General features: G+C 70.6%; 55 protein-coding genes and 2 pseudogenes (2 of these 57 cut by a window edge). 22 read left to right on the top strand and 35 right to left on the bottom strand.

The genetic code is table 11. From position 1 onward, the window contains the following. Positions 1 to 317, top strand: the final stretch of a protein-coding gene (locus O3X23_RS20260; RefSeq protein ID WP_269272846.1) for a sensor histidine kinase. The gene continues 973 nt to the left of window position 1, outside the view; the window shows 317 of its 1290 coding nt (coding positions 974-1290); its start codon lies off the left edge, out of view; it ends in the stop codon at positions 315 to 317. Positions 318 to 336: 19 nt separating this feature from the next. On the opposite strand, the gene O3X23_RS20255 is transcribed toward O3X23_RS20260, so the two are convergent. Further along, positions 337 to 1578, bottom strand: coding sequence for an MFS transporter (locus O3X23_RS20255; protein ID WP_269272845.1), 1242 nt, complete (start codon positions 1576 to 1578; stop codon positions 337 to 339). Positions 1579 to 1645: 67 nt separating this feature from the next. Between O3X23_RS20255 and O3X23_RS20250 the strand changes: the two genes are divergently transcribed. Beyond that, positions 1646 to 2638, top strand: a complete 993-nt coding sequence (locus O3X23_RS20250) for a DUF5937 family protein (protein WP_269272844.1) — start codon at positions 1646 to 1648, stop codon at positions 2636 to 2638. A gap of 719 nt (positions 2639 to 3357) precedes the next feature. Here the strand turns inward: O3X23_RS20250 and O3X23_RS20245 are convergent. Further along, complete coding sequence (locus tag O3X23_RS20245; protein ID WP_269272843.1) at positions 3358 to 4746, bottom strand: sporulation protein; 1389 nt, start codon at positions 4744 to 4746, stop codon at positions 3358 to 3360. Between the two features lie 277 nt (positions 4747 to 5023). On the opposite strand from O3X23_RS20245, the pseudogene O3X23_RS44215 reads away from it, so the two are divergent. Continuing rightward, positions 5024 to 5500 (top strand): annotated as a pseudogene (locus tag O3X23_RS44215) (asparagine synthase (glutamine-hydrolyzing)); the annotation flags it as partial. Positions 5501 to 5551: 51 nt separating this feature from the next. Then, positions 5552 to 7564: a nucleotide sugar dehydrogenase gene (locus O3X23_RS20235; RefSeq protein WP_443047911.1), complete on the top strand. Its 2013-nt coding sequence runs from the start codon at positions 5552 to 5554 to the stop codon at positions 7562 to 7564. 388 nt (positions 7565 to 7952) lie between these two features. On the opposite strand, the gene glnA is transcribed toward O3X23_RS20235, so the two are convergent. After that, entirely contained in the window at positions 7953 to 9362 is a 1410-nt protein-coding gene (gene glnA, locus O3X23_RS20230) for a type I glutamate--ammonia ligase (RefSeq protein WP_269272842.1), read from the bottom strand. Between the two features lie 213 nt (positions 9363 to 9575). Here glnA and O3X23_RS20225 point away from each other — a divergent pair, with 213 nt between their 5' ends. Continuing rightward, positions 9576 to 10043: an RDD family protein gene (locus O3X23_RS20225; protein WP_269272841.1), complete on the top strand. Its 468-nt coding sequence runs from the start codon at positions 9576 to 9578 to the stop codon at positions 10041 to 10043. A 137-nt stretch (positions 10044 to 10180) separates the two neighbouring features. Here the strand turns inward: O3X23_RS20225 and O3X23_RS20220 are convergent, their stop codons facing one another. From O3X23_RS20220 to lipB, 4 genes are all read right to left on the bottom strand, one after another. Continuing rightward, the gene (locus tag O3X23_RS20220; protein WP_269272840.1) at positions 10181 to 10861 is read right to left on the bottom strand and encodes a DUF4191 domain-containing protein; all 681 of its coding nucleotides are present in this window, start codon (positions 10859 to 10861) and stop codon (positions 10181 to 10183) included. Between the two features lie 68 nt (positions 10862 to 10929). Further along, positions 10930 to 11172: an SCO2195 family GlnR-regulated protein gene (locus O3X23_RS20215; RefSeq protein WP_269272839.1), complete on the bottom strand. Its 243-nt coding sequence runs from the start codon at positions 11170 to 11172 to the stop codon at positions 10930 to 10932. Positions 11173 to 11389: 217 nt separating this feature from the next. Continuing rightward, positions 11390 to 12367, bottom strand: coding sequence for a lipoyl synthase (lipA, locus tag O3X23_RS20210; RefSeq protein WP_269272838.1), 978 nt, complete (start codon positions 12365 to 12367; stop codon positions 11390 to 11392). Positions 12368 to 12521: 154 nt separating this feature from the next. Further along, positions 12522 to 13301 carry a lipoyl(octanoyl) transferase LipB gene (gene lipB / locus O3X23_RS20205; RefSeq protein ID WP_269272837.1) on the bottom strand — a complete coding sequence of 260 codons (780 nt, stop codon included), beginning with the start codon at positions 13299 to 13301 and terminating at the stop codon, positions 12522 to 12524. 257 nt (positions 13302 to 13558) lie between these two features. Here lipB and O3X23_RS20200 point away from each other — a divergent pair, with 257 nt between their 5' ends. Next, positions 13559 to 15034: a regulator gene (locus tag O3X23_RS20200; protein WP_269272836.1), complete on the top strand. Its 1476-nt coding sequence runs from the start codon at positions 13559 to 13561 to the stop codon at positions 15032 to 15034. A gap of 22 nt (positions 15035 to 15056) precedes the next feature. On the opposite strand, the gene O3X23_RS20195 is transcribed toward O3X23_RS20200, so the two are convergent. Together O3X23_RS20195 and O3X23_RS20190 are read right to left on the bottom strand one after the other, a co-directional pair. Further along, positions 15057 to 16370, bottom strand: coding sequence for an NAD(P)/FAD-dependent oxidoreductase (locus tag O3X23_RS20195; RefSeq protein WP_269272835.1), 1314 nt, complete (start codon positions 16368 to 16370; stop codon positions 15057 to 15059). Positions 16371 to 16593: 223 nt separating this feature from the next. After that, positions 16594 to 17487: a TIGR01777 family oxidoreductase gene (locus O3X23_RS20190; protein ID WP_443047907.1), complete on the bottom strand. Its 894-nt coding sequence runs from the start codon at positions 17485 to 17487 to the stop codon at positions 16594 to 16596. Between the two features lie 77 nt (positions 17488 to 17564). On the opposite strand from O3X23_RS20190, the gene O3X23_RS20185 reads away from it, so the two are divergent. Then, the gene (locus O3X23_RS20185) at positions 17565 to 18086 is read left to right on the top strand and encodes a GNAT family N-acetyltransferase (RefSeq protein WP_269272834.1); all 522 of its coding nucleotides are present in this window, start codon (positions 17565 to 17567) and stop codon (positions 18084 to 18086) included. 50 nt (positions 18087 to 18136) lie between these two features. On the opposite strand, the gene O3X23_RS20180 is transcribed toward O3X23_RS20185, so the two are convergent. Together O3X23_RS20180 and O3X23_RS20175 are read right to left on the bottom strand one after the other, a co-directional pair. After that, complete coding sequence (locus tag O3X23_RS20180) at positions 18137 to 18649, bottom strand: DUF4240 domain-containing protein (protein ID WP_269272875.1); 513 nt, start codon at positions 18647 to 18649, stop codon at positions 18137 to 18139. A 143-nt stretch (positions 18650 to 18792) separates the two neighbouring features. Next, positions 18793 to 19788 carry a GNAT family N-acetyltransferase gene (locus O3X23_RS20175; protein WP_269272833.1) on the bottom strand — a complete coding sequence of 332 codons (996 nt, stop codon included), beginning with the start codon at positions 19786 to 19788 and terminating at the stop codon, positions 18793 to 18795. Positions 19789 to 19871: 83 nt separating this feature from the next. Between O3X23_RS20175 and O3X23_RS20170 the strand changes: the two genes are divergently transcribed. Then, positions 19872 to 20837 (top strand): SDR family oxidoreductase, encoded by a 966-nt coding sequence (locus O3X23_RS20170; protein ID WP_269272832.1) that lies wholly within the window; start codon positions 19872 to 19874, stop codon positions 20835 to 20837. Positions 20838 to 20861: 24 nt separating this feature from the next. On the opposite strand, the gene O3X23_RS20165 is transcribed toward O3X23_RS20170, so the two are convergent. The 6 genes from O3X23_RS20165 to O3X23_RS20140 form a co-directional block, all read right to left on the bottom strand. Next, a complete protein-coding gene (locus O3X23_RS20165) occupies positions 20862 to 21878 on the bottom strand; it encodes a helix-turn-helix transcriptional regulator (protein WP_269272831.1) in 1017 nt (338 codons plus the stop codon). Between the two features lie 118 nt (positions 21879 to 21996). After that, complete coding sequence (sucB, locus tag O3X23_RS20160) at positions 21997 to 23763, bottom strand: 2-oxoglutarate dehydrogenase, E2 component, dihydrolipoamide succinyltransferase (RefSeq protein WP_269272830.1); 1767 nt, start codon at positions 23761 to 23763, stop codon at positions 21997 to 21999. 50 nt (positions 23764 to 23813) lie between these two features. Next, positions 23814 to 25202: a dihydrolipoyl dehydrogenase gene (gene lpdA / locus O3X23_RS20155; RefSeq protein ID WP_269272829.1), complete on the bottom strand. Its 1389-nt coding sequence runs from the start codon at positions 25200 to 25202 to the stop codon at positions 23814 to 23816. Positions 25203 to 25571: 369 nt separating this feature from the next. Continuing rightward, positions 25572 to 27083: a leucyl aminopeptidase gene (locus O3X23_RS20150; protein WP_269272828.1), complete on the bottom strand. Its 1512-nt coding sequence runs from the start codon at positions 27081 to 27083 to the stop codon at positions 25572 to 25574. A gap of 128 nt (positions 27084 to 27211) precedes the next feature. Continuing rightward, positions 27212 to 27403: a DUF397 domain-containing protein gene (locus tag O3X23_RS20145; RefSeq protein ID WP_269272827.1), complete on the bottom strand. Its 192-nt coding sequence runs from the start codon at positions 27401 to 27403 to the stop codon at positions 27212 to 27214. 16 nt (positions 27404 to 27419) lie between these two features. Continuing rightward, positions 27420 to 28271 (bottom strand): helix-turn-helix domain-containing protein, encoded by an 852-nt coding sequence (locus O3X23_RS20140; RefSeq protein WP_269272826.1) that lies wholly within the window; start codon positions 28269 to 28271, stop codon positions 27420 to 27422. Between the two features lie 146 nt (positions 28272 to 28417). On the opposite strand from O3X23_RS20140, the gene O3X23_RS20135 reads away from it, so the two are divergent. Beyond that, positions 28418 to 28861, top strand: coding sequence for an ATP-binding protein (locus O3X23_RS20135; RefSeq protein WP_269272825.1), 444 nt, complete (start codon positions 28418 to 28420; stop codon positions 28859 to 28861). An 82-nt stretch (positions 28862 to 28943) separates the two neighbouring features. Continuing rightward, positions 28944 to 30065 carry an IS630 family transposase gene (locus tag O3X23_RS20130; RefSeq protein WP_269272824.1) on the top strand — a complete coding sequence of 374 codons (1122 nt, stop codon included), beginning with the start codon at positions 28944 to 28946 and terminating at the stop codon, positions 30063 to 30065. A 34-nt stretch (positions 30066 to 30099) separates the two neighbouring features. Here the strand turns inward: O3X23_RS20130 and O3X23_RS20125 are convergent, their stop codons facing one another. Further along, on the bottom strand, positions 30100 to 30636 hold the full coding sequence (locus tag O3X23_RS20125; protein WP_269272823.1) for an SMI1/KNR4 family protein: 537 nt from the start codon (positions 30634 to 30636) through the stop codon (positions 30100 to 30102). Positions 30637 to 30698: 62 nt separating this feature from the next. After that, positions 30699 to 30893: pseudogene (locus O3X23_RS20120) on the bottom strand (IS5/IS1182 family transposase); the annotation flags it as partial. Between O3X23_RS20120 and O3X23_RS20115 the strand changes: the two are divergent. The 3 genes from O3X23_RS20115 (at position 30871) to O3X23_RS20105 (ending at position 32402) form a co-directional block, all read left to right on the top strand. Continuing rightward, positions 30871 to 31179, top strand: a complete 309-nt coding sequence (locus O3X23_RS20115; protein ID WP_269272822.1) for a hypothetical protein — start codon at positions 30871 to 30873, stop codon at positions 31177 to 31179. The pseudogene O3X23_RS20120 and the gene O3X23_RS20115 overlap by 23 nt on opposite strands. 73 nt (positions 31180 to 31252) lie before the next feature. Beyond that, positions 31253 to 31690, top strand: a complete 438-nt coding sequence (locus tag O3X23_RS20110) for a hypothetical protein (protein WP_269272821.1) — start codon at positions 31253 to 31255, stop codon at positions 31688 to 31690. Between the two features lie 97 nt (positions 31691 to 31787). Beyond that, the gene (locus tag O3X23_RS20105) at positions 31788 to 32402 is read left to right on the top strand and encodes an SMI1/KNR4 family protein (RefSeq protein ID WP_269272820.1); all 615 of its coding nucleotides are present in this window, start codon (positions 31788 to 31790) and stop codon (positions 32400 to 32402) included. Between the two features lie 28 nt (positions 32403 to 32430). Here the strand turns inward: O3X23_RS20105 and O3X23_RS20100 are convergent, their stop codons facing one another. The 10 genes from O3X23_RS20100 to O3X23_RS20055 form a co-directional block, all read right to left on the bottom strand. After that, on the bottom strand, positions 32431 to 33309 hold the full coding sequence (locus O3X23_RS20100; RefSeq protein ID WP_269272819.1) for an AraC family transcriptional regulator: 879 nt from the start codon (positions 33307 to 33309) through the stop codon (positions 32431 to 32433). Between the two features lie 91 nt (positions 33310 to 33400). Then, positions 33401 to 34231 (bottom strand): hypothetical protein, encoded by an 831-nt coding sequence (locus O3X23_RS20095; protein ID WP_269272818.1) that lies wholly within the window; start codon positions 34229 to 34231, stop codon positions 33401 to 33403. 70 nt (positions 34232 to 34301) lie between these two features. Further along, positions 34302 to 34709 carry a hypothetical protein gene (locus tag O3X23_RS20090; protein WP_269272817.1) on the bottom strand — a complete coding sequence of 136 codons (408 nt, stop codon included), beginning with the start codon at positions 34707 to 34709 and terminating at the stop codon, positions 34302 to 34304. Between the two features lie 122 nt (positions 34710 to 34831). Continuing rightward, positions 34832 to 35254: a PIN domain nuclease gene (locus O3X23_RS20085; protein WP_269272816.1), complete on the bottom strand. Its 423-nt coding sequence runs from the start codon at positions 35252 to 35254 to the stop codon at positions 34832 to 34834. Beyond that, complete coding sequence (locus O3X23_RS20080) at positions 35251 to 35460, bottom strand: type II toxin-antitoxin system VapB family antitoxin (protein WP_269272815.1); 210 nt, start codon at positions 35458 to 35460, stop codon at positions 35251 to 35253. The genes O3X23_RS20085 and O3X23_RS20080 overlap by 4 nt, the downstream gene beginning before the upstream one ends. A gap of 70 nt (positions 35461 to 35530) precedes the next feature. Next, positions 35531 to 36364, bottom strand: coding sequence for an adenosylcobinamide-GDP ribazoletransferase (locus O3X23_RS20075; RefSeq protein WP_443047906.1), 834 nt, complete (start codon positions 36362 to 36364; stop codon positions 35531 to 35533). Positions 36365 to 36373: 9 nt separating this feature from the next. Continuing rightward, complete coding sequence (locus tag O3X23_RS20070; RefSeq protein ID WP_269272814.1) at positions 36374 to 37084, bottom strand: hypothetical protein; 711 nt, start codon at positions 37082 to 37084, stop codon at positions 36374 to 36376. Next, positions 37081 to 38862, bottom strand: coding sequence for a phosphatidylglycerol lysyltransferase domain-containing protein (locus O3X23_RS20065; protein ID WP_269272813.1), 1782 nt, complete (start codon positions 38860 to 38862; stop codon positions 37081 to 37083). The genes O3X23_RS20070 and O3X23_RS20065 overlap by 4 nt, the downstream gene beginning before the upstream one ends. A 105-nt stretch (positions 38863 to 38967) precedes the next feature. Beyond that, positions 38968 to 40104, bottom strand: coding sequence for a nicotinate-nucleotide--dimethylbenzimidazole phosphoribosyltransferase (gene cobT, locus O3X23_RS20060; protein WP_269272812.1), 1137 nt, complete (start codon positions 40102 to 40104; stop codon positions 38968 to 38970). Positions 40105 to 40481: 377 nt separating this feature from the next. Further along, a complete protein-coding gene (locus O3X23_RS20055; RefSeq protein ID WP_269272811.1) occupies positions 40482 to 41687 on the bottom strand; it encodes a bifunctional adenosylcobinamide kinase/adenosylcobinamide-phosphate guanylyltransferase in 1206 nt (401 codons plus the stop codon). Positions 41688 to 41805: 118 nt separating this feature from the next. Here O3X23_RS20055 and O3X23_RS20050 point away from each other — a divergent pair, with 118 nt between their 5' ends. Beyond that, positions 41806 to 42015 carry a hypothetical protein gene (locus O3X23_RS20050; protein ID WP_269272810.1) on the top strand — a complete coding sequence of 70 codons (210 nt, stop codon included), beginning with the start codon at positions 41806 to 41808 and terminating at the stop codon, positions 42013 to 42015. 121 nt (positions 42016 to 42136) lie between these two features. Here the strand turns inward: O3X23_RS20050 and O3X23_RS20045 are convergent, their stop codons facing one another. Both O3X23_RS20045 and O3X23_RS20040 read right to left on the bottom strand, forming a co-directional pair. Further along, the gene (locus tag O3X23_RS20045; protein WP_269272809.1) at positions 42137 to 42838 is read right to left on the bottom strand and encodes a class I SAM-dependent methyltransferase; all 702 of its coding nucleotides are present in this window, start codon (positions 42836 to 42838) and stop codon (positions 42137 to 42139) included. Positions 42839 to 42924: 86 nt separating this feature from the next. Next, positions 42925 to 43506: a DUF3043 domain-containing protein gene (locus tag O3X23_RS20040; protein WP_269272808.1), complete on the bottom strand. Its 582-nt coding sequence runs from the start codon at positions 43504 to 43506 to the stop codon at positions 42925 to 42927. Positions 43507 to 43700: 194 nt separating this feature from the next. Here O3X23_RS20040 and O3X23_RS20035 point away from each other — a divergent pair, with 194 nt between their 5' ends. Both O3X23_RS20035 and pspAA read left to right on the top strand, forming a co-directional pair. Next, positions 43701 to 44471 carry a PspA/IM30 family protein gene (locus O3X23_RS20035; protein WP_269272807.1) on the top strand — a complete coding sequence of 257 codons (771 nt, stop codon included), beginning with the start codon at positions 43701 to 43703 and terminating at the stop codon, positions 44469 to 44471. Between the two features lie 47 nt (positions 44472 to 44518). Next, positions 44519 to 44797, top strand: coding sequence for a PspA-associated protein PspAA (gene pspAA, locus O3X23_RS20030; RefSeq protein ID WP_269272806.1), 279 nt, complete (start codon positions 44519 to 44521; stop codon positions 44795 to 44797). A gap of 93 nt (positions 44798 to 44890) precedes the next feature. Here pspAA and nadA read toward each other — a convergent pair whose 3' ends face one another. Further along, on the bottom strand, positions 44891 to 46072 hold the full coding sequence (gene nadA / locus O3X23_RS20025) for a quinolinate synthase NadA (RefSeq protein ID WP_269272805.1): 1182 nt from the start codon (positions 46070 to 46072) through the stop codon (positions 44891 to 44893). A 235-nt stretch (positions 46073 to 46307) separates the two neighbouring features. On the opposite strand from nadA, the gene O3X23_RS20020 reads away from it, so the two are divergent. Then, complete coding sequence (locus O3X23_RS20020) at positions 46308 to 46673, top strand: HesB/IscA family protein (protein ID WP_269272804.1); 366 nt, start codon at positions 46308 to 46310, stop codon at positions 46671 to 46673. 77 nt (positions 46674 to 46750) lie between these two features. Here O3X23_RS20020 and O3X23_RS20015 read toward each other — a convergent pair whose 3' ends face one another. Together O3X23_RS20015 and O3X23_RS20010 are read right to left on the bottom strand one after the other, a co-directional pair. Continuing rightward, on the bottom strand, positions 46751 to 48388 hold the full coding sequence (locus tag O3X23_RS20015; RefSeq protein ID WP_269272803.1) for a hypothetical protein: 1638 nt from the start codon (positions 48386 to 48388) through the stop codon (positions 46751 to 46753). A 106-nt stretch (positions 48389 to 48494) separates the two neighbouring features. Continuing rightward, positions 48495 to 48701 (bottom strand): hypothetical protein, encoded by a 207-nt coding sequence (locus O3X23_RS20010; protein WP_269272802.1) that lies wholly within the window; start codon positions 48699 to 48701, stop codon positions 48495 to 48497. Between the two features lie 187 nt (positions 48702 to 48888). On the opposite strand from O3X23_RS20010, the gene O3X23_RS20005 reads away from it, so the two are divergent. After that, on the top strand, positions 48889 to 49863 hold the full coding sequence (locus O3X23_RS20005) for a carbohydrate kinase family protein (RefSeq protein ID WP_269272801.1): 975 nt from the start codon (positions 48889 to 48891) through the stop codon (positions 49861 to 49863). A gap of 61 nt (positions 49864 to 49924) precedes the next feature. Here O3X23_RS20005 and O3X23_RS20000 read toward each other — a convergent pair whose 3' ends face one another. Next, entirely contained in the window at positions 49925 to 51325 is a 1401-nt protein-coding gene (locus O3X23_RS20000) for a cysteine desulfurase/sulfurtransferase TusA family protein (protein WP_269272800.1), read from the bottom strand. 236 nt (positions 51326 to 51561) lie between these two features. Between O3X23_RS20000 and ctaC the strand changes: the two genes are divergently transcribed. From ctaC to O3X23_RS19980, 4 genes are all read left to right on the top strand, one after another. Beyond that, the gene (gene ctaC, locus O3X23_RS19995) at positions 51562 to 52512 is read left to right on the top strand and encodes an aa3-type cytochrome oxidase subunit II (protein ID WP_269272799.1); all 951 of its coding nucleotides are present in this window, start codon (positions 51562 to 51564) and stop codon (positions 52510 to 52512) included. After that, the gene (gene ctaD / locus O3X23_RS19990; RefSeq protein ID WP_269272798.1) at positions 52509 to 54266 is read left to right on the top strand and encodes an aa3-type cytochrome oxidase subunit I; all 1758 of its coding nucleotides are present in this window, start codon (positions 52509 to 52511) and stop codon (positions 54264 to 54266) included. Before ctaC ends, ctaD begins: the two co-directional genes overlap by 4 nt. After that, complete coding sequence (locus tag O3X23_RS19985; protein ID WP_269272797.1) at positions 54263 to 54661, top strand: cytochrome c oxidase subunit 4; 399 nt, start codon at positions 54263 to 54265, stop codon at positions 54659 to 54661. Before ctaD ends, O3X23_RS19985 begins: the two co-directional genes overlap by 4 nt. Positions 54662 to 54784: 123 nt before the next feature. Next, a protein-coding gene (locus O3X23_RS19980; protein ID WP_269272796.1) for a L,D-transpeptidase crosses the window boundary here: on the top strand, positions 54785 to 55455 show its 5' portion. The gene runs 586 nt beyond the window's last position; only the first 671 of its 1257 coding nucleotides appear in the window; it begins with the start codon at positions 54785 to 54787; the stop codon falls past the right edge of the window.

Below are 55455 nucleotides of genomic sequence, written 5' to 3'. Positions count from 1 at the left end.
ACCTGATCGGCAACGCGCACCGGCACGGCCGCCCCCCGGTGGTCCTCACCGTCGACGGCCCCGCCATCACCGTCCGGGACCACGGCGACGGCTACCCCGGCTATCTGCTCGACCACGGCCCGCAGCGCTTCCGTACCGAGCCCACCAGCAACGGCAACAAGGGCCACGGCCTGGGCCTGACGATCGCCGTCGGCCAGGCCCGCACGATCGGGGCCGAGCTGCGCTTCACCAACGCCCCCGACGGCGGCGCGGTCTCCACGCTCACGCTCCCGACGCCGGAGGAGCCCATGGAGCCGGGCGCGGGCCCGCTGTCCTGAGGGTCATCGCCTCCCTGTCTCATCCGGTCCCGGCTGTTTCCGCCGGGACCGGCCGGGCACCGCGGGACTCCCGCGCCAGATAGCCGGCCATGCACAGCGACGCGATCCCGGCGCACGAGATGGCGGCCCCCACGGACACGACCTCGGCGGCCGCCCCGAACACCGCGGGACCCACTCCCTGCACGGTCATCATGCCGGAGGTGAGCAGCCCGAACGCCTGCCCGCGGCTGCCCTCCGGAAGCGCGTCGAGGAACGAGCGCTGCAGCCCCAGGCTGTACGCGAACCCCGTACCGGTGACCAGCAGCAGGAGCGCGCAGAGCGGCCACGGCGGTCCGAAGGCGAAGCAGAGCAGCGGCAGGCCGAGGACCGCGACCAGCACGGCGACCAGCCGTTCGCGGGTCGCGGGCCGCACGAAGCGGCCGACGACCAGATTGCCGACGAGCATGCCGACCGGCAGGCACGCGAGCAGGAGTCCGGCGGTCCCGTCGGGGAACCCGCGCCGCCCCGCGAACGGCACGACGAGGCTCTCGGCGCTGGCCGCGAAGGCGGACGGCAGCCACTGCGCGAGCAGCAGCTTCCGCACCCGGCGGTCGGCGAACAGCGCCCGGTTGCCCGCCCAGCTGTGCCGCACCAGGGACCCGGACTCCTTCTTGTCGGGCGCGGGCAGGTCGGGCAGCCGCAGCCGTACGGCGAGCGACGCGACGAGGTACGCGCCCGCGCTCAGCAGCAGCGCGTGCCGCGAACCCAGGAACGTCACGGCGATCCCGCCGCCCGCGAGCCCGAGCAACTGGGCCGCGGACGACGACATGCTGGACAGCGACCGCCCCAGCACATAGGCGTCGCCGGTCAGCGTCTCGGCGACGAGGCGGTTGGACGCGCCCTGGAAAACGGGCGTCAGGAACGCCACCACGGCGACGAGCAGCAGGATGAACACCACGGGCAGATGGGCCAGCGCCATCGCGGTGGCCGCGGCGAACTCCAGCAGGTAGCCCGCGGCGATGAGCCGCCGCGGCCGGACCCGGTCGGCGAGCGAGCCGAGCAGCATCGAGCCGGCGAGCTGCGGGAGGAACCCGATGCCGAACGTCAGGGCGCCCATGAGCGGGGAGCCGGTGGTCGCGAAGATCAGCACCGAGAGGGTCAGGATCCGCAGGGCGTCGGCGGTGATCGTCACCGTCCGGGTGGCGAAGAGCAGCCGGAAGCGCTGGTCGGACAGCACTTCCCGATAGGTGGTCCGCCGGGGCGGGGCTGGGGTGAACGTCATGACCGGGAGCTTGTTCCCGGCGCCCCCACCGGGGCGACTCCTACGTCCCAGGACGTAAGCTCGGACCATGCGGCGATTCGAGTTCGGCACCGACGACCTGCTCCGCAGCCGGTTCGCGCTGTCGCCGGCCTTCGAGCTCTGCAACCTCCTGGGCTACCTGGAGGGCCGCACCAGGCAGCGGCTGCCGCCCGCCTGGTCGGCCCGGCTGATGCCGGTCTTCCAGCGGCTGCGCCGCGACACCGACCTGGACGCGGCCCTCGCCCTCCACACCCGCACCTTCGGCGCCAACTTCGTCGCGCTGCCGCCCCGCGGCCTCGACCAGACGTGGGACGACGACATCGCCGCGATCCGTGGCACGAGCCTGTCCCAGGCCCACGAGGAAGCCGAACTGTGCCTCGCCGCGCGCCCGTCCCGCGACCCGCGCGTGCTCGCGACCCTGCGCGGCGACGCGGTCGTCGAGCGGGTCGCCGACGCCCTCGACCAGGCCTGGCACGAACTGCTCGCCCAGGACTGGCCGCAGTTGCGCGCCATCTGCGAACGCGACGTCGTCCACCGCCTCGGCCGCCTCGGCCGCTCGGGCTGGGCAGCCACCCTCGACGACCTCCACCCCGACCTGCGCTGGCGCGACGGCGGCATCGACATCCGCCGTACGTCCTCGTCCACGGGCAGCGTCACCACCCTCGCGGGGGATGGGCTGCTGCTCATCCCGTCGGTCTTCGTCTGGCCCCACCTGGCCACCTACATCGACGACCCCTGGCCGAAGGCCGTCATCTACCCCGCCCGCGGCACGTCCGCGCTGTGGGAGACCCCCGACTCCGTCGAACCGGACGCCCTCGCCGGCCTCCTCGGCCGCTCCCGCTCCCGGCTGCTGACCGCCCTGGACCAGCCCGCGAGCACCACGCAGCTCGCCCAGAGCCTGCGCCTGGCCCCCGGCGCGGTCGGCGACCACCTCACGGTCCTCCGCAAAGCCGGCCTCCTGACCCGAGCCCGCTCCGGCCGCTCGGTCCTCTACTACCGAACCCCCCTGGGCGACGCCCTGACCGCACCCCCCAACGCCTGAGCCCGGACCACCCTCCTCAAGGAGAGTGACCCGGGCTCGGACGCGCGGCGCGTGCTTAGAGGTCGAAGTACAACTGGGAATCATCTCTGACCTGCGTGGACGCGGTGTGTGAGGGCTGCCGGTGCACTGTGGGTGCACGAGCGGGGTCCCGGAGGTCGAGGGACAGCGGGCGGCACCGGCGGTTGCTTCCGGATCCGCGCTGTAGCGGTTCCTGGCAACAGCTCGCCGCCTAACTGGCTGAATAGGCACCGTTGTCGGCAATTGGTACGTGTCGTCACACTCCGGCCATGGTCTACAGATGCCGTGCGCAAACGGACGACGGGACGCTCTGTAAGAACCCGGCGCTTTCGCGGCCGAGTTTCTCACCCCTCAGGACAGCATCATCCGCTGCTGCCCAAGCGAATGGGCCTTGCACGCTTGGCTGCACTCAGGCAGGTACGGGGCGTATCAATCCATTCCCTCATCTACCGATGCCGTGAACTTGGCCTGACATCGGACACCACCACAAGCCGGACGTACCAGCGTCGCCGAGCTCTTGACGGACAACCCGGATTTACGTCCGAATCCGTCTCCAACTTCTCTGGACCTATCGGTGGCACAGCTGGCACACGAGCTCGCATGGACTTATAACCGTATCCGCGAACTGCTGGGCGTTCAGGACATCGACCCGTATTGCGTCTGGTCCAGTAGCCGCGCGATATTGGCAACCCGTGGCCGTGTCAAGCGGCGATGCCGAGGTCCTTGCGGGTGCGGTGGAGAAATTCCCGTACGGCTGGTTCGCGTCGCCAGGGGGTGAGGGCGGTGTTGAACTCGCGTACGTAGTCCAGTGCTCGGGCGGACTGGACGCGGGCGAGGATGTCGACGGATCGGTTGCCGAGTTCCAGGCCGTGGTCGAGGTCGCGGGCCTGGAGGTGGGCGGTGCCGACGATGGCCAGGCGCATGCCGACCGAGCGGGTGAAGACTCCGGTCGGCATGGCGGTGGCTTGCCGGTTCCAGGCCAGTGCCGCCTTGGGGTTCTTCAGGTCGCGGAAGACCTCGGCGGCGTCCGCGGACAGCCGTGCGTGGTTGTAGAAGTCGATCCAGGCGGGTTCCGGACCGCCGGTGCGAGCCTGGCCGAGGAGGTTTTCGGAGGCGGCAAGGGCGGCGGAGGCAGCCCGTGCGTCGTTGGTGCGGGCGTGGGCGCGGGCCTCGATGAGCTTGGTGAAGGCCAGTACTCGTGGGGCGGCCGTGCCTTTTGCCCGTTCGAAGGCGCCCTGGGCCATGTCGACGGCTTCGCCGACGAAGCCGCGCAACAGGGATTGCATGGCCATAGTGGTCAGGACGTAGCAGCCGAGCTGTACGTCGCCGCCAGCCCGGGCGAGGCGGAGAGCTTGGATGAAGTGGCGTTGGGCGGCTTCGTGCTGGCCGACGTCGAAGGCTGTCCAGCCGGCCAGGCGGGAGAGTTCGGCGGTCACAGAGAACAGGTCGCGGCCCACGCCGTCGGTGAAGGAGCCCTGCAGCAGTGGGGTGGCGCGCTGTTCGAGGCAGGCGGTGACGGAGTTGGCCTTCCAGTTCCCGCCGCCGTATTTGGAGTCCCAACGGCGGGCGTCGTCGGCTGCCTCGCGCAGCTCGTCGAGGTCGCTCTGGCCGACGCGGACGCCACCGCGATGAGCGGCGGCTCCGTCGGCGGGGTTGACCAGCCAGCGCGTGACGGGGGTGGTGAAGGCGGAGACGGCGAAGCTGCTGCCGGTGAGGAAGTCGCGGCGGTTCACGGAACTCCAGAACGAAGTGGCGACGCGGACGGCGTCGGCGGGATCCCTGGGGAAATCCAACCCCACATCCGGGTCCGCTGTCTCCGCCTCGCCCATAGCGATCTCGGCCAGCCGTACGGGTCGTCCGAGGCGTTCGCCGATGGCCTGGGCGAGGAGTTGGGGTACCGGCCACTTCGGGGTCATGCCACGCCGGCACCAGTTCGCCACCGAGGTATGGGAGTAGTCGGTGGTCAGCCCGGCCTGGTGGGCGAGCTGGTTGATGCGGTGGGCGAGGGCTTTGCGGCTGACGCCGCTCGCTTCGATGAGCCGGGCCAGGTCCGCGTTGGGCGGCAGGCTCCGGCGGGCGGTCGACGTCATGGCGTCCCCCTCTTCCACTCCGGAGAGTTCTGCACGCGACCCCGTACTCCTTTGCAGCAAGAAGTCGTACGCCAACCACGTGTGGTGGGTCACCGAGGGTATTGCCTGGCCACCGGTACGTGAACCCCGCCCGCGAGTTGCAAGCCCCCTTGCGAGCCCTCCCGGCCGCTGGTCGGACCCGGTTGTCTGAGGGCAGGTCGCCGTCGGGAAGGGCAGCACTCTCCCGGCGGCGGCCGTCACCGATGGGTTCCACCAATCACGCTCGGGGGTGAACCAGATGTGCGGAATCGCAGGACTGGCAGGACCGGACGCCATCCGGCACGAAGCAACCGTCGGTGCCATGGGCCGCTCCCAGCGCCACCGGGGTCCGGACGGCACCCTGCACGCCGCTTCGACCGATGGGAAGGCCGTGCTGGCCATGAACACCCTGCTGGTTGTCGACCCGGACGCCCAGCCCGGCCCCTATCTCGACCGGCACAGCGGCGTCCTGCTGACGTTCAACGGCGAGATCTACAACTACCGCGACATGGCTGCCGCCTGGGGCATCGAGCTGTCTGCCGGGCAGAGCGACGCGCACCTGCTGCTGCGGGCCTGGGCCAAGATCGGGCCGTCCTGCCTGGAGGGGTTGGACGGCATGTTCGCCCTGGCTGCGTACGACCCCCGTCTCGGGCGGCTGTTCCTGGCTCGGGACCGATTAGGGGAGAAGCCGCTGTACTGGCGGCTGGACGGGGGCCGGCTCGCCTTCGCCTCCGAGGTCACCACGCTGACTGGCTACGGCACCGCGCCGCTCGTCGTCCGCCCCGAGATGCTCGCCATCGAGACGCCGATCGGCGCCGATACCCCCTTCCAGGGCATCCAGCTCCTGGCCCCGGCTGGACTACTGACGTTCGACGTCACCACAGGCTCGCTGGAGCAACGCACCTGGTGGACCCTCGAAGACCGAGAACCATTCGAAGGCACCTACAAAAGCGCGCTGGCCACGTTCTCCGTCACCCTGGCCGAACAGGTCCCGCTACGCGCCCCCACCGGGGACTTCGCGCTCCTTCTTTCCGGCGGCCTGGACTCCTCGGTACTGGCCTACCTCATGCGCCCACCGGTCTGCGTCACGGTCCGTTACCCGGGCCAGGACCGCCTGGACGAATCCGTCATCGCCACGAACATCGCCCGGGACATCGGCGCCGAACTGATTGTCGTCGAGCCGGGCACCGCCGACTTCGTCCAATGCCTGCCGGACATCGTCGCCGCCCTGGACTATCCGATGGGCAACGCGTCGACGTTCTCCGAGCACATGGCTTACAAGGCCGTCGCCGACCTCGGGATCAGGGTCGTGGTCGGCGGGCTGGGCCCGGACGAATTCCTCATGGGCTACGTCCGCCACGCGCTTGCCCTCTTCGGTCCGAACGCCGTCATCGACGCCGGGCTGGAGTCCTACCGGCCACTCGCCGCGAAACTCCTGCACGCGGCGGGTGAACCGCTGGAGCCGGCGGAGACGCTCACCCGGCTGATCCTGCGCGGCCCGGACCCCGGCGGCCGCATCGGGGACGTGGTCGCCGACGCACTGGCCGAACTCGGTCACGACGTCCTCGGCATGGACTGCAACATGGCCAAGATCGCCGACCTCAACGCAGGCAAAGCCCCGTTCTACGAACGCGACCTCGACGCTCTCCTGGCCGAACACACCGCCTCGGGCCGCCTGCGCTTCACCGCCTCCTACGCGGAAGCCGCCGCCCACGCAGACCTGCACTTCATCGGGGTCGGCACCCCGCAGTCCAAGACCGGCAACGCCTACGACCTCAGCCAGGTCTTCACCGCCGTCCGCCAGCTCGCACCCCGACTGCACAGGCCCGCCGTCATCGTCGGGAAATCCACCGTCCCGGTCGGCACCGTCCCGCGCATCGTCGACATCCTCCGCGAGTTCTCCCCGGCAGCCGACCGCATCGAGGTCGCCTGGAACCCCGAGTTCCTCCGCGAATCCTTCGCCATCGAAGACACCCTGCGCCCCGACCGCATCGTCATGGGCTTCGCCGGCCACCACTCCCGGGCCGAGACCCTGCTCCGCCAGTGCTACAGCAAAATCATCGACGCCGGGACACCCACCATCGTCACCGACCTGGCCACCGCCGAGCTCGTGAAGTCCGCAGCGAACGCCTTCCTGGCAACCAAGATCTCCTTCATCAACGCCATGGCCGAAGTCTGCGAAGCCACCGGCGCCGACGTGATGGAACTGGCCGAAGCGCTCGGCCACGACACCCGCATCGGCCGCCGCGGCCTGCGGCCCGGCCTCGGCGGCGGGTGCCTACCCAAGGACATCCGCGGCTTCATGGCCCGCGCCGACGAACTCGGCGCCCACCAGGCACTCGCCTTCCTGCGCGAAGTCGACGCGATCAACAACCGCCGCCGCGAACGCATGGTCGACCTCGCCCGAGAACAGTGCGACGGCACCCTCACCGGCAAGCGGATCACCATCTGGGGCGCCGCTTTCAAGCCCGACACCGACGACATCCGCGACTCCCCAGCCCTGCACGTCGCCCAGCAACTCCACCAGCACGGCGCCGAGGTCACCGTCTCCGACCCCAAAGCCCTCGACAGCGCCCGCAAGACCTTCCCCGAACTCGACTTCATCGACGACCCCATCACCGCCGCCGAAGGCACCGACCTCCTGCTGCACCTGACCGAGTGGACCCAATACACCCACATCGACCCCAAACCCCTCGTCACCCGCGTCACCCAAGCCAAGATCATCGACGGCCGCGGAACCCTCGACCCCACCCGCTGGCGCAACGCCGGCTGGACCTACCGCGCCCTCGGCCGCCCCTGAGCCGAGAAGACAACTCCGCCCCGGCGAGGGCCTCAACCAGATGCTGGCGGTGTGCCGGACAAGACCGGTTCGGTGTGGACCATCGTCTACCGGCGGGCGAATACCGCAGCGGCCAGGAACGTCCCGATCGTCGCCGTCTACCAGTGAAGGCTGAGCTGGGCGGCAGCTGACCCCTTCCAGCACAGCACTGAGCCCCAGCACCCTCCTCGCGGAGAGCACCAGGGCTCAGTCAATGCTGCTGACTCTTCGTCAGGCGTTCCGCCCTTCGGTGCACCGCTGGTGCACCTGAGGGTGGAAAGAGGTCGTGATCAGTGGAAACTGATGGGGACTGTTTCCGCAGGTCAGGTGGCCTCTTGGGTGATCGCGCCAGGTCGGCGGACCGGACCGTTTAGAGGTCGAAGTACATCTCGAACTCGTGGGGGTGCGGGCGGAGGGCGATGGGGGCGATTTCCTGGGTGCGCTTGTAGTCGATCCAGGTCTCGATCAGGTCGCTGGTGAAGACACCGCCGGCCTGCAGGTACTCGTGGTCGTTCTCGAGGGCTTCGAGGACGGCGGGGAGCGAGGTCGGGACCTGGGGGACGCCCGCGTGCTCTTCGGGGGCGAGCTCGTAGAGGTCCTTGTCGACCGGCTCGGCCGGCTCGATCTTGTTCTTGATGCCGTCCAGGCCGGCCATCAGGAGCGCCGAGAACGCCAGGTACGGGTTGGACGACGGGTCAGGCGCGCGGAACTCGATGCGCTTGGCCTTCGGGTTGGCGCCCGTGATCGGGATGCGGATCGCGGCGGACCGGTTGCGCTGGGAGTAGACCAGGTTGACCGGGGCCTCGAAGCCGGGCACCAGACGGTGGTACGAGTTCACCGTCGGGTTGGTGAAGGCGAGGAGCGAGGGGGCGTGCTTGAGGATGCCGCCGATGTAGTACCGGGCGGTGTCCGAGAGGCCCGCGTAGCCCTGCTCGTCGTAGAACAGCGGCACGCCCGCGGTCCACAGGGACTGGTGGACGTGCATGCCCGAGCCGTTGTCGCCGAAGATCGGCTTCGGCATGAAGGTCGCGGTCTTGCCGTTGCGCCAGGCGACGTTCTTCACGATGTACTTGAAGAGCATGAGGTCGTCGGCCGCTGCGAGCAGCGTGTTGAACTTGTAGTTGATCTCGGCCTGGCCGGCCGTGCCCACCTCGTGGTGCTGGCGCTCGACCTGCAGGCCGGACGCTTCCAGCTCCAGGGAGATCTCGGCACGGAGGTCGGCGAAGTGGTCGACCGGCGGGATCGGGAAGTACCCGCCCTTGTAGCGGACCTTGTAGCCGCGGTTGTTGTCCTCGGAGCCGGTGTTCCAGGCGCCGGCCTCGGAGTCGATGTGGTAGTACGACTCGTTGGCGTTGGTCGCGAAGCGCACGCTGTCGAACACGTAGAACTCGGCCTCGGGGCCGAAGTACGCGGTGTCGGCGATACCGGACGACGCGAGGTAGGCCTCGGCCTTCTTCGCCACGTTCCGCGGGTCACGGCTGTACTGCTCGCCCGTGATCGGGTCGTGGATGAAGAAGTTGATGTTGAGCGTCTTGTCCTTGCGGAACGCGTCCAGGCGCGACGTGGTGAGGTCGGGGACGAGCGCCATGTCGGACTCGTGGATGGCCTGGAAGCCGCGGATCGACGACCCGTCGAACATCAGCGTCTCGGTCGGGTCGAAGGTGCTGACCGGGACCGTGAAGTGCTGCATGACTCCGGGCAGATCACAGAAGCGGACGTCAACGAACTTGACGTCCTCGTCCGCGATGAACTTCTTGACGTCGTCGGCGTTCTGGAACATCCAACTCCTCCTAGACCCGGCTCGGAGAGTCCGGGATGGCAACACGAGGCGCGGCCAGTGCGATGGCGCACGCTGGCCCCGACCATAGGGATCGGGGATTTCCCAAGCATGACCCATTTGTTTCGTCGAGGTTAACCGCTACGCCGTGGTGGCCGCGCGCGGGAGGTGAAGGCGCCGTACGGGGGGCGCGGGAGGGCACAGTACGGTGGACGGGTGGACAACAGGGATGCACTCGGGTCGTGGCTTTCGGGACCGCGCGCGGCGGCCGAGCAAATGGGCACGGATTTCGGCTACCGGGGTGAACGGCTGGGGCTGCCGAAGGACGGGCCGGGTTCGCTGGCCGGCGTCGGCCGGCGGTTCGTCGCCGTGTTCGTCGACTGGACGCTGTGCCTGGTGATCGCATACGGCCTGATCGCGCACCGTGACGTCCACGCGTCCAATCCGTGGACGCTGGCGCTGTTCGGCGCCCTGAGCGTCGTCACCCTCGGTACCGTCGGAAGCACGCCGGGCAAGCGGCTGCTCGGCCTGCGCGTCGTCACGCTCGGCGGTGGACGGCTCCGCGTCGGCCCGGTGGTGCTGCGTACCGTCCTGCTGCTGCTGGTGATCCCGGCCCTGGTGTGGGACCGCGACGGCCGTGGGCTGCACGACAAGGCCGCCCGATCCGTCGAAGTCCGGATCTAGGCCCGGATCCAGGTCTGGATCCAGGTCTGGAGCTCGGATCCCGGTCCGGATCCCGGCCCTCCGGAACGAAGAACGCCCTCGCGGCCCGGTTTCCCGGTCCACGAGGGCGTTGTGGTCGTTTGCGGTGCGTGCGGGGGTCAGCGGCCCTTCGGCATCCGCATGCCCTTCGGCATCGGACCCTTCGGGATCGGCATGTTGCTCATGAGGGTGCCGAGCGACCGCAGGCGGTCGTTGACCTCGGTGACCTTCGGTCCGGCCAGCACGCGCGGCAGCTTGAGCAGCGTCGTGCGCACCTTCTTGAGCGGGACCTGGCCCTCTTCGTTCCCGACGATGATGTCGGTGATCGGCACGTCCAGCACGACGCGCGCCACCTTCTTCTTCTCGCCGGCCAGCAGGGCCTTCACCCGGTTCGGATTGCCCTCGCCGACCAGCACCACGCCGGCCTTGCCGACCGCACGGTGCACCACGTCCTGGCTCTTGTTCATCGCGACCGCCGGGGTCACGGTCCAGCCGCGGCCCACGTTGTCCAGCACCGCCGCGGCGGCACCCACCTGGCCCTCCAGCTGCCCGAAGGCGGCCTTCTCGGCCCGGCGGCCGAAGACGATGGCCATCGCGAGAAACGCGAACAGCAAGCCCAGGATGCCCGCGTAGATCGGGTGGTCGATCAAGAAGCCGAGGGCGAGGACGACACCGAAGGTGACGATTCCCACAGCCGCAACGACGAGCCCGACCTTGGAGTCGGCCCGCCTGGTCATCTTGTAGGTCTGAGCGATCTGCTGAAGACGCCCAGGGTTCTCGGATGTTTCCTTCCTCGCCATGCGGCACAGGATACGTGGCCCGCGCGCCGGTGGGCGCATCGGTGGCCCTCAAGGAGCCGGCCCGCCCGTCAGAAGGAATCCGGCCCCGTGTACAGGCCGGCGGCCGGGGCGTTCAGCGCCTCGATCACGTGCTGCACCTCGCGCCGGTCCTTGGCCCGGCGGCGGTCCTCGACCACGGACGACCAGGCGTTGCGACGGGCGGTCTGCTGACCCCCGCCGAGCAGCAGCGCCTCCACGGCACGCAGTGCCCCGGTGACGGTGACAGTGGGGTGGAGGGTGCTCTGCCGGAGCTGTGCGGACTCAACCTGCATGGGTCCCCCTCAGGACGCCTCGGAATCGCATGAGTGTGCGTGAACCAGGCTCGCCACACTGTGTTACCAGCCCGTGACCGCACGGTCAATCTCGCATGAAACCTTGCCGAGGCCCCTGATTCCGCTTCGCCGCGCCGCACGCCTGATGGGAGCCGGTGACGCGGAGCGCAGCCGCTCCGCGTCACCGTGAGGGGATTCACATGGCCGAAGCCGGATCTCAGACGGCCTGCGCCGCCACCGAGTGCTCGCCCGTCTCCCGGCGGCGGTCCATCGCCTGCTGGAACAGCCGGCCCGCGCGGTACGACGAACGGACCAGCGGCCCGGACATGACACCGGCGTAGCCGATCTGGTCGGCCTCGTCCTTGAGCTCAACGAACTCGTGCGGCTTCACCCAGCGCTCGACGGGGTGGTGCCGCGGTGAGGGCCGCAGGTACTGCGTGATGGTGATCAGCTCGCAGCCCGCGTCGTGCAGGTCCCGCAGCGCCTGGCTGACCTCTTCGCGCTCCTCGCCCATGCCCAGGATCAGGTTGGACTTGGTGACCAGCCCGGCCTCGCGGGCCCTGGTGATCACTTCGAGGGAGCGCTCGTAGCGGAAGCCGGGGCGGATCCGCTTGAAGATGCGCGGCACCGTCTCGACGTTGTGCGCGAGCACCTCGGGCCGGGACGAGAAGACCTCGGCGAGCTGCTCGGGTACCGCGTTGAAGTCCGGGATCAGCAGCTCGACCTTGGTGAAGCCCTCGGCCCGCTCGGCGGTCTGCGCGTGGATCTGGCGCACCGTCTCGGCGTAGAGCCAGGCGCCGCCATCCTCCAGGTCGTCGCGGGCGACGCCGGTGATGGTGGCGTAGTTCAGGTTCATGGTCACGACGGACTCGCCGACACGGCGCGGCTCGTCGAGGTCCAGCGCCGCCGGCTTGCCGGTGTCGATCTGGCAGAAGTCACAGCGCCGGGTGCACTGGTCGCCGCCGATGAGGAAGGTGGCCTCGCGGTCCTCCCAGCATTCGTAGATGTTGGGACAGCCGGCCTCCTGGCACACGGTGTGCAGGCCTTCGCTCTTCACGAGCGCCTGCATCTTCGTGTACTCGGGGCCCATCTTCGCCCGGGTCTTGATCCACTCGGGTTTCCGCTCGATGGGGGTCTGAGCGTTCCGGACTTCCAGGCGCAGCATCTTGCGTCCGTCGGGTGCGACAGCGGACATCGTCCGGTACTCCCCTTCCACCAGCGTGTCTTCGAATCTTCGGCGAACCCCAGGGTACGCCCGTTGTTTGTACCTGTACGAACAGAGGCAACCAGCAGGCTCGTGGGGGCATTCCCCCAAGGGGGTGACGGCCTCCCACGCCTCCCGCGGAGCCCTACACGGCCCGGGGGAGGGGCGCCGCGGTCTCCAGCACCGCCCGCAGGTGCTTCTCGATCACCGGCACGACGTCGGTGACGGAGATGTCCCGGCCCAGCTCGTTGGAGAGCGACGTCACCCCGGCGTCCCGGATGCCGCACGGCACGATCCGGTCGAACCAGGTGTTGTCCGGGTCACAGTTGATCGCGAAGCCGTGCATCGTCACGCCCTTGGCGACGCGGATGCCGATGGCCGCGAGCTTGCGGTCCTCCCGGCGCTGGCCGGCGTTGGACGGGGCGTACTCCGGGCCGTTCAGCCGCGGGTCGAACTCCTCGTCCGCGAGCCGCGGGTCGAAGTCCAGCGTCAGGCCGCCCGCCGCCCGCTGCTCGACGGGGTCGCCCAGCACCCAGACGCCGCTGCGGCCCTCGATGCGGGTGGTCTCCAGGCCGAACTCGGCGCAGGTCGCGATCAGCGCGTCCTCGAGGCGGCGGACGTGCGCGACGACGTCGACCGGGCGCGGCAGCTTGAGGATCGGGTAGCCGACGAGCTGGCCGGGGCCGTGCCAGGTGATCTTGCCGCCGCGGTCCACGTCGACGACCGGCGTCCCGTCCAGCGGGCGCTCGTTGTCGGCGGTGCGGCGGCCCGCGGTGTAGACCGGCGGGTGCTCCAGCAGGAGGCAGGTGTCGGGGATCTCGTCCTCGAAGCGCGCGGCGTGCACCCGGCGCTGCTCCTGCCACGCCTCCTGGTACTCGACGGCGTCCGGCCCGAAGCCCAGGTGGACGAAGTGCAGGTCAGTCACGTCAGCTCCTCGTAATCGCCTCGTTGGCGCCCCTGCAACTGTACGACCGGCGCGGGGGAGGGGAGGAGGCGGTCCTCGAAGGGGTTCGCGTCCCGCGTCGGTAGCACGGTCGGTGATCGGAAGGCCGGGCTTTACGAGGCAATGGGGCAGGGCGTCACCCGTTCGGGGGAATCTGAGCCTCGGACGGTGATCGTGGTACTACCGGCCGTTACATTCACGCACTTCCGTTCCCTCGAAGGAAGTGGACCGCACAGCCGATGACGGACCGATCCCCACAGCGTTCCCCCAACCGCCAGCTGGCCACCCTGATCTCGGAGGCCGGCTTCTCCAACGCGGGGCTCGCCCGCCGGGTCGATCAGCTCGGTATCGAGCACGGCCTGGACCTGCGCTACGACAAGACCTCCGTGACGCGCTGGCTGCGCGGCCAGCAGCCACGCGGCACCACGCCCGCCCTCATCGCCGAGGTCTTCACGCGACGGCTGGGGCGGCGGCTGTCCGCACAGGACCTCGGGCTCGACGCGTGCGCGCCGGTCTACGCGGGCCTGGAGTTCGCCTCGGGGCCGGAGGAAGCGGTCGACATCATCAGCGGGCTGTGGCGGAAGGACACCGGCAGCCAGGCCGAACTGCGCAAGATCGCGTTCACACCGGCCGGGCTGGTGGTGCCGAGCCGCGACTGGCTCATCGGGCGGCCCGACGAGCATGTGGCGCACGGCTGCGGGGCGGGGGCCGGTGGCTCCGGGGAGCCAGAACGGGCCGGCCGGGCCCGGATCCCCGCGCAGACGCGCGGCCACGGGCCGGGCCGCGCCACCGTCTCCCGCCAGCGCGTCACCATGGGCGACATCGCCGCGCTGCGCTCCGTCGGCGACCTCTTCCGGACCCTCGACAACACGTACGGCGGCGGCCACGCCCGCCAGGCGCTCGTCCGGTACCTCGAGCACGAGGCCGAGCCGATGCTGCGCGGCACGTACGGCGAGGCCCTGGGACGCCGTCTGTTCGGCGCGGTCGCCGACCTGACGCGGCTGGCCGGCTGGACGTCGTACGACATCGGCGCGCACGGCCTCGCCCAGCGTTACTTCGTCCAGTCCCTGCGCCTCGCCCAGGCGTCCGCGGACCGCGTCTACGGCGGCTACGTCCTCGTCACGATGAGCCGCCAGGCGGTGTACCTCGGGCACGGGCGCGAGGCGGTCCAGCTGGCGCGGGTGGCGCAGCAGGGGGTCGGCACGAGCGCGCCCGCCGTCGTGCAGGCCCTCCTGCACGCGGCGGAGGCGCGCGGGCACGGTCTGCTCGGTGAGATGCGGGCCTGCTCGGCGGCGCTCGCGCGCGCGGAGCGCTCGCTGGACGCGGCGCGGGCGGGGGACGAAGTCCCGCCCTGGGCACGGTTCTTCGACGAGGCACAGCTCGCCGACGAGTTCGGCCACTGCCACCGGGACCTGCAGCAGTACCGGGCCTCGGCGCAGTACGCCGAGCGTTCGCTGCAACTGCGGGGGCCGGGGTACGCGCGGAGCCGGGTGTTCTGCCGGACGGTGCTGGCCACGGCGCGGCTGGGGCTGGGGGAGGTGGACCTGGCGTGCGTGCTGGCGGGAGAGGCGATGCAGCAGGCGACCGAGATGCGCTCCACGCGGGCGGTGGAGTACGTACGGGACTTCGCGCGGCGCTTGGAGCCGTTCCGGGACAGCGGTGCGGGGCGGGGCTTCTTCGAGCGGGCGGCCGCGCTAGGGCTGTCCTTGGGCTGAACGCCCTTTCACGGGGTGGCCGTCAGGCCGCTTCCCCGGCCTGGCGGGAGGGGACGGCCGCCGCCGGGCGGTAGCCGAAGTCCGCGAGGAGGTGGGTGGCGGCGCGGCGGCCGGAGACGAGGGCGCCCTGGACGGTGCTGGTGTCGCGGTGGTCGCCGCAGACGTAGAGGCCGCACAGGAGGCGGACCGGGCGCCGTAAGTCGTGCGGGGCGGTCATCACGGGGACGGCCTCGGGGTCGTGGTGGGCGGCCAGCGGCTCCCAGTCGTCCGTCGAGGTCTCGTACAGCTCGGCCAGGTGTTTGCGGACGGCGATGTCGTCGGCGCCGCCGGTCTCCTGCCGGCCGAGGAGGACGGACGTGACGAGGGCGCGTCCGGCCGGCGCGCGCGAGGGGTCCAGCTCGCTGGCCGGCAGCGTGTGCGAGACGGGCCCGTGCCGGTCCGCGTCGAGGACCAGGAGGGGTTCGCGCAGCGGGGACCGGGGTGCGGCGTGGTGGACGACCGTGACGGGGTGGAAGGCGGGGACCCGCAGTCCGGGGAGGAGTTCGCCGGCGGCGCGGGCGCCGGTGGCCACCACCACGGCGCGACAGGGCAGTTGACCGGTTCCCCGGCCGTCGGTGGCGGTGTCGACGGCGTTGACGGCGACGGCGGTCGCCCGGACACCGAGCCGCACGGTGCCCGGCGGCAGGGCGGCGGCGAGGCGCTGCGGGACGGTGGCCGCGCCGGTGGCGGGCAGACACGTGCCGCCACGGGCGAAGCCGCGCAGCACGAGGTCCGCGCAGCGGCTGGAGGTGGAGAGCTCCGGGTCGCAGAGCAGGGCGTTCAGGCGCGGGCGCACGAAGCCGTCGACGAGGCGGGGCGCGAAGCCGCGGGCGGCGAGTGCGGCGGCCGCGGTGGTCTCGGGCCGGGCGAGGAGCCGGGCGGTGGAGGTGGCGGCCAGCCGGTTGAGGGCGGTGCCGAGTCCCGCCCGGTCGAGGGTGTCGCCGAACGGGGTCCTGGCGGCGGAGAGCATGGCGCGGGCCCGGGCGCCGCGGGTGTCGCCGACGCGGTAGCCGCGCCCGCCGGCCCGCACCAGGGCGCCGGGGGCGAACGGGCGCAGCCGCAGCCCCTGGAGCCCCGGGGTGCGCCGGAGGTCGGGGTTGGCCATGTTGAGCAGTTGCGGGCCGCGGTCGAGCCGGAAGCCGTCCACCGTGTCGGTGGCCATCCGGCCGCCGACCCGTGATCCCGCCTCCAGCACGGTGACGGTCAGTCCCGCGCTGGTCAGATGCTGCGCCGCCGCCAGGCCCGCGAGCCCGGCTCCGATCACGACGACGTCCGCTTGCCGTGCTGTTGAGAGCACGATGCCCCTCCGGAGGTTGGCTTCGTTCCCCGCTCGCGTCAGCTGGCGCTGGTAGGGGTCATGCCCTCATCGCACGTGGCTGATGCACCGGGTGTGCGGTGCGATTCAGCCTTTCGGCACTCAGTGCCCGCGCTGCGGCCGGTAAGTGCCCACGTACGGCCGCTCGGTGCCTGTGAGCCACCCAGCACCCGCGTGCTCCCACTCAGCGCCCGTGAGCCCCCGCTCAGTGCCCGCGTGCCGCCCGGATGCTCTCCTCGATGCCCGGGAAGGCGAACGTGAAGCCCGAGTCGAGCAGCCGCCGCGGCAGCACGCGCTGGCTCATCAGGACGTCCTCGGAGAACTCGCCGAGCGCGATGCGCAGGGCGAACGCCGGGACGGCGGCGAGGGTGGGCCGGCGCAGGACGCGGCCCATCGCGGCGGTCACCTCGCGGTTGGTGAGGGGTTCCGGTGCCGTCAGGTTCACCGGCCCCGACAGGCTCCCGGTGTCGATGATGTGGCGGAAAGCGGCGATCTCGTCGTGCAGGGAGATGAAGCTCCAGTACTGGCGCCCGTCGCCGAGCCGGCCGCCGAGCCCGGCGTTGAAGAGCGGGAACAGCCGCCCCCAGGCGCCGCCCGCACGCGACACGACGAGCCCGGTGCGGGCGAACACCGTCCGGATGCCGGCCGCGGCCGCGGGCTCCGCGGCGGCCTCCCAGTCCCGGACGACGCCGGCGAGGAAGTTGTCGCCGGACGGGCCGTCCTCGTCCACCGGCCGGTCACCGGTGTCGCCGTAGTACCCGACCGCGGTACCGCAGACGAGAACCTTGGGCGGGGTGTCGAGGGACGCGACGGCCCGGGCGATCGCGGTGGTGCCCAGGACCCGGCTGTCGTGGATCTCCTTCTTGTACGCGGCGGTCCAGCGGTGGTTGCCGACGCCCGCCCCGGCGAGGTGGACGACCGCGTCGCAGCCCGCCAGCCCCTGGACGTCCACGAACTGGCGCGCGGGGTCCCAGCGGACCTCGTCGGGGCCGGCGGGTTCGCGCCGGACCAGGCGGGAAACCTCGTGCCCGTCGGCGCGGAGGGAGCGGACGAGGGCGGAGCCGATGAGGCCCGAAGCGCCGGTGACTGCGATACGCATGGGGCCTATTCTGCCCGCGCCGGGTCCGCACGGGGTGCTGCCAGGGCCGGGAGCCGTGCATGGCAGAGTAAGCCGGTATGTCAGATGTGATGATCCGTCCGGCGACCTACGCCGACGAAGCCGGCCTCATCGGGATCGACGTCCGCACCTGGTCCCCGTTGCACGCGGTGCAGCCGCAGCCCGACCCCGGCGAGCCGTTCTACGACGAGCGCCACACGCCCGAGGAGATCCTGGTCGCCGAGATCGACGGCCGGCTGGCCGGCTACGTGCGGATCGTCCTGCCCACCCCGCTGCGGTGCAACGCGCACGTCCGCCAGATCCAGGGGCTCGCCGTGGACACCTGGGCCCGCGGCCGGGGCATCGCCCGCAGGCTGATGGACGAGGCGCTGCGGGAGGCGGGCCGGCAGGGCGCGACCCGGATGACGCTGCGGGTGCTGGGCCACAACGCCCCGGCGCGGCGGCTCTACGAGTCGCTCGGATACACGGTCGAGGGGGTCCTGCCGGGCGAGTTCCTGCTGCAGGGCGCCTACGTGGACGACGTGCTGATGGGCCGGCCGCTGGACCTCACCGCAGGGCAGCAGGCCACGCCGGCTCCGTAGCCGATCCGCGGCCCCGGGCGCCCGTCAACGGCGTCAGGCCGCGCCCGCCGTCAGCCGAAACGGGCCCACAGCTTGGGGAAACGGTCCGCCATGAGGTCCGTGTCGTCCATGTCCAACCGCTCGCCCTCCGGGTCGCCGGGCCGCGGCAGCTCCAGGTCGGGCAGTCGCACGCCGGTGAGCTGCTCGTACGCCTCGTCCGCCGCGTACCCCAGCTCCTCGGCGTCGCCGTCGACCTCCGGGTCGAACTCGGTGACGAGGAAGGCCAGGTCGTCGGGGCTGTGCAGGGCGCCCTCGAAGACGTGCCGGCCCTGGCCGATCAGCCAGCAGCGGAAGAAGTCGAACGCCTCGTCGTCCGCGCCGCCCAGCATGATGTCCGCGGCGCTCCACACGTCCCACCGGAAGGCCCGCGCGAAGCGGGTCTCGAAATGCCGCGCGAAGTCCGTGACCGAGTCCGGATCGAGCAGCGCGAGCCGCTCGATCAGCAGATCGGCCTGTTCCTCCGGATCACCGTCCGCGGCCGCGCGGGTGCTGTCGATGATCTCCCAGAACTCCGTCTCGTCCATCACGCGTCCAGCTTCCCGGTTGCCGGGGCCGGACGCACGCGGAGTGCCCCGTATGCGCCCGTGTCGTTACGCACGTTTGGCCTCATTGGCCGGATGACGTCGCAGAGCGCTCCCCCGGCGGTCGCGGAACGCGACGGAAGAACTCATTCCGCCAGGCTCAGCTGGTACTCCACGGTCTGCCGCACGGGCACGAAACCGAGCCCCGCGTTGATCGCGACCATGTGCCGGTTGTCGTCGGCGTTGTCGGTCTCGATCTCCGTCACCGCGGGCTGCCCGGCCGCGATCCGCTGGATCATCGACGCCTTCATCCAGCGCCCGAGGCCGTGCCCGCGATGGCGGGGGACGACGGCCGTGTCGTGCTGCAGCGCGCGCCCCGCGCCGTCGGCCGGCACGACCAGCTCGGTGTAGCCGGCCACCGAGCCGTCCGCGTCACTGATCGCGGCCACGGTGATCAGCTGTTCCCCGCGCTTGGCGAAGACCTCGGCGATGGACCGGACCCGCTCGGCGGTCCACGGGACGTGGCCGAGGTCCATCCCGCCGGTCGGCATGTCGTCCATGGCCTGCTTGGCGAGCGCGAAAGCGTCGATCAGCCCGTCGGGGGCGACGCCCTCCCAGGTCTCCAGCCGGTAGCCCGGATGCACCTCGGCGGCGAGCGCGCCGATCGCGGCCGCGTCCATGCTGTCGAACCGCAGCCGGCGCCAGGTGAGCTTCAGGACCGGGGTGAAGGCACGGGTGGCCAGGAAGCGGTCGCCCGGGGTGCCGACCGTGGTTCTCGTGATGAGGCTGCGGCGCCCGTCGTCGCGGGCCGCGCCCACGGCGGTGGCCAGCAGCCGGGAACCGGCACCGAGCCGCCGGTGGGCGGGGTGCGAGTACAGCTCCAGGGAGGCGAGATGGGAGCGCCCCGGCTCGTCGAACAGCCGCAGCGCGGCGGTTCCCACCGGCGCGCCGGCGGTGTTCCGCGCCAGCCACAGCAGCTTGCGGCTGTAGGCGCTCGGCGTCGCGAGCTGCGCGTACACGTCCTCGGACGCGGGCACCGGATCGCCGGGCAGGTCGTGGCCCAGGGCGGCGGCGAGCACCTGGTACCAGTCGTGCAGCTGCGTGCCGGTGGGGTCGGTCAGCAGATCTATGTGGAGCGGCAAGATGCCTCCGGAGGAAACCTGACACAGGGTGTCGGGTATGGCTGCGACGGTCGTGCAGTACGAACCACTACAGGAGGTCCAGCATGGCCGACAAGCAGAATGACGATGACGGGTTCGGGAGCACGCCCCAGGGCACGACCCCGGGCGCGCTCCAGGGCAAGGTCGTCCTGGTCGCCGGAGCCACCCGCGGCGCCGGGCGGGCGATGGCCGTGGAACTGGGCCGGGCCGGCGCCGTGGTCTACGCGACCGGCCGCACCACGCGCGAGCGCCGCAGCGAGGTGAACCGGCCCGAGACCATCGAGGAGACCGCGGAACTCATCGACGCGGCCGGCGGCACCGGCATCGCGGTACCGACCGACCACCTCGACCCCGAGCAGGTCCGCGCCCTCGTCGACCGGATCGACCGCGACCACGGGCGGCTCGACGTCCTCGTCAACGACACCTGGGGCGGCGAGGCCTACATCGACTTCGACACCAAGATGTGGGACATCGACCTGGAGAAGGGCCTGCGGATGCTGCGCCTCGGCGTCGACAGCCACCTGATCACCAGCCACTGCGCGCTGCCGCTGCTGATCCGCAGGCGCGGCGGCCTGGTCGTGGAGATCACCGACGGCACGGCCGAGACCAACAAGGAGTACCGCAACAGCCTGTTCTTCGACGTCACGAAGAACGTGCCGATCCGGATGGCGTTCGGCCTGGGGAAGGAGCTGGCGGAGTACGGCTGCACCGCCGTCTCCCTCACCCCCGGGTTCCTGCGCTCCGAGCAGATGCTCGACACCTTCGGGGTGACCGAGGCGAACTGGCGCGACGGGGCGAAGGTCAGCCCGCACTTCGTCATCGCGGAGTCCCCGGCCTTCATCGGCCGCGCCGTCACGGCCCTCGCCACGGATCCGGACGTGGCCCGCTGGAACGGCCAGTCGCTGTCCAGCGGCCAACTCGCCCAGGTCTACGGCTTCACCGACACGGACGGCTCGCGCCCGGACGCCTGGGGCTACCTCGCGGAGGTGGCGTCCGGTACCGGGGAGGTTCCCGTCGAGGATTACCGGTAGGACGCGTCGTCGGATCTCTTACGGCTACGGCTGCGGCTCGTGCCGCGCGTACCGCTCCGCCATCGCCCTGGCCGCCTCCGCGAAGCGCTCGCGCAGCCCGTCCGGCGCGATGACCTCGGCCTCCGGGCCGAGCGCGAGCAGTTGGGTGAAGGCGACGTCGAGTGATTCGACGGGGAGGGTGACGGTGACGCCGGTCCGCCCGTCGGGCGGGCCGGCCGCGTCCAGCGCCGCCTGCGCGGCGGCCCGGTCGACCACGGCGGGCAGCCGCCGGGCGCCGGCCTCCGTGAGCCGTACGACGACCTCGTCGCGCAGGATCGCGCGGGCGAATTCGGCGGCGCGCTCCGCCCAGAAGCCGGGCAGGTCGAAGCCGGGATCCCGCTCGAAGCGGCCGCCGGGGGCATCGGTCGCGGCCGGGACCGGCTCCACGGCGGTGAAGCGGTCGACGCGGTAGACCCGGTACTGCCCCGCCGCAGGGGTCACGGTACGGGCCGCCAGGTACCAGATGCCGCCCTTCAGGACCAGGCCGTAGGGCTCCAGCTCCCGCTCCACCTCCCGCTCGCCCCGCCGGTAGCGGGCGCTGACGGGGCGGTCGTCCCAGACGGCGTCGGCGAGTGCGGGGAGCAGCGGTGGTGTCTCCGGTTCCTGGTACCAGCCGGGCGCGTCCAGGTGGAAGCGCTGGGCGGCGGAGTGCGAGGCGTCCCGCAGCTCCGGGAGCAGGGCCGCGGTGACCTTGAGGCGGGCGGCGGAGCCGGTGTCCGCCAGGCCCATGTCGCGCAGCGCGCCCGGTACCCCGGACAGGAACAGCGCCTCCGCCTCGTTCCGTCCCAGCCCCGTCAGGCGCGTCCGGTACCCGCCGACGAGCCGGTAGCCGCCGGCTCTGCCGCGCTCGGCGTACACCGGCACGCCCGCCTCCGACAGGGCCAGCACGTCCCGGGCGACCGTGCGCTCGGAGACCTCCAGGGCCTCCGCCAGCTCGGCGGCCCGCATCGAGCCGCGGTTCTGGAGCAGCAGGACGAGGTGGATCAGCCGCGCCGCGCGCATGGTGGTGCCTCCCGTCCCGTACGACGTCCTGTGCAACGCCGACGCCCCCGGCCCGGAGTACCGGGTCGGGGGCGTCGGACTGCGATGGCCTGACCGCGTCGGGGACGCGGTAGCGGTCCTAGAGACCGATCTCGGTCTCGAACTCGGCCGCTTCCAGGATCTCCTTGACGGCCGTCAGGTAACGGGCCGCGTCGGCACCGTCCACCAGGCGGTGGTCGTAGGAGAGCGCCAGGTACGTCATGTCGCGGACGCCGATGACGGTGCCCTCGGCGGTCTCGATGACCACCGGACGCTTGACGGTCGCGCCGATGCCCAGGATGGCGGCCTGGTTCGGGGGCACGATCACCGTGTCGAACAGCGCACCGCGCGAGCCGGTGTTGCTGATCGTGAAGGTGGCGCCGGACAGCTCGTCCGGGCTGATCTTGCTCGCCCGGACCTTGCCGGCCAGCTCCGCGGTCCGCTTGGAGATACCCGCGATGTTGAGGTCGCCCGCACCCTTGATGACCGGAGTCATCAGACCCTTCTCGGAGTCCACCGCGATACCGATGTTCTCGGAGTCGAAGTAGGTGATGGTGCCTTCGTCCTCGTTGATCCGGGCGTTGACGACCGGGTGGGCCTTCAGCGCCTGGGCCGCGGCCTTGACGAAGAACGGCATCGGCGAGAGCTTGACGCCCTCGCGCTGCGCGAACGCGTCCTTGGCCTTGTTGCGCATCTGCATGATCTTGGTGATGTCCACCTCGACCACGCTGGTGAGCTGCGCCTGGCTGTGCAGCGCCTTCATCATGTTGTCGCCGATGACCTTGCGCATGCGGGTCATCTTGACCGTCTGGCCACGCAGCGGGGACGCCACGGGGGCGGCCTTCGGAGCGGACGCGGCGGCCGGGGCGGCGGCGCTCGCCGCAGCGGCCTTGGCGGCCTCCGCGGCGGCGATGACGTCCTGCTTGCGGATGCGGCCACCGACGCCGGTGCCCTTGACCGACGACAGGGTCACGCCGTTCTCGGAGGCGAGCTTACGGACCAGGGGGGTCACGTAGGCGCCGTCGTCACCCGAGGAGGCCGGCGCCGGAGCGGCGGCCGGGGCCTGGGCGGGAGCGGCGGGTGCCGGAGCCGGGGCGGCGGGCGCGGCCGGAGCCGGTGCCTGGGCCTGCGGGGCCGGGGCGGGCGCGGGGGCCGGAGCGGCGGGGGCCGGAGCGGGCGCGGGGGCCGGAGCGGCGGGGGCCGGAGCCGGAGCGGCGGCGGCCGGGGCAGCGGCCGGAGCGGCACCCGCGGCGCCGATGACGGCGAGCTTGGTGCCGACCTCGGCGGTCTCGTCCTCGTTGATGAGGATCTCCAGGAGGACACCACCGGTCGGGGCCGGGATCTCGGTGTCGACCTTGTCCGTGGAGACCTCGAGCAGCGGCTCGTCGGCCTCGACGGTCTCGCCGACCGCCTTCAGCCAACGGGTGACGGTGCCCTCGGTGACCGACTCGCCCAGTGCGGGCAGCAGGACCGGGGTTCCCTCGGAGGAGCCGGAGGAAGCCGCGGGGGCTTCGGCAGCGGGGGCCTCGGCGACGGGGGCCGGCGCGGGGGCCTCGGCCGGGGTGGACGCCTCGGTGGAGGGGACCTCGGCGGGAGCCGCGGCCGGAGCCTCGGCGGCGGGCGCGCCCGAGCCGTCGTCGATGATGGCCAGCTCGGCGCCGACCTCGACCGTCTCGTCCTCGGCCACCTTGATGGAGGCCAGGATGCCGGAGGCGGGCGACGGGATCTCGGTGTCGACCTTGTCGGTCGACACCTCGAGCAGCGGCTCGTCTGCCTCGACGCGTTCACCCTCGGCCTTGAGCCAACGGGTGACGGTGCCCTCGGTCACGCTCTCGCCGAGCGCCGGAAGGGTTACGGAAACCGCCATGGTTGCGGTTGCTCCTAACGATCTGTGCGGATGGGTGCGTGCTGAGGGGCTTAGTCGTGCGAGTGCAGCGGCTTGCCCGCGAGGGCCAGGTGGGCCTCGCCGAGCGCCTCGCTCTGCGTCGGGTGCGCGTGGATGAGCTGGGCGACCTCGGCCGGCAGCGCTTCCCAGTTGTAGATCAGCTGGGCTTCGCCGACCTGCTCGCCCATACGGTCACCGACCATGTGGACGCCGACGACGGCACCATCCCTGACCTGGACGAGCTTGATCTCGCCCGCGGTCTTGAGGATCTTGCTCTTGCCGTTGCCCGCGAGGTTGTACTTCAGGGTGACGACCTTGTCGGCGCCGTACAGCTCCTTGGCCTTCGCCTCGGTGATACCGACGGAGGCGACCTCCGGGTGGCAGTACGTGACGCGCGGCACACCGTCGTAGTCGATCGGCACGGCCTTGAGACCGGCCAGCCGCTCGGCTACCAGGATGCCCTCGGCGAAGCCGACGTGCGCGAGCTGGAGGGTCGGGACGAGGTCACCGACGGCCGAGATCGTGGGCACGTTGGTCTGCATGTACTCGTCGACGATGACGTAGCCGCGGTCGATCGCGACGCCGGCCTCCTCGTAACCCAGGCCCTGCGAGACCGGGCCGCGGCCGACGGCGACGAGCAGCAGCTCGGCCTCGAACGTCTTGCCGTCGGCGAGGGTCACCTTCACACCGTCGGCCGTGTACTCCGCCTTCTCGAAGAAGGTGCCGAGGTTGAACTTGATGCCGCGCTTGCGGAACGCGCGCTCCAGCAGCTTGGAGCTGTTCTCGTCCTCGAGCGGGGCCAGGTGCGGCAGGCCCTCGACGATCGTGATGTCCGCGCCGAAGGACTTCCACGCGGAGGCGAACTCGACGCCGATGACGCCGCCGCCCAGCACGATCGCGGACTTCGGGACGCGGTCCAGGACCAGCGCGTGGTCCGAGGAGATGATGCGGTCGCCGTCGATGTTCAGGCCCGGCAGCGACTTCGGCACGGAGCCGGTCGCCAGCAGGAGGTGGCGGCCCGTGTAGCGCTCGCCGTTCACATCGACGGTGGTGGGGGAGGACACCCGGCCCTCACCCGCGACGTAAGTGATCTTGCGGCTGGCGACCAGCCCCTGCAGACCCTTGTACAGGCCCGCGATCACGTCGTCCTTGTACTTGTGGACACCCGCCATGTCGATGCCATCGAAGGTGGTCTTGACACCGAACTGCTCGCTCTCACGAGCCTGGTCGGCGATCTCGCCCGCGTGCAGCAGAGCCTTTGTGGGGATGCAGCCGTTGTGCAGACACGTGCCACCGAGCTTGTTCTTCTCGATCAGGGCGACGTCCAGGCCCAGCTGCGCCGCGCGCAGCGCCGCGGCGTAACCGCCACTGCCGCCGCCGAGGATCACTAGGTCGAAAACGGTGCTGGCGTCGTTCGCCACGTCACGTCCTCCATGCATGGGTACGCCGGAGCCGGTCTGTGGTGACCGGGCGGCGGCTGTTTATCGGCCGCTATGTCTGAAAACTTTGAAAACTGGGCCCTGTCGTGCCGACCAACATCTTCGCACTTGTTCGCGGCGGACGGGTCACCGGGCCGTGGTCTGAGACGGACTTAAGCCTCATCCTGGGAGGCTACTGGCCCGTAAGGGGCACTCCGGGCGCTGGAATCTCGCTGAGGGCGAACACCTGCCCGGTCGCGCGGACGGCCCCGGGCGTGCTAGCCCGGGGCCGTACGTTCGTACAAGCGAGCACTGCATTCCGGCTGAAACGCGCCGCCGGAAGCATGCCCGGATCCCGCGTGAACCCGTCGGCTACAGAACGTCGCCGGCGGCGGCCTTCTCGACCAGCCGGACCAGGGTGCGGACCGCCGTGCCGGCGCCGCCCTTGGGGGTGTAGCCGAACGGCGCGCCCTCGTTGAACGCCGGGCCCGCGATGTCCAGGTGCGCCCAGGTGATGCCCTCGCCCACGAACTCCTGGAGGAACAGACCGGCCACCAGGCCGCCGCCCATCCGCTCGCCCATGTTCGCGATGTCCGCGACCGGCGAGTCCATCGCCTTGAGGAGCTCCGGCGGCATCGGCATCGGCCACGCCTGCTCGCCCGCCTCCGTCGCCGTCTCGTGCACCGAGGTACGGAAGCCGTCGTCGTTCGACATGATCGCGAACGTACGGGTGCCGAGCGCCAGCACCATCGCGCCGGTCAGCGTCGCCACGTCCACGATCGCGTCCGGGTTCTCCTCCGAGGCGCGCGTCAGCGCGTCCGCCAGGACCAGCCGGCCCTCGGCGTCCGTGTTGAGCACCTCGACGGTCTTGCCCGAGTACATCTTCAGCACGTCACCGGGGCGCGTCGCGTTGCCGCCCGGCATGTTCTCCGCCAGCGCCAGCCAGCCGGTCACGTTGACCTGCACGCCCAGCTTGGCCGCCGCCACGACGGTCGCGAACACGGCGGCCGCGCCGGCCATGTCGCACTTCATCGTCTCGTTGTGGCCCGGGGGCTTCAGGGAGATGCCGCCCGAGTCGTACGTGATGCCCTTGCCGACGAGCGCGACGGTCTTCTTCGCCTTGGGGTGGGTGTACGCCACCTTCACCAGCCGCGGCGGGGTCGCCGAGCCCCGGCCGACGCCCATGATGCCGCCGAAACCGCCCTTGACCAGCGCCTTCTCGTCGAGCACCTCGACCTTGAGGCCGTGCTCCTTGCCCGCGGCCTGGACCGCGGCCGCGAAGGCCTTCGGGTTCAGGTCGTTCGGCGGCATGTTGATCAGGTCACGCGCCCGGTTGACCTCCTCGGCCACCGCGGTCGCCCGCTCGGCCGCGGCCTTGTGCGCCTTGTCGCGCGGCTTGGCACCCACCAGGGCGATCTCGCCCAGCGGACCCTTGCCGGAGGCGCTGTCCACCCGGTACGCCGTGTACGCGTACGCGCCCAGCAGTGCGCCGGTCGCCACCGCCTCCACGCCCGCCGCGTCCACGGCCGGCAGCGCGAACGCCGCCTTCTTCGTCCCGCTCAGCGCACGCGCCGCCGCACCGGCGGCCCTGCGCAGCGCCTCGGCGTCGTAGCCGGCACCGTCGGCGGGCGTCGCACCCAGACCCACAGCGAGCACCACCGCCGACTTCACGCCGGACGGAGCCGGGAGCTTCGTCACCTCGCCCTCGCCACCGGAGGCGCCGAGGAGTTCCAGCGTCGCGGCGAGCTTGCCGTCGAACGCGGCGTCCACGGCCTCCGCACCGGCGGCGACCTCGGGGCCCTTGGCGCCCTTGGTCACGCCGATGACAACGGCATCCGCGCGCAACGCTGCGCCGGAGGAAGTGCTGAGTGTCAGTGCAGTCACGGTGAGGGTGGTCCTGTTCCGTCGAATTGTGTCGGCCAAGGGGTGGGCCGGCCGCGCCCCTCGCATCGTATTCCGCCACGCCCGCGGGGCGGCACGCCAGGGCGGCGTCGGCTGCGCCGCGCCCGAGCCTACGCCTGACGCGGCACGTCGGCGGCTCCCGCCTTGACCCTGGCGAGGAACGCCCGCAGCCGGGCGGGCGTGGTGGTGACGACCACCCCGGGTGCGGTGCTTTCGCGTAGGGCTACGCGGGGGCCGGTGGTGGCGAGCTGTATGCAGTTGCTGCTCTCACCGCAGTACGACGACTTCTGCCAGTCCGACATGGAGTGGTCCTGCCTTTCAGAGGCTCTGGGCGATCGCGCGGATGAAGTCCCGGGACTCTCCGGGCTCGAGAGCCACCAGGTCAAGGCCGTCCAGGATGCTGCGGTACTTGGCCAGCTGAGCCTCGGCGTCCAGGAGCGCCGGACCATGCGACTGATCGAGCAGCACGGTGTCCAGCTGCGGGACTGCGCCGGACGCGTAGGCGATCGTCTGACCGGAGCCGGGGAAGCCGCCCGCGGCGAAGGGGATCACCGTGACGGTGACGCTGTCCCGCTCGCTCACGTCCAGGATGTGCTGCAACTGCTCCCGCGAGGCCGTCCGGCCGCCGAACTGCATCCGCAGGGCGGCCTCGTGGATGACTGCGGTGTAGGGGAGCGGGGCGTCCCGGTAGAGAACGGCCTGCCGCTTGATCCGGTGTGAGAGTCGGTGTTCGATCTCCGGGGGCGGCAGCGTGGGTACCACCTCGCGGAAGACGGCCCGTGCGTGGTCGACGGTCTGCAGCAGGCCCGGCAGGCTGACGGTCTGCGCGGTGCGCAGCTCGACGGCGTGGTGCTCCAGCTCGGCGATGTCGAGCATGCCGGGCGGCAGGACGCCGCGGTACTCCTCCCACCACTGACGTTTGCGCTCGCCGGTCATCTCGGTCAGGGCTTCGATCAGCTGGCCGTCCGAGCAGTCGTAGTTGCAGGCCAGCGTTCTGACCCGGTCCGCGCTGAGCCCGACCCGGCCGGTCTCGATGTTGCTGATCCGCGCCTGGTCCCCGCCCAGCAACGCCCCGGCCTCGCGGGCGGACATCCCCGCCTTCTCCCGAAGCTTGCGCATCTCGGCACCCAGGCGCTGCTGTCGCGCAGTTGGCGTTGTCCTCGGCGGCATTGGCCCCTCTTTCCGATCACGCCAAGTCTGCCGTTCTGGGCCCCGAGGGTCCACAAGTCGATGGATTTACCGTGTTTGGTAGAAACCATCTAACTATCCGTCCTACAGTGTGACGCACGCCACTCCAACTCGGCCCGGAGAAGCCCATGTATGCCATGCAACCGCCCTGTCCCGATCGCCCCACTCCCAGCGAAGCGTGGGAGTACGCACTCCAACTGCCGCACGATCCGCGCGCGCCCGGTGTCGCCCGGACGACCGTCCGGGCGGTCCTCGTGGCGCACGGTTTACGCGAACTGGTCGACACGGCGGCGCTGTTGACCTCCGAACTGGCGACGAACGCGTACCGCTACGCGCAGGGCCCGGCCTCCCTGCGGGTGATGTGGCAACCGCACCGCCTGCGGGTGACGGTCCGGGACAACAACCCGGAACTTCCGGCAGCGTTGGCGCCGGATCCGGATCCGGACGCGGACGGCGGGCGCGGCCTCTTCCTGCTGGACCTGTTCGCGGACCGCTGCGGTGGATACGCACTGGGGGAGGAGCCCTTCGGACTCTCCGGCAAGCTGATGTGGTTCGAACTGGCAGCGCGCTAGTGCTGTGACCGGGAACCTTCGCCGGGTTGCTCGTTGTGCTGGTTGGAAGTGACGACGCTTCCAACCAGCATGGGGAGGCGGGGTGGCGCAACAGGTCAGGGTCCGCGGGCTGACCGAGCAGGAGGGGCAGAAACTCCAGCACATCGTGCGGAGGGGCAGCACCAGCTCGGTGCGGTTTCGACGGGCGATGATGCTGCTGGCCTCGGCCGGCGGCAGCACCGCCCCGGTCATAGCCCGCCTGGTCCAGGCTGACGAGGACACCGTCCGCGACGTGATCCACCGCTTCAACGAGATCGGGCTGTCCTGCCTGGACCCTCGGTGGGCGGGAGGCCGTCCCCGCCTGCTCAGTGGTGACGACGAGGAATTCGTGATCCAGACGGCCACCACCCGCCCGACTCGGGTCGGTAAGCCCTTCACCCGCTGGTCGATCCGTAAGCTTGCCGATCACCTACGACGCAACATCGTCCGCCCGATTCGGATCGGCCGCGAGGCCCTACGGGGCTTACTGGCCCGCCGCGGGATCACCTTCCAGAGGACGAAGACCTGGAAGGAGTCCCCAGACCCGGACTTTGACGCCAAGCTGGACCGGATCGAATACGCGATCAACGAACGGCCGGAACGCACGTTCGCCTTTGACGAGTTCGGCCCGCTCGGTATCCGCCCCACCGCCGACTCCTGCTGGGCCCCCAAGAGTCACCCCGACCGCCTCCCGGCGACCTACCGCCGCACCCACGGCATCACCTACTTCCACGGCTGCTACTCGATCGGTGATGACCAGATGTGGGGCGTCAACCGGCGCCGCAAGAGCATCGACCACACCTGGGCGGCACTGAGAACGATCCGCGCCGCCCGCCCGGACGGCGCCCCGATCTACGTGATCCTGGACAACCTCTCCGCCCACACGAACTGGCGGATGAAGAGATGGGCAGCCAAGAACAAGGTCGAGCTGTGCTTCACCCCGACCTACGCTTCCTGGGCCAACCCAATCGAGGCGCACTTCGGACCGCTACGGCAGTTCACCCTCGCCAACTCCCACCACCCCAACCACACCGCCCGGACCTGGGCTCTGCACGCCTATTTGCGGTGGCGTAACAAGAACGCCCGCCACCCCGACCTCCTCGTAGCTCTACGACGCGAACGTGCCCGCATTCGCAGTGAGAAGGGCATCCGATGGGGCGGCAGACCACTACAAACAGCAGCCTGACCGCCCGACCTGGCAAGCCTTCCCGGGCACAGCACTACATGTCGAAGGGTTCGTAGCGGGCGTCGCCTCCGGGCCAGGCGCGGTCCATGAACGGCGCCCGGTCGAGGCCGTCGAAGCAGCGCATCAGGAAGTCGGTGAAGGTGCCGCTGGTGCGGTACCACTCTGCGCACTCGCTGCCGACCACGATCTCCCAGTTGCCCGGATCCGGGTCGCTGGCCAGGAAGTAGTACTCGCTGCTGTGCTCGTCGTGGCCCCAGCGGATGAGCCCACCAGGGTCGAGGTGGAAGGGGAAGGGGTAGAGGTCCTCCGACCCTCTCCGTGCATCGCGCCATGCCTCCTGGGACCAGAAGTCCTCGAGTTCGGCAGGGGTCATGAGACCCGTCGGCCGGTCCAGGTGGAGGTACCCGCCGAGGGTTCCCGGCCCGTACACGTCCATGAAGGCCTTGTAGTCTGCGGGCAGCGTGACACCGAGGTGCCGTTCGGAGGCATCCCAGACCTCTCGGCGCGGCCAGCCCCACGCCTCCTCGGGCTCACCGAGCAGTGCCTGGAGGCGTTCCAATGGCGATGGCATGTCTTCCCTCGTCCCTGATATGTGACTGGCCGGGAATATCATCAGGCCTCCCTCTGACAACGCCGATAGGCGCCCAGGTCGCTGCCGTGGGGTGTGCTGCAACGGGCGATGGCCGGAAGGATGCCGCGGGCCCGAACCTGGTGGCGGTAGATGTCGTGGTCGTAGCCACGGCCCGCAAAGACGGACTGAGGTCCGGGCCCCCGAACGGGTGGGATGTCATCGAGCATCGAGGGGGTGGCTTCGGATGTGGAAGATCTGCAGGAAAGCTATGACGCCGAATTCACCACGTATCGTCCGTTGGTGAATGGCGAGGGGCTTCTGCCCTGGGGTGCCTCGCAGTCCGGAGATAGCTACTACTGGCGGTTCGAAAGTTCCCGCGCTGTAGCGGTGGTCACGGCGAGTAGAAGTGATTTCTTTTGGGAGTGCCCGGGAGCCTTGGCCAGATTTCTGGTGGCGTGGCTCTGCGGCGATATTTCTCCATTGGATCAGCCGACCATAGAGCAGTTGGGTGAGCCGCGGTTTTCGGTAGTGCGCGCTAGATGATGCCTAGCACCTGGTGCGGCTGGGATCGATGATCCCATTTGTTCAGCCCGGACATACAGGAGGGGAATTTGCGGTGAGTAAAAGAGTAGAGATGATTTTCGGAGAGCGAAGGAATTTTCGATCTGGGAAGGCGGAGTCCTGGGCGGCGATTGACGACTGGCTCGGGTTCGAATTGCCGATGGACTACCGAGAGTTTGTCGATGGTTACGGATATCCCGTGGTGGCGGGGCATCTCTATATCCCTCATCCCGATGGAACGGATCCTCTTCTCGATTTCATTCGCGAGGAGCGGCTTATTCTTCATGAGGTGCATGATGGCAACGAGGGGTCCCCGAGCGAATATTGCGCGTCTGGGACGATATTGTGCGTTGGGGATACCATGACTGGAATGGCGATTCATGTCTCCTTCTGCCGCCGATCGGGGACAGCGGATGGAGTGTGGCGGTCGTCTTTCGGCAATGTGCCGAAATGCTCATTTTCGATCGCGGAGTGGTTGACTTCCTTGAACTGATCCTTTGTCGAGGAAAGTGCCCGCGCGGATGGCCGACCGGGCTACCCCGCTGGAGCGCCATGGACAACAGCCCGATCATCTAAGGAGGACGTGCAGTATGGCGAGCGAAGCGGATTTCCAGGCGTTGATGCGGATCATGCCGCCCCACGCTGGTGCGGGCGATGTTGTGGACTGGGCTGCGGTTGAACAGGGCTGGGGATTCCAGTTCCCTGTGGACTACAAGCGGTTCATGGAGGTGTACGGCGGGGGCGCTATCGACAATTACTTGGCAACGATCTCGCCGGAGCCCTTTGGATTGGATGCCGCATTTCAAGGCATGATTTCCGAGACACGCAACGCTCGCGCCAACTGGGATCGTCGTCCGGGTGGGCAAGGAGTGGTGACTGCATCTTCGTCCCTGGTGGTTTGGGGAGTTGATGCCAGTGCCGACCTGCTCTGCTGGGTAACCGATGGTGCAGACCCTGACCGCTGGCCGGTGATGGTATGGAATCAGGACGACCGACAGTGGACCGTGTTCAACTGTGGCATGGCGGATTTCTTGCTCCGTATGTTCCGGGCGGAGTTTGATGAGTGTCCTTTGGGTGACCTTTCGTTGTGGGGAGAGGCAGATCCACAATTCCTGCATACGAATGAGGAGAAACGTCTCCGAGCCGCCGGGCTGGATCCGTGGACCGGTGAGCCGGACCCGTTCGCCGACGCAGAGTACAACTGAGCGGCGCTGCGGGCACCCGCTGGCAGCGTCAGGACAGGACCACGCTCGTGACCTGGCCGTCCACCCGGTCGACCGTGGGTGGGCCCGTGAAGTCGAGGGCTCGGGCGGTCCGGAACTGGCGGGGGGTGCGGCCGATCATTGCTTTGAACTCGCGGTTCAGGTGCGCCTGGTCGCTGAATCCGCACTCGGCGGCGATGCCGGCCACTGGCCGGTTCTCCGCCATCAGTCGCAGCACCTTGCGCAGCCGCATGACGCGGGCCGCGCCCTTCGGCGTCAGGCCGATCTCCGCGCGGAAGCGGTTCTCCAACTGGCGCCAGCCCCAGCCCGTGGCGGCGACGAGTTGACCGATGGGCAGGGCTCCGGAGGTCCTGGCGAGTTCCCGCCAGGCGTACTGGACGCGGGCGGAGGCCGGAACGGCGTCCGCGGACCAGCGGAGGAAGGTTGCGTCCAGCAGGTCGAAGCGCTGGGCCCAGCCGGGCGCGCAGGCGAGGGCGTCGGCGAGATCGCGGCAGCGGGGGCCGAGCAGGTCGATGGGGTCGGCGATCGTGTCGGCCAGTTCGTGCATCGGGATCCCGAACAGTGAATATCCCTTCCACGGCGTGAGGATGACCTCCAATCCGTACAGCCGGCCGCTGTGCCGCCCGAGGCCGGCGGTGGTGCGCAGTCCGACGAGCATCGAGCGGTGGGCGCTGCCGGGAGCCGACGGTGTCGCGGCTTCCGTCACCCGCAGCTCGTGGTCGAAGGAGAACACCAGCGTCACGACGCCGTCCGGAACCTCCAGCCGCTGCCGCGGCAGGCCCAGGTCCAACCGGAACCCCCGGTACTGCTGAACTCCCGGCCGCAGCCGCGCGTGCGGCAGCGCCGTCGCCACCTCCCAGTGGCCCTCAGGACTTGCCAGATGTTGCATAGCCCGTTCCCCCGTAGTCCCGTAACCGTGCTTCCACCTCATCCTGCGGGGTCGGGAAGGGAACAGGGGTGCGGTTTTTGGTCAGAGTCGGTCAGGAAGTGGGGAAGGCGATACGGATTCCATGGGTCCGTTCGGACTGGCGGATTCCTGGGACGAGGGAATTCCGGATGGTGTTGATCTCACTGCCGTGGCGGGCGACGAATGAGGTGCGGAGTTCCTTGCGGAGAGGATCCCGTGCGGATTCGACGGGGACCATGCATGTCGCATAAATGCGCGCGAGCGCGAGATCGTGCGGGCTCGCGTCGGCTAGGGCGAAGAAATCGCTCTCGGTGTGGGCCTTCAGCTGATGATCCCGCAGGCACCGGGAGAAGGAGTGGAATGCCTGGGCTACCGGCGGCCGGTCCCGCAGCGCGGTGATGTCGCGCCACCACTGCCCCTGCAAGGACGCGTAGAGGGCACGGAACCGCTGGGCGGCGGCGCCTCCCTCCGTGACGCAGCGGTCCTGGGCCGCTGCCGCTGCCGATCCCTTCGGGGCGGTGGACGCGGTGGTGTCGGCGGGGGTGTCGGTGCTCAGGCCGTGGGCCCGGAGGAGCTGGAGGTCGGGCAGGTCGAGGAAGCGCGTCAGCATGGGGGGAGCGATCTCCGGCATGGGGACGCGCGCGGACCGGGCGCAGGTGCGGGTGGCGGTGTAGCCGATGGTCTGGGCGAAGAGGTCCAGGCCTTGGCTGCCCCGGGACTCCACGCCCGTAGTGGGCAGGATCAGGGCCGTGAGGTCCGCCGGGATGTCGTAGGTGGTCCGCACAGGAGGGGGTGCCGCGACGGAAGGGGTCGGGGTCTCGGTGGCAGCCGTGCCGGTGCATCCGGCTGCTGCCAGGGCGATAACGGCGCAGGTCAGGTTGATGGCGAAAGCTCTGTTGAGCACCGGGGTCTCCAGGACGCGGGTCCCGCGACCGGGCCCCGGGCGTGACCCGGGGCCCGGTCCGACGGTCGGGTCAGTGGGCGACGGTCACGCTGTCGCCGCCGTCGTAGTAGCTGCCGACGCCCATGGGGGTGCCGGAGCTGACGTCGGAGAGCAGGACGATCCACGGGCTGTGGCTGCCGTCATCGGCCCAGACGTAGCCGCGCGAGCCGCGGATCCAACTGCCGGACGAGTTGCGGTAGAAGCCGGCGTACGAGTCGCCGAGGTTGGACGTCGAGTCGTTCGAGTAGGTCAGGTTCAGGTCGCTGCAGCCGCTGCTGCCCGACTTGTTGACGGTCGAGCCGTGGGCCCGGTAGGCGGTGGAGAGCGACTTGGTGGCACAGGCCTGGCCGGACGCGGATGCGGCCGGCGCGACCGCGAACAGCGTGCCTCCCGCGAGGCCGGCTACAGCCAGCGCGGTGGCCACGATGGATCTACGCATGGGATTCCTTTCCGAGCGCCGAATGGAACCCCTTCACCCTCCATTCCCGGCGGCAGGGATTATTGAAGAAATTCGCACTCCCGCCCCACACCCACACCATCCCCACTAACGGGAGATCGAATTCAGGCGGTGCCCGGCTCGGTGAGCCAACGCGTGCGCTGGTGCGTGTGCTTGGAAATGGTCTCGAAGTCCGCGTCGTAGTGCAGCAGCGTCAGGTCCGAGAGTTCCGCCACGGCCGCCACGACGAGATCCACCGGTCCCGCCGAGCGGTGCTCGCCGTGCCCCGTCAGGAGTTCCTGGACCTCGCGGGCCCGTCGGAAGATGCCGTCGGGCGTCGGGGCCGAGTTGAAGATCTGGTGCAGGCGTTCCTGCTTCGCCCCACGGTCGGAACGCGACCGGGCGGAGAAGAGGATCTCCAGCTCGGTGAGGTCGCAGAGGGCGATGAGTCCGCTGCCGAGCGCGGGCCCCCACTGGGCGTCGAACTTGTCGCTGATCAGCAGCCGGGCGGCGGCCGAAGTGTCGGCGAGGTAGGAGACCGTCGTCACCTGCGGAAGTTCTCCTTGTCGAGAAGGAGGTCGAAGTCGCCCTGGGCGCCCAGCTCGCGCATCTCGGCCAGCGCTATCGCGCGGCTGCGGTGCCTGACGATCTCCTGGAGGGCGGTGTTGACCGTGTCCTTCTTGGTCGAGGTGCCGAGGAGCTCGGCGGCCTTCGCGAGGGCGTCGTCGTCGACTTCGAGGAGCAGTTTGGACATGACGCCTCCCATATAGATGGTTAGCGGTTAGTGTATATACGGCGGTGCCTGTCAGGCAACGCGTGAGGCGTCAGCCCAGCGTCAGGACCACCAGCGCCGCTGCTGCCGCCGTCTCCGACAGGGCGCCGAAGACGTCGCCCGTGATGCCGCCGAAGCGGGTGCGGCAGTGGCGGAGGAGGAGTTCGGCTGCGGTGAGGGCGAGGAGGGCTGACAGGGCGAAGTGGAAGGCACCCGTCAGGCCGAAGAGGGATCCTGACGCCGCTGCCAGCGCCACTGCGCCGGCGGCCGCCACGGCCGCCGTCCGCAGCGGAACGGTGCCCGCGACGGCGGCGCCCAGGCCGTCCGGGCGGGCCGGGGGGACGCCGTCGCGGCAGGCCAGGGTCATGGCGGTGCGGGCGACGACGGCGGAGACGGCGGCCGCGGCGGCGCCGTGCGACCAGCTGCCGGCGTAGAGGGCGGCCAGGCAGGCGACCTGGGTGAGCAGGACGAAGAGCAGCGTCAGGACGCCGAAGGGTCCGATGTCCGACTGCTTCATGATCCGCAGGGCGTCCTCGGCGGGCTTGGCGCTGCCGAGGCCGTCGGCGGTGTCGGCCAGGCCGTCCAGGTGCAGGCCGCGGGTGAGGGCGGCGGGCACGGCGGCGGTGGCGACGGCGGCGAGCAGCGGGGAGGCGTCCAGGAGCAGCAGCGCTCCGCCGACCGCGGCGGCGCACAGGCCCACCACCGCGCCGACGACCGGCGCGCACAGCATCCCGCCGCGTGCGGCGGGCCGGTCCCAGCGGGTCACGGTCACCGGCAGCGCGGTGAGGGTGCCGAACGCGAAGCGGAGCGCGTCCGCGGCGGAGGGCTTGCCGGAGCTGGAGTCGGAGTCGGAGCCGGAGTCGGCGTGGGAGTCGGAGTCGGTCACCGCGTGAGGCTACCCCGGGGTCCGCCGCGCCGGCTCCGGCCGAAGCGCCGCCTCCCGGCGCCGCCGGAGGTGGCCCTCCAGGCCGCACAGCAGCAGCGTCGCGACGATCGCCGTCAGGTGCTCGAAGCCCGCGAGGTTCACGATGAAGACGACCTCGACGAGCATCGCGACGATCAGCGCGCCACCCGTCCACCACGCCCGGTACCGGCAGGCCACGTACACGCCGAGCGCGACGACCGCCGCCGAGGGGCCCGTGTCGCGCACGACCAGGGTGGAGACCGGCAGCCCGAGGAAGCCGTCGGGGCCCACCGCGAGCGAGTACCGGGCGAACGACGTGCCGGCGACCGTCGCCAGGAGCCCGATGCCGAGGGTGTGCCGCTTGCCGACCGTCATCTCGGCGATGCCGAACATGAAGACGACCTGGGCGATCAGCCCCCACACCGGCAGGGACGGGTCGGGGACGAAGAGCGACAGCGGAGTGCGCAGCAGCGCCTTCCACCACGGGAGCGTCGCGTAGACGCCGCCCACCCGGTTGACCCACTGGGTGCCGGTGCTCCCCGAGTGCTGGATCACCTGGAGAGCCAGGATCAACGCGCACGCGCCCAGCGTCATGGGCACCGCGCGCAGCTTCTTCGTCCGCAGCTCAAACGTGACGTCTCGGTATATAACGCCCCATTCGACGTATGCGAAATCGCGGAACCGCTTGAGGAACGGGCTCACCTGACAGCGGTCCGCTCTCGGTCACGTCGACGCAGCGGGGACGGCAGCCGCGGCGCTTCGAGGAAGCCCTCGGCGCGGGCGCTGGCGATACCGATCCGCGGCAGCTCGCTGCTCTTGCCGAACAGCAGGTAGCGCGGCTCCCAGATGGGCCGGTACTTGGCGTTGGCCCGGTACAGCGACTCGATCTGCCACCAGCGCGAGAAGAACGTCAGCAGGGAGCGCCAGAACCGCAGCACCGGTCCGGCGCCGAGCTTCGAGCCGCGCTCGAACACCGAGCGGAACATCGCGAAGTTCAGCGAGATCTGCCGCACGCCCACCTCGTCGGCGCGCTGGATCAGCTCGATGACCATGAACTCGATCAGCCCGTTGTCGGAGTCGCGGTCCCGGCGCATCAGATCCAGCGACAGCCCCCGCGGGCCCCACGGCACGAAACTGAGCACCGCGCGCGGCACGCCCTCGCCGTCATGGCACTCGACCATCACGCAGCGCCCGTCGGCAGGGTCGCCGAGCCGGCCGAGCGCCATCGAGAAGCCGCGCTCGGTCTCGCCGTCGCGCCAGGCGTCGGCGTGCTCCAGGACCGCGTCCATCCCGTCCGCGGGGATGTCGTCGTGCCGACGGATCGTGACGGTGTAACCGGTCCGCTTGACGCGGTTGTAGGCCTGCCGCACGCTCCGCATCGCGCGGCCGTCCAGGGTGAACTCGGCGGTCTCGACGATCGCCTCGTCCCCGATCTCCAGGGCGTCCAGGCCGTGCCGGGCGTAGATCACGCCCGCTTCCTCGCTCGCACCCATCACCGCGGGCACCCAGGCGTGTTCGCGGGCCTCGGCGAGCCAGGCGTCGATGGCGCCGGGCCAGGCCTCGGGATCGCCGATCGGATCACCGGACGCCAGCGACACCTCCCCGACGACGCGGTACGCGATCGCGGACTTTTCGCTCGGCGACCAGATGACGCTCTTGTCGCGGCGCAGCGCGAAGTAGCCGAGCGAGTCCCGGTCGCCGTAGCGGTCCAGGAGCCCGCGCAGCTTGGTCTCGTCCTCCGGGCCGAGCAGGGCCCGGCCGCGCGGCGAACGGAACGCCACGTACAGCACCAGCAGGAAGAGCAACGCACTCATGACGTTGATGACGACATCCACCCACCCGGGCGTTGAGATGTTCGCGAAATTGTCGTCATTCGGGTCGAGCGCGATCATGCGCTTGATCGCGTAGCGGAAGCCGTCCCAGAAGCCCGAGCCGTGCTCCCGGTTGGTCGCCAGGACCAGGAGTGCGCTGATCAGCGAGCCCACGATGAGGCCGCCGACGGCGGTCAGGACCGCGTGCAGGGGGTTGGAGCGGTCGCCCTTGGCCCGGAACTCGTGGCGGCCGACCAGCAGGGCGGCGACGAAGGAGCCGGTCAGCGCCAGCGTGATCCAGTTCTGCACGTGGCCGCGGAACTCGCCGTACGCGGCCATCGACAGCGCGAGCACCAGCAGGAACAGCCCGCTCAGCACGAGATTGAGCACCCACGCGGCCCGTTTGCGCCGCCGCATGGTGACGGCGAAGAAGAGCGCGAACACACCCGTGGTGAAGCCCGCGGTCAGCAGGTACGGGGTGAAGAGGTCCTCGATGTTGTGCCGGCGGATGTCGGCACCGAAGGAGACCCACACCGCCCCGAGGAAGTTCAGGAACGCGACGACCCGCAGGTACCAGACGGCGTAGGCGGCGGAGCGCTGCCCCCAGACATGCGGACGGCTCTCCCCGTCCTGCGCCGTGCGCCCCGGTGTCGTGCTGCCCGTTCCCATGGTTTTGGATCTTATGACGGAATGTCCGGATCCTCGTCACAGGAGGGCCGACCGGTTCCGGCCGAACACCCGTTCCGGCCGCCAGGGAGCGGCCGGATCGCCGCGTTACCGGCCCTCGACCGGATCCGCGGGCGGCTCGTCCGACGTGACGGAGACGGGTTCCCCGGCGGGCTCGGGGACCCGCTCCACGACCGGCTCGCCGGACACGTCCGGCAATTCCGCCGCCAGCGCCGCCGCGACCTGCAGCAGCGGCAGCGCCAGCAGCGCGCCGGTGCCCTGGCCGACCTGAACGCCGTGGTCGAGCAGCGGCTCGATGGAGAGCCGGTCCAGGGCCTTGGCCTGCCCCGGCTCGCCACTGGCCTGGCCCGCCAGCCACCAGTCGGGGGCCCGGAACGCCACGCGCTGCGCGACCAGGGCGCAGGCCGCGGTGACGACTCCGTCGAGGACGACGGGCAGCTTGCGCACGGCCGCCTGCAGCAGGAACCCGGTCATCGCGGCGAAGTCCGCGCCACCGCTCGCGGCCAGCAGTTCGAGCTGGTCGCCCAGGACCGGACGGGCCCGGCGCAGCCCGTCACGGATCGCCGCGCACTTGCGCATCCACGCGAGGTCGTCGATGCCGGAGCCCCGGCCGGTCACCACGGAGGCGTCCGTACCGCACAGCGCCGCCACGAGGATGCCGGCGGGAGTGGTGCCGCCGACGCTGATGTCACCGAGCAGAACGAGGTCGGTGCCGGAATCGGCCTCCTCGTCGGCGATGGCCATACCCGCGCGGAAGGCCAGCTCGGCCTCCTCGACGGTGAGCGCGTCCTCCACGTCCACCCGGCCCGAACCGCGGCGCACCCGGTGCGCGGTGACGTCGGCGGGCAGTTCCGCCGGGTCGCAGTCCAGCGCCATGTCGATCACGCGAATCTGCGCCCCGAACTGACGGGCCAGCACGTTCACGGGAGCGCCCCCGTCGAGCACCGTCCGGACCAGCGCCACCGCCGTACCGGGCTCGTGCGCCGAGACCCCCAGACTCGCCGCACCATGGTCCCCGGCGAACAGCAGCACCCGCGGCCGGGCGATCGGCCGCGCCGGAACGCACCCCTGAGCAGCGGACAGCCACTCCGCCAGCTCCGCGGGCTTGCCGAGAGCGCCCGCCGGGCTCACCAGCCGCTGCCACCGGTCTTGCGCGTCACGCCGCACACCGGCGTCGGGACGCTCCACCAGGGAGCCGAAGTCATCAAGATTCAGGCCGCTCATTCGCCGCACAGTACCGGCTGCGCCGGTGCTGGTGGGAAGGGGGCGCCTCCCGGCCACCGGCCGGGGGATGGTGCGCGGCCCGGCGCGGGCCCTTGGGGCCGGGGCGCACCGTCCGCGCCGGCCGGGGCTCGCGACAGCCGTCGCAAGCGTGCGCCCGCACGGCTCGCCGCCGCCCAGCCCCAGCGCGCCCGCGGACCTACCCAACCAGCCCGCGGATGCCGGCAGGCTCGCACCACCGCAGACCTGTCGGTGACGCGAGGGGACGGGGTCGCAGGTGCGGGGGTGCGAAATGCTGCCGAGCTATTTGTGAGCCGCCAGGCTCGTAAATAGTCGATTTCGCACCCCCGCACCGGAGAGCCCGGCGCCGGACCCACCCCCTAGCCGCGCAGCGTCAACGCCTGACCCGCCACCACCAGCAGCACATGCTCCGACTCCGAAGCCACCGCCGCATTGAGCCGCCCCAGCTCGTCGCGGAACCGGCGGCCCGACGCCGTCGCCGGTACCACCCCCGAGCCCACCTCGTTGCTGACCGCGACGACGGTGCGCCGCGTCGCCCGCCACGCTGCCGTCAACCCGGCGGTGAGGTCGGGGAGTGCGCGCTCACCGGACGACGACCACCGGTCGTCGTCCCACGCGCCGACGGAGTCCATCGCGGACGTCAGCCACAGCGCGAGGCAGTCGATGAGCAGCGGCGGCCCGTCCGCGGCGAGCAGCGGCACCAGGTCGCAGGTCTCCTGCGTCGCCCACGTGCCCGGCCGGCGCTCGCGGTGCAGGGCGACGCGGCGCGCCCACTCCTGGTCGCCCTCGCGGCCGCCCCCGGTGGCCACGTACAGGACGTCGGAGAACGCGGCGAGCCGGCGTTCCGCCTCGGCGGACTTGCCGGAGCGTGCGCCACCGAGCACCAGCGTGCGGCGGGGCACGTCCGGTACGTCGTGGTAGTCGCCGGCGGTCAGCGTCGTGCCGTCGGGGACGGCGCGCACACCCAGCGCGGCGAGCCGGCGGCGCAGCTCGGCGCCGGGCGGCGCGTTGTGGTCGAGGTGCACCGCGACGACGTCGGTGGTCGCGCCCACCGCGCCGGCGGCGCGCAGCCTGGCCAGCGTGTCGGGCCGGTCGACCGCGTCGAACAGCACGATGTTGTACGGGGCCGCGGCTTCCTGGACCCCGGCCGGCGCGGAGCCCGGCGGCAGGTAGAGGGCGCGCATGCCGTCCGGCCCCTCGACCTCGTAGCCGGTGCCGGGCGCGTCCGTGGGGACCGCGCGCACCCGGTGCCCGGTCAGCAGCGTCAGCTCCTGCCCGTCCGGTACGCGGCCCGGCGTCGGCAGGCCGGCGGGGATCTCCACCGCGGGCCCGTCGTGCGGGTGCGACAGCAGTGCCTGCCGCACGCCGCCCAGCGAGTGCCCGGAGCGGGCCGCCGCGAAGGCCAGGCCGGGGGTGAGGTCGAGCAGCAGCACGCCGTCCACGAGGACGGCGGTCGCGGCGCGCGGCCCGTCGCGGTCGCCGATGGCGCCCGCACAGGAGGCGCAGGGGCAGTCGGGCAGGGGCAGGCCCTCGGGGCCTCCGGTGCCGAGCAGTGTCAGTTCCACCCCCTGATCGTCTCGCGTCCGCGTACGGCGGGCTCGCCGGGTCCGCCATGCGGTTACCCTGCGGGACAGGTACACGACGGACAGCAGCAGCTGTGGACCGAGGACCGAGGAGAAATACATGGCGTGGACGTGGCGGTTCGAGAAGGCCGACGGCACCGAGGTTGCGCCCGCGGTGGAGCCGGAGGAGTTCACGACCCAGGGGGATGCCGAGTCCTGGATCGGTGAGCTCTGGAAGGACCTGGTGGAGGGCGGTGCGGACCAGGTCGTCCTCTTCGACGGGGAGACGAAGATCTACGGTCCGATGAGCCTGCACGGCAACGAGGAGTAGCTCGTCCGACGGGGAGGGGCGCCCACCGGAGGCGGGCGCCCCTCGCGCCCCTCCCGACCCGTACGGGTCGGACCGGTCGGATCGACCCCGGCGTCACGTTGCGTGCCGCGTCCCTCGCGTCCTAGGAGCGCACTCCGCACAGGTGCAGGAGGGCCGCCACCGCGCGGTACGGGTCGGTCCGCCCGGCCCGCTCCTCGGCGGCCAGCAGCGGTTCGAGATCCGCCGGCAGGGCCGCGTCGTTCGGCGCGGCGTCGGTGAGGACCCGCACCCCGTACCAGGCGTCCACCGGGGTGCCGAGCCCGTTGAGGGTCACGGTCACGGCCTCCCGGCGGTCGGCGCGCACCTCGAGGCCGAGCCGGTTGGTGTAGGTCTGGCTGCCGAAGGCGGCCAGCGCCCCGGGCCAGTCGCCGAGCAGCCCCGGCCGCATGGCCAGCGCGTCGGCGTTGCGCACGAGCAGCGAGAGCAGACCGCCGGGTGCGAGCACCCTGGCCAGCGCCGCCAGCATCGGGTCGGGCTCGGACATGTACATCAGCACCCCGTGGCAGAGCACGAGGTCGAAGCTGCCGGGCCCGAAGTGCCGCCCGGTCTCGCGGCCGTCGCCCGCGATGAGGGAGACGCGCTCGCGTATGCCCTCCGGTTCGACGGACAGCGCGGTGCGCAGCGCGTCGAGCATCGCCGGGTCGGACTCCAGGCCGGTGACCTGGTGCCCGGCACGGGCCAGCCGCAGTGCCTGGGTGCCCTGGCCGGGGCCGACGTCGAGGACCCGGAGCCGGCGGCCCACGGCGAAGCGCGCCGTTATCTGCTCGTCGAGCTGGCGCGCCACCAGCTCCTGGCGGACGACGTTGCGCAGGCCGCCCAGCCCTTCCAGCCAGGCGGGCGCGCCGCCCTCGAAGCCGGATCTGCCGGTGCTCAGAGCTTCACGCCGCGCTTGACCATCGGCTTCGGCAACCGCAGGCGACGCATCTGGAGCGTCCGCATGAGGGCGTACGCCACCGCACCGCGGAGGTTCTTGTCGGGGAAGCGCTTCCGCAGCTGCTTGCGCAGCAGGATCGTGGTGATGACGGAGTCGACCACGATCAGGACGATCACGACCATCCACAGCAGCAGCGAGAGGTTCCGCAGCTGCGTGTTCTGGATCATGCTCAGGACGAGGATGACCACCGCGAGCGGGAGGAAGAACTCCGCGACGCGGTAGCGCGAGTCGACATAGTCCCGGACGAACTTGCGCACCGGTCCCTTGTCTCGGACCGGCAGGTAGCGCTCGTCGCCACCTGCCAGCGCTTCGCGCTGCTTGGCCATCTCGGCACGGCGAGCTTCCCGTGCCTGCTTGCCGGCGGCCTTGCGGTCGGTCGGCACGGTGGCACGGGTGCGGCGCTGGGCCTCGTTGCGCTTGGGCGTGGGGCGACCCTTGGGAGCCTGCGGGTCGCGGGGCTGGTCCTCAAGCACCGAGGTGGTTGAGGCCTGCTCATCTGGGGAACGACGTCGGAACACGACTCCAGGTTACGTGCACCGGGGCGGGAACCCCAGCCCTCACCTACTCCTTGGGCCTTAGGTCACCGAACCGTGATCGTCCCTAGGGAGGAGCGCATCCGCCCCGGAACAGTGCGGTAATGGAACCAGGGCCCGTACTGTGGGGTCTGTAGAGGTGCTGGAGCTGTAGTCCGAGAAGGGGGCGCGCGAGGCCCATGAGCGGTGTCATGAAGCGGATGGGACTGATTTTCCGCGCGAAGGCCAACAAGGCCCTGGACAGGGCCGAGGACCCGCGCGAGACGCTTGACTACTCGTACCAGAAGCAGCTGGAACTGCTGCAGAAGGTACGTCGGGGTGTGGCCGATGTCGCCACCTCGCGCAAGCGCCTGGAGCTGCAGCTGAACGAGCTGCAGAAGAAGTCGTCGACCTACGAGGACCAGGGCCGCAAGGCGCTGGCGCTGGGTCGCGAGGATCTGGCCCGCGAGGCGCTGTCGCGCCGGGCGGCGCTGCAGCAGCAGGTCACGGACCTGGAGACGCAGCACCAGACGTTGCAGGGCGAGGAGGAGAAGCTCACTCTCGCGTCGCAGCGGCTGCAGGCCAAGGTGGACGCCTTCCGTACGAAGAAGGAGACCATCAAGGCCACGTACACGGCGGCCCAGGCACAGACCAAGATCGGCGAGGCGTTCTCCGGCATCTCCGAGGAGATGGGCGACGTCGGCATGGCGATCCAGCGTGCCGAGGACAAGACCGAGCAGCTGCGCGCGCGGGCCGGTGCCCTCGACGAGCTGATGGCGTCCGGTGCCCTCGACGACCAGAGCGGCCTGCAGAAGGACGACATCCAGGCCGAGCTGGACCGGCTGTCCGGTGGTACGGACGTCGAGCTGGAGCTGGCCCGCATGAAGGCCGAGCTGGCCGGCGGCACCTCGCAGCAGGCCATCGAGGGCGGCAAGCAGCCCGAGGACCGGCCGCGGATGGACAAGCAGTAACGCCGACGACTGCCAGGCCGTAGCCGCACCCACTAGGAGGCGCCGTCATGATCGTCAGGATCATGGGGGAGGGGCAGATGCAGGTGGCCGACAGCCATCTCGTCCGCCTCGACGTGTTGGACGACGAACTGCTCGCCGAGATCAAGAGCGGTGACGAGGCGGGCTTCCGCAAGACACTGGGAGCCCTGCTCGACGCCGTACGAGAACTGGGCGAACCGCTTCCCGACGCCTCGCTGGAACCGTCGGAGCTGATCCTTCCGTCTCCCGACGCCTCCCTCGCGGAGGTCAGGGAGATGCTCGGCGACGACGGGCTCATCCCCGGCTGAGCCGGGCGACAACACCTCGCACCTCGTACCGCTCACGAACGGGCGGGCCGGAACCCCCAGGGTCCCGGCCCGCCCGTTCGGCGTTCGCCGTCTCTACGGCAGGGCGAGCATCTGCTCCAGCGCGAGCTTGGCGTACCGCTCGGTCTCCTCGTCCACCTGGATGCGGTTGACGAGCTTGCCGTCCGCCAGCGACTCCAGGGTCCACACCAGGTGCGGCAGGTCGATGCGGTTCATCGTCGAGCAGAAGCAGACGGTCTTGTCGAGGAAGACGACCTGCTTGTCCGGGTGCGCCTTGGCGAGCCGGCGGACCAGGTTCAGCTCGGTGCCGATCGCCCACGCCGAGCCGGCCGGGGCCGCGTCCAGCGCCTTGATGATGTACTCCGTCGAGCCCACGTAGTCGGCGGCGGAGACGACCTCGTGCTTGCACTCGGGGTGCACCAGGACGTTCACGCCGGGTATCCGGGCGCGGACGTCCTCGACCGACTCGATCGAGAAGCGGCCGTGCACGGAGCAGTGGCCCCGCCACAGGATCATCTTGGCGTCGCGCAGCTGCTGGACGGTCAGGCCGCCGTTCGGCTTGTGCGGGTTGTAGAGGACGCAGTCGTCGAGCGACAGGCCCAGGTCGCGTACCGCGGTGTTGCGCCCGAGGTGCTGGTCGGGAAGGAAGAGCACCTTCTCGCCCTGCGAGAACGCCCACTCCAGGGCGCGCTCGGCGTTCGAGGACGTGCAGATCGTGCCGCCGTGCCGGCCGGTGAAGGCCTTGATGTCGGCGGAGGAGTTCATGTAGGAGACGGGGACGGTGGTCCCGGCCACGCCCGCCTCGGTCAGCACGTCCCAGCACTCGGCGACCTGCTCAGCGGTGGCCATGTCGGCCATCGAGCAGCCGGCCGCCAGGTCCGGGAGGATCACGGCCTGATCGCCGGACGTGAGGATGTCCGCGGACTCGGCCATGAAGTGCACTCCGCAGAAGACGATGTACTCGGCTTCCGGGCGGGCGGCGGCGTCGCGCGCGAGTTTGAAGGAGTCGCCCGTCACATCGGCGAACTCGATGACCTCGTCGCGCTGGTAGTGGTGGCCCAGGATGAAGACCTTGCTGCCGAGCCTGGCTTTGGCGGCGCGGGCGCGCTCGACCAGGTCGGGGTCGGACGCGGCCGGCAGGTCGCCGGGGCAGTCGACACCGCGCTCGCTGCGGGGATCGGACTCCCGCCCGAGCAGCAGCAGGGCGAGCGGCGTGGGCTGAACATCCAGCACATCCAGCGGTTCTGTGGTGGTCACGGGCCCGGAGCCCTTTCTGTGCAGCACAGCCTTTTCGTCTACCTGACGTTATTTATGATAGCCCGTTCGTGTCAGATTGACGATGGGGGTCGCGTCAATGTGACGCATTCCGTTCCGGGCCGGGTGTGTGCGAGCATTGACGGGCATAGGACGTATCGGACCCGGAATGAATCCGGGAGGACACCGGTTACGAGTTGATGGCAGAAGAAGTCCGAACAACCCGGGAGTGAAGCAGATGTCGGTTCAGGACGAGAAGACCGCCGAGACCACCGCGAACGACGGACTTCTCCTGTCGGAATCCGCTGCGGCCAAGGTCAAGGGCTTGCTTGAGCAGGAAGGCCGTGAAGACCTGGCGCTGCGCGTCGCCGTCCAGCCTGGCGGCTGCTCCGGCCTGCGCTACCAGCTGTTCTTCGACGAGCGCTCGCTCGACGGCGACGTCGTGAAGGACTTCGACGGTGTGAAGGTCGTCACCGACCGCATGAGCGCCCCGTACCTGGGCGGCGCCTCCATCGACTTCGTGGACACGATCGAGAAGCAGGGCTTCACGATCGACAACCCGAACGCCACCGGCTCCTGCGCCTGCGGCGACTCGTTCTCCTGATCTCACGCGAAGGCGGCGGCCACCCGGGAGGGTGACCGCCGCCTTCGTCGTGCCGCGAGGCGTCCCTGCGGGAGCCGCTACTTGAGCAGCGGCACGATCGCGCCGTCGTACAGGTCCACGACCTTGCGGTCGCCGAGCGGGTGCTCCAGGCGCACCGTCCGGACGGTGTCCTTGGCGATCATGATGCACACCCGCTTGGCGGGATCGTGCGTGCCGGTGATCCGCACGGTCACCGCCGCCGTGGACTCCTCGGCGGTCGCCGCGTAGGTGGAGCAGACCCCGGCCCAGAAGTGCAGCTCCAGGACGTTGCCGCGCACGGTGTACGAGACGGCCTTCTGCTTCTGCGGCGCCTTCGGGTCGGTCGGCGTCACCGGATCCGCCGGGTCGGCGGGCTGTGTCGGCTCGGTCGTACCCGGGCCGCCCGGCTCGCTCGGCAGCCCCGTGCCCGGCGCGTCCCGCTGGATGTAGCGCGCCTCCACCGCCGGCTGCGCGACGGTGTGCGCCTTGGCCACACCGGCCTGCGCCACGTCGAACAGCCAGGACGGCACCAGCGCCCGCGCGCCCGAGACGAACTGCGCCGACAGCCCGAACGATGCGCCGCGGACCTCGAGCTTCTGCTCGGTGGCCGGCACACACGGCATGGTCTGCGGCAGCGTCTTGTCGTCGCTCGGCGCCGTCGGCTGCTTCGGGAGCAGCGACGGGCAGGTCCCGCCGACGCCGTGGTCCGCGCTGCCCGTCCCGGAGCCCTCCAGCTGCTTCAGGGCCCGGGCCGCGTCGACCACCGGGTACTGGTCGCCCTTCTCGAGCGTCGCCAGCAGGCCGTAACCGCCGCTCAGCTGCCCGTCCGCGCCGATCCGCAGGGTGGTGCGCCAGCCGTGCGTCGGCAGGCCGCCCACCACCGGGTCGGCGTTCACCATGCGCACCGCGCCAGCCGTCTCGCTCGCGTCGACCCTGGCGCCGGTCAGCCCGAGCGCGGCCAGGGCCGGTGCCGCGGCCTGCTTCGCCCGGTCCTCGGACACCGCGCCCTGGCCCGCGCCGGACGGTCCGGAGGACGCGGCCGACGGGCCGGACGCGGCGTCCGACGAGGTCGACGTGCCGGACGCGCCGTCCGCCGAGGCGGCCGGGGGGCCGGAGCAGACCGGGGAGTCGAGGCCGCCGCCCGCGCCCGGAGCGCTCGGCGTGCCCGGCTGCATCGGGGCCGTCCGGTAGCACTTGGCGAGCGGACCGAGCCGCGAGTACGACCAGTTGCCCTCGCCCGACCGGTTGACCTGCAAGAAGGGGCCGCTGCCGTCCGGGGTGCCGCCCGCCCGCCAGAAGTCGTGGTCGAGCTTGACGGGGCCGGGCACGTCCAGCGCCTTCGCCAGCTTCTCGACGGTCGCCTGGGTGACCTGCCCGTGCGGCCGGTGGACCGGCGCCGACTTCGGGCCGGCCGGCAGCGGCTTGACGACCGGGTACCGCGCGCCGGGAGCGGTCGCGCTGCCGCTGTCCGTGCCGGCCGCCACGTCGTTCCTGGCGCCGTCCAGCGCCAGCGGCGCGGGTGACCCGCTCTCCTTCTCGTCCGCGGTGCCGTTGCCCGCGTTCGCCGTCGCCCAGTAGGCCCCGCCGCCGCCGGCCACCAGGACCGCCGCGGCCATCGCGGCGATCGCCAGTGGCGACCTGAAGCGGCGGCGCGGGACGGGATGGTCCATCGTGTCTTCGTTGCGTTCGGTGCTCACCGTGCTGCTCCCTCGGCTCCGTACCGTCAGATGCAGCTGTGACGGATCCGGTGCCCGCGCGGTTCCCCCCGCGCGGGTCCGCGGCCGGCCCGGGACGGGCCCGGGATCAGGCGCCGTACTCCGCCATACCGTCCACGACGTGCGCGGACGCGAGGGGCACGGTGATGCCGTGCAGGCTTGAGGGGGCGGCGGCCGAAGGCGCCGCATGGGCGGGCACCGCCCAGTGCGGGGCCATCCGACGGCAGTCGCCGAGCAGTTCGGCGAGCGAGTCGGTTTCGACGACGGGGGACACGGGGGACGAAGTAGAAGCCATGCCTCCGACCCTAGGCACTTGATCAGATACGGGTAAGCCCTACTATCGGGTAGTTTCTCCGTGTCGATGGCCGGTTCCCGCGGTCGGTGGGCCACCCCATACGATGACGGTGCCTCTTCCGTGTTGCCCAGGGCTCCCTTCCGGCCCTTGCCGACCTTCGCCGCCGCCCCCGCAGGAGCATTCAGTCGTGCGTATCGCTGTCACCGGATCCATTGCCACCGATCACCTGATGACCTTCCCCGGCCGCTTCGCCGACCAGCTGGTCGCGGACCAGCTGCACACGGTCTCGCTCTCCTTCCTCGTCGACACCCTCGATGTCCGGCGCGGCGGAGTCGCCCCCAACATCTGCTTCGGCATGGGTGTGCTCGGCCTCCGGCCGATCCTCGTGGGCGCGGCGGGCTCCGACTTCGCCGAGTACCGCGCCTGGCTGGACCGGCACGGCGTCGACACCGCGTCCGTGCGCATCTCCGAGGTGCTGCACACCGCGCGTTTCGTCTGCACCACGGACACCGACCACAATCAGATCGCGTCCTTCTACACCGGCGCGATGAGCGAGGCCCGGCAGATCGAGCTGCAGCCGGTCTCGGACCGGGTGGGCGGCCTGGACCTGGTCCTCATCGGCGCGGACGACCCCGAGGCGATGATCCGGCACACCCAGGAGTGCCGCAGCCGCGGCATCCCGTTCGCGGCCGACCCCTCGCAGCAGCTCGCGCGCATGGACGGCGAGGACATCCGCCTCCTCGTGGACGGCGCCACGTACCTCTTCACCAATGAGTACGAGAAGGCGCTCATCGAGTCGAAGACGGGCTGGACCGGTGAGGAGATCCTCGCCAAGGTCGGCACCCGCATCACCACCCTCGGCGCGCGGGGCGTCCGCATCGAGCGCGTCGGCCAGCCGGTGATCGAGGTCGGCTGCGCCGAGGAAGAGGCGAAGGTCGACCCGACCGGCGTCGGCGACGCGTTCCGCGCCGGCTTCCTGGCGGGCCTGGAGTGGGAGCTGTCCCTGGAGCGCTCCGCCCAGCTCGGCTGCATGCTCGCGACACTCGTCATCGAGACGCTCGGCACCCAGGAGTACGAGCTGCGCCGCGGCCACTTCATGGACCGCTTCACCAAGGCGTACGGCCACGAGGCCGCCGCCGAGGTCAAGGTCCACCTGTCCTGACCTCCGCGCGCCCGCGTCCCCCGCACTCCTCGCCGGAGTGCGGGGGACGCCGCCGTTCTCCTCAGGTCCTGCGCCGCACCAGGTAGGCGGTGCCCCGCGCCGCCGCGCGCTCGCCGACGTACTCCTGGTCCCGCATCTGGCACCACGCGGGGATGTCCAGCCGCGCCGCCTCGTCGTCCGAGAGCACGGCGATCACCGCGCCCACCGGCACGTCGCCGATGACCTTGGCGAGCTCGATGACCGGGATCGGGCAGCGCCTGCCGAGCGCGTCGACCGTCAGCGCGGGCGGGCCGGAGGCGTCCTGGACCTCGGGAACGACAGGGCCCGGCGTGGTGCGGGCTTCGCCCGCCGGGGCCCCGAGCTGGTCGCGGACCGAGCGGACGACACCCGGCAGCACGTCGAGGAACCGCTCGACGTCCTCCGCCGGGGTGCCCGGCGGCAGGGACACCCGGACGTTCCCCTCCGACAGGACGCCCATCGCGCGCAGCACATGGCTGGGGGTCAGGGTGCTGGAGGTGCAGGACGAGCCGGAGGAGACCGAGAAGCCGGCGCGGTCGAGCCCGCCGAGCAGCACCTCCCCGTCGACGTAGAGGCAGGAGAACGTCACGAGGTGCGGGAGCCGCAGCGTGGGATGGCCGACCACCTCCACGTCGGGCACGAGCCCCGGCACCCGGGAGCGGATCCGCTCGACCAGCTCCGACAGCCGCGCCCGTTCCGCCGCCGCCTCCTCGCGCACCGCGCGCAACGAGGCCGCCGCCGCCACGACAGCCGGCAGGTTCCCGAAGCCGGGGGAGCGCCCCGACTCCCGTTCGTCAGCGGGGCCCTGCGGTGCGAAGCGCACGCCCTTGCGGACCGCGAGCAGCCCGACTCCGGGCGGTCCGCCCCATTTGTGGGCACTGGCGGCGAGCAGCGACCAGCCGTCCTCCACCGGCCCCCAGGCCAGCGACTGCGCCGCGTCCACCAGCAGCGGCACCCCCGCCTCCCGGCACAGCCGCGCGGTCTCGCCCACCGGCTGGACCGTGCCCACCTCGTGGTTGGCGGACTGCAGGCAGGCCAGCGCGGTGTCCGGCCGCAGCGCGGCGGCGAACGCGGCGGCGTCCACCCGGCCCGTACGGTCCACCCCGACCTCGGTGGCTTCGTACGCCCCGGCCGCGTGCAGTACCGACGAGTGCTCGACGGCCGACACCACCACGTGACGCCCCGTCCGCCGCCGCCCGGCCATGGCTCCCGACACTCCCGTGTGAACCGCGCCGGTTCCCGAAGGAGTGAAAACCAGTTCGTCGGGGCGGCAGCCCACCGCCTCGGCGGCGGTCTCCCGGGAGGCGTCCAACAGCAGCCGGGCGCGGCGTCCCTCGCGGTACAGCCGGGCCGGGTCCGCCCACCCCTCGTCCAGCGCGGCTACCAGCGCCTGGCGGGCGACGGGGTGCAGGGGAGCGGCGGAAGCCGCATCGAAGTAGGACACGTCCGGCACGCTACGCCTGTCGCCCGGCGGTTCGTCAGGCGGCATGCGGAGCATGGGGGTCCACCCCTTCGGGAAGTGCCCCGGCGCGTTGGACCCCCTCCCCGCGCGACCCCAAATAGCGTCCAGTAGGGTTTGGTCCGCATAAACATCCACACCTACTGCCCGCGCCAGGGCCGACCGACCAGCTGACGGCCGGGCACCCGGACGCGTGGGCGAGACTCTCGGGAAGGCGCTACGTGAGTCCCAACGGCTCCGACCGCTCGTCGCGGCGCCCGGTGCGGCGGAAGCTGCCGCAGGCGCTGGCCGCGGCGCTGGTCCTTGTGACCGCCACCGGTTGTGAATACCCCCGCCTTGGCATGCCCAGCCCCGCTACGGAACAAGCACCCCGAATCCTGGCGCTCTGGCAGGGCTCCTGGGCCGCCGCGCTGGCGACCGGTGTGCTCGTCTGGGGTTTGATCATCTGGAGTGTGATCTTCCACCGGCGAAGCCGGACGAAGGTCGAGGTTCCCTCGCAGACCCGGTACAACATGCCCATCGAGGCGCTGTACACCGTGGTCCCGATCATCATCATCGCGGTGTTCTTCTACTTCACCGCGCGTGATGAGAACAAGCTCCTGGCGACCTCAGCGAAGCCCGACCACGTGGTGAACGTGGTCGGCATGCAGTGGAGCTGGGCGTTCAACTACGTCGAGAACGTGGACGGCAACGGAACCACCCCCGCGGTGGCTCCCCCGGAGCTGTCCTCGATCCCCGCCGACAAGCTGCTGTTCCCCGTGGGCGCCAACGGCGTCTACGACTTCGGCACGCCCGCCGCGAAGGACCAGGACACCGGCAACCCCGGTCCGACGCTCTGGCTGCCGAAGGGCGAGACGGTGCGGTTCGTCCTCACCTCGCGCGACGTCATCCACTCGTTCTGGGTGGTGCCGTTCCTCATGAAGATGGACGTCATCCCGGGGCACACCAACGTCTTCGAGGTGACTCCTAGCAAGGAGGGCACCTTCCTGGGCAAGTGCGCGGAACTGTGCGGCATGGACCACTCCCGGATGCTCTTCAACGTGAAGGTCGTCTCCCCGGAGCAGTACAAGTCGCACTTGCAGGATCTGGCGAAGAAGGGCCAGACCGGTTACCTCCCGGCGGGCATTGCCACCACGGGCAACGCCAAGAATGCGGAGCCCAAGACCACATGAGCATTCTCAACGAACCCCATCAGGGCACGACCGCCATCGGCGAGTCGTACGAGGACGAGTTGCCGGTGAAGCGGGCTCAGCCCGGCGCCGTGGTCATCAAGTGGCTCACCACCACGGACCACAAGACGATCGGGACGATGTACCTGATCACCTCGTTCTTCTTCTTCATCCTCGGCGGCATCATGGCGCTGCTCATGCGCGCCGAACTGGCCCGCCCGGGCACGCAGATCATGTCGAACGAGCAGTTCAACCAGGCGTTCACGATGCACGGCACCGTGATGCTGCTGATGTTCGCGACGCCGCTCTTCGCGGGCTTCGCGAACTGGATCATGCCGCTGCAGATCGGCGCGCCCGACGTGGCGTTCCCGCGGCTGAACATGTTCGCCTACTGGCTCTACCTGTTCGGCTCGCTGATCGCGGTGGCCGGCTTCCTGACGCCGGCGGGCGCGGCCGACTTCGGTTGGTTCGCGTACTCCCCGCTGTCGGACGCCGTCCGGTCCCCGGGTGTCGGCGCCGACATGTGGATCATGGGTCTGGCCTTCTCCGGCTTCGGCACGATCCTCGGTTCGGTCAACTTCATCACCACGATCATCTGCATGCGCGCACCCGGCATGACGATGTTCCGCATGCCGATCTTCGTCTGGAACGTCCTGCTGACCGGTGTCCTGGTCCTGCTGGCCTTCCCGGTGCTCGCCGCCGCGCTCTTCGCCCTGGAGGCCGACCGGAAGTTCGGGGCGCACGTCTTCGATGCCGCGAACGGCGGGGCGCTGCTGTGGCAGCACCTGTTCTGGTTCTTCGGCCATCCAGAGGTGTACATCATCGCGTTGCCGTTCTTCGGCATCATCAGCGAAGTGATCCCGGTCTTCAGCCGCAAGCCGATGTTCGGCTACGTCGGCCTGATCGGCGCGACGATCTCCATCGCCGGCCTGTCGGTCACCGTCTGGGCGCACCACATGTACGTCACCGGCGGTGTGCTGCTGCCGTTCTTCTCGTTCATGACGTTCCTCATCGCGGTCCCGACCGGTGTGAAGTTCTTCAACTGGATCGGCACGATGTGGAAGGGGTCACTGAGTTTCGAGACCCCGATGCTGTGGGCCGTCGGCTTCCTGATCACCTTCGCGTTCGGTGGTCTGACCGGTGTGATCCTGGCGGCGCCGCCGCTGGACTTCCACGTCTCGGACTCGTACTTCGTGGTGGCGCACTTCCACTACGTCGTCTTCGGGACCGTGGTCTTCGCGATGTTCTCCGGCTTCCACTTCTGGTGGCCGAAGTTCACCGGAAAGATGCTGGACGAGCGGCTCGGCAAGATCACCTTCTGGACGCTGTTCTTCGGCTTCCACGGCACGTTCCTGATCCAGCACTGGCTGGGTGCGGAAGGCATGCCGCGCCGCTACGCGGACTACCTGGCGGCCGACGGGTTCACCACGATGAACACGATCTCCACCATCAGCTCGTTCCTGCTCGGCCTGTCGATGCTGCCGTTCTTCTACAACGTGTGGAAGACCGCGAAGTACGGCAAGAAGGTCGAGGTGGACGACCCGTGGGGCTACGGACGTTCCCTCGAATGGGCGACGTCCTGCCCGCCGCCGCGGCACAATTTCCTCACGCTGCCGCGGATCCGGTCCGAGTCGCCGGCGTTCGACCTGCACCACCCGGAGATCTCCGCGATGGAGCTCGAGCAGAACCTCGATTCCGAGCGCGGCGCCCTGTACGCCGGCGGCGAAGAGCACGAGGAGAAGGGGAAGCAGCTGTGAGGGTCCAAGGCAAGATGTTCCTCGGCCTGGCGGTCTTCATCCTCGCCTCGGCCATCGTCTACGGCTACTGGTCCAAGGAGCCCGCCGGTACCACGGCGCTCTTCCTGGCCTTCGGCCTCAGCGTGATGATCGGCTTCTACCTGGCCTTCACCGCCCGCCGGGCGGACACCGGAGCCCAGGACCGCGAGGACGCGGACGTCGCGGACGACGCCGGCGAAGTGGGCTTCTTCAGCCCGCACAGCTGGCAGCCGCTCTCGCTCGCCATCGGCGGCGCGCTGGCGTTCCTCGGTGTGGTCTTCGGCTGGTGGCTGCTGTACTTCTCCGCCCCGATGCTCCTCATCGGCCTTTACGGCTGGGTGTTCGAGTACTACCGCGGTGAGAACCAGACGCAGTAGGACCTGGCGGGAGACCGCCGTGAGCAGCACGGGCTGGGCCCGGACACCGCCTCGGTGTCCGGGCCCAGCCCGTTCGCATGCGCTCAACGCGCCGTTCCGGATGATTCTTCATACCTTGTGACCATGAGTCACTTCTCCCGGCGCCGGACGGCGATGCGATACACACTGCTCGTGGCCCCCCTCGCGGTGGGGCTGACCTCATGCGGCGCGGACAAGGGTGATCCGCTGGCCGCCTCTCCCTACAACGCGGCCGGCCAGGTGTCGTACAGCCTGGCGGGCGGCGGCAAGGTGGACCCGAACAAGCCCCTGGAGATAACCGCCAAGGGCGACGACCGGATCACCGACGTCACGGCCACGGACGCCGCAGGGCGCTACGTCCGGGGAGAACTCGCCCCGGACGGCATACGGTGGCACAGCACCGCTCCGCTGGCCGCAGGAGCCCATTACACGGTCCGGGTGAGCACCGAGGACGGCAATGGGCGCCCCGGCCGGGAGACCGTCGGTTTCGACACGACGGCCGCCGACAAGCTGCTGCGGGTCAGTTTCGGCCCGGACGTCGGCACCTACGGCGTCGGCCAACCCGTCACCGCCGAGCTGACCGTGCCCGTCAAGGATCCCGCCGCGCGCGCCAAGGTCGAACAGAACCTGCAGGTCACCGCCAGTCCGGAGGCCGCGGCCGGCTCCTGGTACTGGGTGGACGACCGCACCCTGCACTACCGCCCGCAGAGCTACTGGCCGGCTCACGCGAAGATCGAGGTCCGCAGCACCCTGGACGGCGTGCGCGTCGAGAACAG

The sequence above is a fragment of the Streptomyces sp. H39-S7 genome, from assembly GCF_027158205.1.
In the GTDB taxonomy this organism is placed as follows: domain Bacteria; phylum Actinomycetota; class Actinomycetes; order Streptomycetales; family Streptomycetaceae; genus Actinacidiphila.
Note: the sequence above shows the minus strand (reverse complement) of the source record. Positions and strands in the feature narration are given on the sequence as shown.

Excerpts from the sequence above, each read along its gene's own strand:
- sucB (WP_269272830.1), bottom strand. The coding sequence starts at position 23,763 with ATGGCGGTTTCCGTAACCCTTCCGGCGCTCGGCGAGAGCGTGACCGAG.
- O3X23_RS20245 (WP_269272843.1), bottom strand. The coding sequence starts at position 4,746 with ATGACGTCGACCGCCCGCCGGAGCCTGCCGCCCAACGCGGACCTGGCC.
- O3X23_RS20185 (WP_269272834.1), top strand. The coding sequence starts at position 17,565 with ATGTCAGATGTGATGATCCGTCCGGCGACCTACGCCGACGAAGCCGGC.
- O3X23_RS20145 (WP_269272827.1), bottom strand. The coding sequence starts at position 27,403 with ATGTCGGACTGGCAGAAGTCGTCGTACTGCGGTGAGAGCAGCAACTGC.
- O3X23_RS20200 (WP_269272836.1), top strand. The coding sequence starts at position 13,559 with ATGACGGACCGATCCCCACAGCGTTCCCCCAACCGCCAGCTGGCCACC.
- O3X23_RS20125 (WP_269272823.1), bottom strand. The coding sequence starts at position 30,636 with ATGCCATCGCCATTGGAACGCCTCCAGGCACTGCTCGGTGAGCCCGAG.
- O3X23_RS20220 (WP_269272840.1), bottom strand. The coding sequence starts at position 10,861 with ATGGCGAGGAAGGAAACATCCGAGAACCCTGGGCGTCTTCAGCAGATC.
- O3X23_RS20170 (WP_269272832.1), top strand. The coding sequence starts at position 19,872 with ATGGCCGACAAGCAGAATGACGATGACGGGTTCGGGAGCACGCCCCAG.
- O3X23_RS20020 (WP_269272804.1), top strand. The coding sequence starts at position 46,308 with ATGTCGGTTCAGGACGAGAAGACCGCCGAGACCACCGCGAACGACGGA.
- pspAA (WP_269272806.1), top strand. The coding sequence starts at position 44,519 with ATGATCGTCAGGATCATGGGGGAGGGGCAGATGCAGGTGGCCGACAGC.
- O3X23_RS20135 (WP_269272825.1), top strand. The coding sequence starts at position 28,418 with ATGTATGCCATGCAACCGCCCTGTCCCGATCGCCCCACTCCCAGCGAA.
- O3X23_RS20165 (WP_269272831.1), bottom strand. The coding sequence starts at position 21,878 with ATGCGCGCGGCGCGGCTGATCCACCTCGTCCTGCTGCTCCAGAACCGC.
- O3X23_RS20190 (WP_443047907.1), bottom strand. The coding sequence starts at position 17,487 with ATGCGTATCGCAGTCACCGGCGCTTCGGGCCTCATCGGCTCCGCCCTC.
- cobT (WP_269272812.1), bottom strand. The coding sequence starts at position 40,104 with ATGAGCGGCCTGAATCTTGATGACTTCGGCTCCCTGGTGGAGCGTCCC.
- ctaD (WP_269272798.1), top strand. The coding sequence starts at position 52,509 with ATGAGCATTCTCAACGAACCCCATCAGGGCACGACCGCCATCGGCGAG.
- O3X23_RS20050 (WP_269272810.1), top strand. The coding sequence starts at position 41,806 with ATGGCGTGGACGTGGCGGTTCGAGAAGGCCGACGGCACCGAGGTTGCG.
- O3X23_RS20100 (WP_269272819.1), bottom strand. The coding sequence starts at position 33,309 with ATGCAACATCTGGCAAGTCCTGAGGGCCACTGGGAGGTGGCGACGGCG.
- O3X23_RS20065 (WP_269272813.1), bottom strand. The coding sequence starts at position 38,862 with ATGGGAACGGGCAGCACGACACCGGGGCGCACGGCGCAGGACGGGGAG.
- O3X23_RS20215 (WP_269272839.1), bottom strand. The coding sequence starts at position 11,172 with ATGCAGGTTGAGTCCGCACAGCTCCGGCAGAGCACCCTCCACCCCACT.
- O3X23_RS20090 (WP_269272817.1), bottom strand. The coding sequence starts at position 34,709 with ATGCGTAGATCCATCGTGGCCACCGCGCTGGCTGTAGCCGGCCTCGCG.
- O3X23_RS20080 (WP_269272815.1), bottom strand. The coding sequence starts at position 35,460 with ATGTCCAAACTGCTCCTCGAAGTCGACGACGACGCCCTCGCGAAGGCC.
- O3X23_RS20140 (WP_269272826.1), bottom strand. The coding sequence starts at position 28,271 with ATGCCGCCGAGGACAACGCCAACTGCGCGACAGCAGCGCCTGGGTGCC.
- O3X23_RS20250 (WP_269272844.1), top strand. The coding sequence starts at position 1,646 with ATGCGGCGATTCGAGTTCGGCACCGACGACCTGCTCCGCAGCCGGTTC.
- O3X23_RS20255 (WP_269272845.1), bottom strand. The coding sequence starts at position 1,578 with ATGACGTTCACCCCAGCCCCGCCCCGGCGGACCACCTATCGGGAAGTG.
- glnA (WP_269272842.1), bottom strand. The coding sequence starts at position 9,362 with ATGTTCCAGAACGCCGACGACGTCAAGAAGTTCATCGCGGACGAGGAC.
- O3X23_RS20105 (WP_269272820.1), top strand. The coding sequence starts at position 31,788 with ATGGCGAGCGAAGCGGATTTCCAGGCGTTGATGCGGATCATGCCGCCC.
- O3X23_RS20035 (WP_269272807.1), top strand. The coding sequence starts at position 43,701 with ATGAGCGGTGTCATGAAGCGGATGGGACTGATTTTCCGCGCGAAGGCC.
- lipA (WP_269272838.1), bottom strand. The coding sequence starts at position 12,367 with ATGTCCGCTGTCGCACCCGACGGACGCAAGATGCTGCGCCTGGAAGTC.
- O3X23_RS20180 (WP_269272875.1), bottom strand. The coding sequence starts at position 18,649 with ATGGACGAGACGGAGTTCTGGGAGATCATCGACAGCACCCGCGCGGCC.
- O3X23_RS20235 (WP_443047911.1), top strand. The coding sequence starts at position 5,552 with ATGCTCGCCATCGAGACGCCGATCGGCGCCGATACCCCCTTCCAGGGC.
- O3X23_RS20010 (WP_269272802.1), bottom strand. The coding sequence starts at position 48,701 with ATGGCTTCTACTTCGTCCCCCGTGTCCCCCGTCGTCGAAACCGACTCG.